Annotated in this window: 39 protein-coding genes; 21 read left to right on the top strand and 18 right to left on the bottom strand. The window is 72.1% G+C overall.

Annotation, left to right across the window (positions count from 1 at the left end):
• Window positions 1–448 precede the first annotated feature (448 nt).
• Both ACFWU3_RS30350 and ptsP read left to right on the top strand, forming a co-directional pair.
• Window positions 449–898, top strand: a complete 450-nt coding sequence (locus ACFWU3_RS30350; protein WP_384444094.1) for a PTS glucose transporter subunit IIA — start codon at window positions 449–451, stop codon at window positions 896–898.
• Between the two features lie 75 nt (window positions 899–973).
• Window positions 974–2,644: a phosphoenolpyruvate--protein phosphotransferase gene (gene ptsP, locus ACFWU3_RS30345; RefSeq protein ID WP_384444092.1), complete on the top strand. Its 1,671-nt coding sequence runs from the start codon at window positions 974–976 to the stop codon at window positions 2,642–2,644.
• Between the two features lie 59 nt (window positions 2,645–2,703).
• On the opposite strand, the gene ACFWU3_RS30340 is transcribed toward ptsP, so the two are convergent.
• Both ACFWU3_RS30340 and ACFWU3_RS30335 read right to left on the bottom strand, forming a co-directional pair.
• Window positions 2,704–3,672 (bottom strand): hypothetical protein, encoded by a 969-nt coding sequence (locus ACFWU3_RS30340; RefSeq protein WP_384444090.1) that lies wholly within the window; start codon window positions 3,670–3,672, stop codon window positions 2,704–2,706.
• A 157-nt stretch (window positions 3,673–3,829) separates the two neighbouring features.
• Entirely contained in the window at window positions 3,830–5,800 is a 1,971-nt protein-coding gene (locus ACFWU3_RS30335; RefSeq protein WP_384444088.1) for an acetoacetate--CoA ligase, read from the bottom strand.
• Between the two features lie 216 nt (window positions 5,801–6,016).
• On the opposite strand from ACFWU3_RS30335, the gene ACFWU3_RS30330 reads away from it, so the two are divergent.
• Window positions 6,017–8,377, top strand: a complete 2,361-nt coding sequence (locus tag ACFWU3_RS30330) for a glycoside hydrolase family 31 protein (protein WP_384444087.1) — start codon at window positions 6,017–6,019, stop codon at window positions 8,375–8,377.
• Window positions 8,378–8,547: 170 nt separating this feature from the next.
• Here the strand turns inward: ACFWU3_RS30330 and ACFWU3_RS30325 are convergent, their stop codons facing one another.
• Window positions 8,548–9,051: an NUDIX domain-containing protein gene (locus ACFWU3_RS30325; RefSeq protein WP_384444085.1), complete on the bottom strand. Its 504-nt coding sequence runs from the start codon at window positions 9,049–9,051 to the stop codon at window positions 8,548–8,550.
• A 59-nt stretch (window positions 9,052–9,110) separates the two neighbouring features.
• On the opposite strand from ACFWU3_RS30325, the gene ACFWU3_RS30320 reads away from it, so the two are divergent.
• From ACFWU3_RS30320 to glpK, 6 genes are all read left to right on the top strand, one after another.
• Window positions 9,111–9,920, top strand: coding sequence for a M15 family metallopeptidase (locus ACFWU3_RS30320; RefSeq protein WP_384444083.1), 810 nt, complete (start codon window positions 9,111–9,113; stop codon window positions 9,918–9,920).
• Window positions 9,921–10,083: 163 nt separating this feature from the next.
• Entirely contained in the window at window positions 10,084–10,431 is a 348-nt protein-coding gene (locus ACFWU3_RS30315) for an Mpo1-like protein (protein ID WP_384444081.1), read from the top strand.
• A 66-nt stretch (window positions 10,432–10,497) separates the two neighbouring features.
• Window positions 10,498–10,935 carry a Zn-ribbon domain-containing OB-fold protein gene (locus ACFWU3_RS30310; RefSeq protein WP_384444096.1) on the top strand — a complete coding sequence of 146 codons (438 nt, stop codon included), beginning with the start codon at window positions 10,498–10,500 and terminating at the stop codon, window positions 10,933–10,935.
• Entirely contained in the window at window positions 10,932–12,122 is a 1,191-nt protein-coding gene (locus tag ACFWU3_RS30305; RefSeq protein ID WP_384444079.1) for a lipid-transfer protein, read from the top strand. Before ACFWU3_RS30310 ends, ACFWU3_RS30305 begins: the two co-directional genes overlap by 4 nt.
• A 263-nt stretch (window positions 12,123–12,385) precedes the next feature.
• Window positions 12,386–13,147: an MIP/aquaporin family protein gene (locus tag ACFWU3_RS30300; RefSeq protein ID WP_384444077.1), complete on the top strand. Its 762-nt coding sequence runs from the start codon at window positions 12,386–12,388 to the stop codon at window positions 13,145–13,147.
• Between the two features lie 30 nt (window positions 13,148–13,177).
• Window positions 13,178–14,692 (top strand): glycerol kinase GlpK, encoded by a 1,515-nt coding sequence (gene glpK / locus ACFWU3_RS30295; RefSeq protein WP_384444075.1) that lies wholly within the window; start codon window positions 13,178–13,180, stop codon window positions 14,690–14,692.
• A gap of 118 nt (window positions 14,693–14,810) precedes the next feature.
• On the opposite strand, the gene ACFWU3_RS30290 is transcribed toward glpK, so the two are convergent.
• From ACFWU3_RS30290 to ACFWU3_RS30275, 4 genes are read right to left on the bottom strand one after another with little or no spacing between them, the layout of a single operon-like run.
• Window positions 14,811–15,416, bottom strand: coding sequence for an ATP/GTP-binding protein (locus tag ACFWU3_RS30290; protein WP_384444073.1), 606 nt, complete (start codon window positions 15,414–15,416; stop codon window positions 14,811–14,813).
• Window positions 15,397–15,801, bottom strand: coding sequence for a DUF742 domain-containing protein (locus ACFWU3_RS30285; protein ID WP_384444071.1), 405 nt, complete (start codon window positions 15,799–15,801; stop codon window positions 15,397–15,399). The genes ACFWU3_RS30290 and ACFWU3_RS30285 overlap by 20 nt, the downstream gene beginning before the upstream one ends.
• Before the next feature lie 9 nt (window positions 15,802–15,810).
• The gene (locus tag ACFWU3_RS30280; protein ID WP_313947555.1) at window positions 15,811–16,263 is read right to left on the bottom strand and encodes a roadblock/LC7 domain-containing protein; all 453 of its coding nucleotides are present in this window, start codon (window positions 16,261–16,263) and stop codon (window positions 15,811–15,813) included.
• Window positions 16,260–18,953 carry a nitrate- and nitrite sensing domain-containing protein gene (locus ACFWU3_RS30275; RefSeq protein WP_384444068.1) on the bottom strand — a complete coding sequence of 898 codons (2,694 nt, stop codon included), beginning with the start codon at window positions 18,951–18,953 and terminating at the stop codon, window positions 16,260–16,262. The genes ACFWU3_RS30280 and ACFWU3_RS30275 overlap by 4 nt, the downstream gene beginning before the upstream one ends.
• A gap of 476 nt (window positions 18,954–19,429) precedes the next feature.
• Between ACFWU3_RS30275 and ACFWU3_RS30270 the strand changes: the two genes are divergently transcribed.
• Entirely contained in the window at window positions 19,430–19,870 is a 441-nt protein-coding gene (locus ACFWU3_RS30270; RefSeq protein ID WP_384444066.1) for a hypothetical protein, read from the top strand.
• Between the two features lie 36 nt (window positions 19,871–19,906).
• Here the strand turns inward: ACFWU3_RS30270 and ACFWU3_RS30265 are convergent, their stop codons facing one another.
• From ACFWU3_RS30265 to ACFWU3_RS30250, 4 genes are all read right to left on the bottom strand, one after another.
• Window positions 19,907–24,991 carry a hypothetical protein gene (locus tag ACFWU3_RS30265; protein ID WP_384444064.1) on the bottom strand — a complete coding sequence of 1,695 codons (5,085 nt, stop codon included), beginning with the start codon at window positions 24,989–24,991 and terminating at the stop codon, window positions 19,907–19,909.
• A 70-nt stretch (window positions 24,992–25,061) separates the two neighbouring features.
• Window positions 25,062–25,961 carry a hypothetical protein gene (locus ACFWU3_RS30260; RefSeq protein ID WP_384444062.1) on the bottom strand — a complete coding sequence of 300 codons (900 nt, stop codon included), beginning with the start codon at window positions 25,959–25,961 and terminating at the stop codon, window positions 25,062–25,064.
• Window positions 25,962–26,136: 175 nt separating this feature from the next.
• Entirely contained in the window at window positions 26,137–27,663 is a 1,527-nt protein-coding gene (locus tag ACFWU3_RS30255; RefSeq protein WP_384444060.1) for a hypothetical protein, read from the bottom strand.
• Window positions 27,664–27,865: 202 nt separating this feature from the next.
• Window positions 27,866–28,582: a GntR family transcriptional regulator gene (locus ACFWU3_RS30250; RefSeq protein WP_384444058.1), complete on the bottom strand. Its 717-nt coding sequence runs from the start codon at window positions 28,580–28,582 to the stop codon at window positions 27,866–27,868.
• Between the two features lie 159 nt (window positions 28,583–28,741).
• Between ACFWU3_RS30250 and ACFWU3_RS30245 the strand changes: the two genes are divergently transcribed.
• Genes ACFWU3_RS30245 through ACFWU3_RS30225 form a run of 5 tightly spaced genes read left to right on the top strand, consistent with a single transcriptional unit; the run spans window position 28,742 to window position 33,120 of the window.
• The gene (locus tag ACFWU3_RS30245; protein WP_384444056.1) at window positions 28,742–30,019 is read left to right on the top strand and encodes an MFS transporter; all 1,278 of its coding nucleotides are present in this window, start codon (window positions 28,742–28,744) and stop codon (window positions 30,017–30,019) included.
• Complete coding sequence (locus ACFWU3_RS30240; protein WP_384444054.1) at window positions 30,016–30,828, top strand: putative hydro-lyase; 813 nt, start codon at window positions 30,016–30,018, stop codon at window positions 30,826–30,828. The genes ACFWU3_RS30245 and ACFWU3_RS30240 overlap by 4 nt, the downstream gene beginning before the upstream one ends.
• A 50-nt stretch (window positions 30,829–30,878) precedes the next feature.
• Window positions 30,879–31,643 carry a LamB/YcsF family protein gene (locus tag ACFWU3_RS30235; RefSeq protein WP_384444052.1) on the top strand — a complete coding sequence of 255 codons (765 nt, stop codon included), beginning with the start codon at window positions 30,879–30,881 and terminating at the stop codon, window positions 31,641–31,643.
• Window positions 31,640–32,257 carry a 5-oxoprolinase subunit PxpB gene (pxpB, locus tag ACFWU3_RS30230; RefSeq protein WP_384444050.1) on the top strand — a complete coding sequence of 206 codons (618 nt, stop codon included), beginning with the start codon at window positions 31,640–31,642 and terminating at the stop codon, window positions 32,255–32,257. The genes ACFWU3_RS30235 and pxpB overlap by 4 nt, the downstream gene beginning before the upstream one ends.
• Window positions 32,254–33,120 carry a biotin-dependent carboxyltransferase family protein gene (locus ACFWU3_RS30225; RefSeq protein WP_384444048.1) on the top strand — a complete coding sequence of 289 codons (867 nt, stop codon included), beginning with the start codon at window positions 32,254–32,256 and terminating at the stop codon, window positions 33,118–33,120. The genes pxpB and ACFWU3_RS30225 overlap by 4 nt, the downstream gene beginning before the upstream one ends.
• Window positions 33,121–33,159: 39 nt before the next feature.
• On the opposite strand, the gene ACFWU3_RS30220 is transcribed toward ACFWU3_RS30225, so the two are convergent.
• The 6 genes from ACFWU3_RS30220 to ACFWU3_RS30195 form a co-directional block, all read right to left on the bottom strand.
• The gene (locus ACFWU3_RS30220; RefSeq protein ID WP_384444046.1) at window positions 33,160–36,753 is read right to left on the bottom strand and encodes a hydantoinase B/oxoprolinase family protein; all 3,594 of its coding nucleotides are present in this window, start codon (window positions 36,751–36,753) and stop codon (window positions 33,160–33,162) included.
• The gene (locus ACFWU3_RS30215; RefSeq protein ID WP_384444044.1) at window positions 36,750–37,934 is read right to left on the bottom strand and encodes a GDSL-type esterase/lipase family protein; all 1,185 of its coding nucleotides are present in this window, start codon (window positions 37,932–37,934) and stop codon (window positions 36,750–36,752) included. The genes ACFWU3_RS30220 and ACFWU3_RS30215 overlap by 4 nt, the downstream gene beginning before the upstream one ends.
• On the bottom strand, window positions 37,931–39,109 hold the full coding sequence (locus tag ACFWU3_RS30210) for a glycosyltransferase (RefSeq protein WP_384444042.1): 1,179 nt from the start codon (window positions 39,107–39,109) through the stop codon (window positions 37,931–37,933). Before ACFWU3_RS30210 ends, ACFWU3_RS30215 begins: the two co-directional genes overlap by 4 nt.
• Window positions 39,106–40,230 (bottom strand): glycosyltransferase family 4 protein, encoded by a 1,125-nt coding sequence (locus ACFWU3_RS30205; RefSeq protein WP_384444040.1) that lies wholly within the window; start codon window positions 40,228–40,230, stop codon window positions 39,106–39,108. Before ACFWU3_RS30205 ends, ACFWU3_RS30210 begins: the two co-directional genes overlap by 4 nt.
• Window positions 40,231–40,324: 94 nt before the next feature.
• A complete protein-coding gene (locus ACFWU3_RS30200) occupies window positions 40,325–41,743 on the bottom strand; it encodes a HEAT repeat domain-containing protein (protein WP_384444038.1) in 1,419 nt (472 codons plus the stop codon).
• Window positions 41,744–42,007: 264 nt separating this feature from the next.
• Window positions 42,008–42,400, bottom strand: a complete 393-nt coding sequence (locus ACFWU3_RS30195) for an ankyrin repeat domain-containing protein (RefSeq protein ID WP_384444036.1) — start codon at window positions 42,398–42,400, stop codon at window positions 42,008–42,010.
• Between the two features lie 299 nt (window positions 42,401–42,699).
• Between ACFWU3_RS30195 and ACFWU3_RS30190 the strand changes: the two genes are divergently transcribed.
• Complete coding sequence (locus ACFWU3_RS30190) at window positions 42,700–42,894, top strand: hypothetical protein (protein ID WP_313947538.1); 195 nt, start codon at window positions 42,700–42,702, stop codon at window positions 42,892–42,894.
• A gap of 52 nt (window positions 42,895–42,946) precedes the next feature.
• The gene (locus ACFWU3_RS30185; RefSeq protein ID WP_384444034.1) at window positions 42,947–44,551 is read left to right on the top strand and encodes a hypothetical protein; all 1,605 of its coding nucleotides are present in this window, start codon (window positions 42,947–42,949) and stop codon (window positions 44,549–44,551) included.
• 135 nt (window positions 44,552–44,686) lie between these two features.
• On the opposite strand, the gene ACFWU3_RS30180 is transcribed toward ACFWU3_RS30185, so the two are convergent.
• Window positions 44,687–46,186, bottom strand: a complete 1,500-nt coding sequence (locus ACFWU3_RS30180; protein ID WP_384444032.1) for a PLP-dependent aminotransferase family protein — start codon at window positions 46,184–46,186, stop codon at window positions 44,687–44,689.
• 64 nt (window positions 46,187–46,250) lie between these two features.
• On the opposite strand from ACFWU3_RS30180, the gene ACFWU3_RS30175 reads away from it, so the two are divergent.
• From ACFWU3_RS30175 to ACFWU3_RS30160, 4 genes are all read left to right on the top strand, one after another.
• A complete protein-coding gene (locus ACFWU3_RS30175; RefSeq protein ID WP_384444030.1) occupies window positions 46,251–46,943 on the top strand; it encodes a YitT family protein in 693 nt (230 codons plus the stop codon).
• Window positions 46,940–47,704, top strand: a complete 765-nt coding sequence (locus ACFWU3_RS30170; protein ID WP_384444028.1) for a glycerophosphodiester phosphodiesterase family protein — start codon at window positions 46,940–46,942, stop codon at window positions 47,702–47,704. Before ACFWU3_RS30175 ends, ACFWU3_RS30170 begins: the two co-directional genes overlap by 4 nt.
• Before the next feature lie 38 nt (window positions 47,705–47,742).
• Window positions 47,743–49,089: an MFS transporter gene (locus tag ACFWU3_RS30165; protein WP_384444026.1), complete on the top strand. Its 1,347-nt coding sequence runs from the start codon at window positions 47,743–47,745 to the stop codon at window positions 49,087–49,089.
• Between the two features lie 266 nt (window positions 49,090–49,355).
• The gene (locus ACFWU3_RS30160; protein ID WP_003959706.1) at window positions 49,356–49,730 is read left to right on the top strand and encodes an RNA polymerase-binding protein RbpA; all 375 of its coding nucleotides are present in this window, start codon (window positions 49,356–49,358) and stop codon (window positions 49,728–49,730) included.
• The last annotated feature ends 89 nt before the right edge of the window (window positions 49,731–49,819 follow it).

Here is a 49,819-nt window from a genome sequence, read left to right as displayed (position 1 = left end):
GGAACCTCGCCATCCGAAGATGGACGGGGTATCAACATATCTGGCGTTGACTTTTGGCACGCTGTTGAGTTCTCAAGGAACGGACGCTTCCTTTGGGCCTTCTTCAAGGCCCTCCGGGCGCTTCCCTTCGGTGTTTCCAAACCTTATCAGGCTTTTTCGGTCTCCCTGACCATCCGCCCTGCGGACATGCAGAGGTTTAGACCAGTTAGGATCTCGGCTTGATAGGCGCTGCCGACCCCCGACTCACTGTCGCGTTGGGGCCAGGCAGGGGTACGACAGTACCTGTCGCCAGGAGGCGAGGCAAATCGTTTCCGGTGCGCCCCTAGGTCCGCCAACTGGTAGCTCTCGTGCGGAACTAGGACTTCTCATGACTTACCCTTCTGAACAGTGCGCCGTCCTCGACAGGCAGTGACGGTGCAGTAACGAATCTCCGCCCCTGGGAGGCTCCATGACCACAGTGACGTCCCCTCTTTCCGGACGTGCCATCGGACTCTCGGCGGTGCCGGACCCGGTGTTCTCCGGTGCCATGGTCGGTCCGGGTACCGCCATCGACCCCGTTCGTGAGCCCTCGGAGGCGGTCGCACCCGTCGACGGCATCGTTGTCTCCCTCCACCCCCACGCCTTCGTCGTCGTCGACGAGCAGGGACACGGTGTGCTCACGCACCTGGGCATCGACACCGTCCAGCTCAACGGCGAGGGCTTCGAGCTGCTCGTCAACAAGGGCGACACCGTTCGCCGTGGTCAGCCCGTGGTGCGTTGGAACCCGGCGGCCGTCGAAGAAGCCGGCAAGTCCGCCATCTGTCCGATCGTGGCGCTCGAGGCCACGGCCGACTCCCTCTCCGGACTCCGTGAGGACGGCGACGTGAAGTCCGGGGACACCCTCTTCACCTGGCAGTGACGCCGACGCCGTGATGACGGCGAGTTGCACATCCAACGCGGCGGCACAGGCCGTCGCTCAATCGGAGACGGTGAAATGGAGACAACGCTGCGAGGCGTCGGCGTGAGCCACGGGGTGGCGATCGGCGAAGTACGGCACATGGGTACGGCGGTGCTGGAGCCGCCGGCGAAGCAGATCCCGGCACAGGACGCGGAGCGCGAACAGGGGCGCGCCCGCAAGGCCGTGGAGGCTGTGGCCGCGGACCTGATCGCTCGGGGCAATCTGGCAGGCGGCGAAGCCCAGCATGTGCTCGAGGCGCAGGCGATGATGGCGCAGGACCCCGAGTTGATGGCCGATGTGGAGCGGCGCATCGCTGTCGGGAGCACGGCCGAGCGCGGGGTGTACGACGCGTTCGCCTCGTACCGGGCGCTGCTCGCGGGTGCCGGTGAGTACCTCGCCGGCCGCGTGGCCGACCTGGACGACGTACGGAACCGGATCGTGGCGCGACTGCTGGGTGTGCCGATGCCCGGTGTGCCCGACAGCGACGAGCCGTACGTCCTGATCGCGCGGGATCTCGCGCCGGCGGACACCGCGCTGCTCGACCCGGCGCTGGTGCTCGGGTTCGTGACCGAGGAGGGCGGGCCGACCAGTCACAGCGCGATCCTGGCGCGGGCGCTCGGTGTGCCGGCCGTGGTGGCGCTGCCCGGTGCGGGCGAACTCGCCGAGGGCACGGTCATCGCGGTCGACGGCAGCACCGGTGAGGTCTTCGTCGAGCCCAGCGAGGAGAAGCGCACACAGATGGAGCGCGCGGCAGCCGAGCGGAAGGCCGCTCTGTCCGCGTCGACCGGACCGGGTGCCACGTCGGACGGGCACAAGGTGCCGCTGCTCGCGAATGTCGGCGGTCCGGCGGATGTTCCCGCGGCGCTGGAGGCCGGTGCGGAGGGCGTCGGTCTGTTCCGTACGGAGTTCCTGTTCCTGGACGACAGCAAGCAGGCGCCGTCCGAGGAGAAGCAGGTCGAGGCGTACCGCGCGGTGCTGGAGGCGTTTCCCGAGGGCCGGGTGGTCGTGCGGGTGCTGGACGCGGGCGCGGACAAGCCGCTCGACTTCCTGACGCCGGCGGACGAGCCGAATCCGGCGCTGGGTGTGCGCGGGCTGCGCAGCCTGCTGGATCACCCCGAGGTGCTGCGGACCCAGCTGACGGCGCTGTCGAAGGCCGTCGAGGGTCTGCCCGTGTATCTCGAGGTCATGGCGCCGATGGTGGCGGACCGTACGGACGCGAAGGCGTTCGCGGACGCGTGCCGCGAGGCGGGGCTGCGGGCGAAGTTCGGCGCGATGGTGGAGATTCCGTCGGCCGCTCTGCGGGCGCGCTCGATTCTGCAGGAGGTGGAGTTCCTGTCGCTGGGCACCAACGACCTGGCGCAGTACACCTTCGCCGCCGACCGTCAGGTGGGTGCGGTGTCCCGGCTTCAGGACCCGTGGCAGCCGGCGCTGCTCGACCTGGTGGCGCTGTCGGCCGAGGCCGCACGGGCCGAGGGCAAGAGCTGTGGTGTGTGCGGTGAGGCTGCCTCCGATCCGCTGCTCGCCTGTGTGCTCACCGGTCTGGGGGTGACGTCGCTGTCCATGGGCGCCGCGTCGATCCCCTATGTCCGCTCGACGCTGGCGAAGTACACGCTCGCGCAGTGCGAGCGGGCCGCGTCCGCGGCCCGTGCCGCGGACACGGCCGAAGAGGCGCGCCTGGCCGCGCAGGCGGTGCTCTCCGGCGAGTAGCCGCGGGGAGAGATCGGTCGAGGGGCTCCTGCCGGGGACGGCGGGAGCCCCTTCGCCGTTCAGTGGTGGGTCTCCGGGTCATCGGTGGGGACGGGGAAGCCCGCGCAGTACTCCACGCCCGGCTCGGGTGAGAGTGGCTCGCCGGTGGCCGCGTCCGTGCAGTACGCGCTGAACACCTCGCCCGCGGTCAGCGGGAGGAGGCGGCCCTCGTGCAGCCGCCAGCCGCGGAGGCGGTCCGGTGCGTCGGGTGTGCTGGTGCGCAGCACCAGGCCGCCGGGGCTTTCCAGGGCGACGGCGGTCGCGAGGACGGTGACGAACTCGGCGCCCTCGGCGGCGTCCAGTTCGGCGGCCCGTGCAGCCGTGGTCGCGTTCCCTTCCGCGTGCAGGACGGCGAGGAGCTGTTCGTCCCGGGCGGGGACGCTGCACACGAGGTGGTGTCTGCCCTCCCCCGCCCCTTCGAGCAGGCGCATCAGGAGACGGGACGCCCGGTCGAACGCCGACCGGCCGACGTCCTGGCCGCAGTCGGCGCACTCACCGAGGTCGGCGAGGAGCAGGGTCGCGTACTCCCAGGTGGCCTGCCGGACCGCCTTGTCGATGAGCTCGGGCAGCAGGCTGTCGAGTGGCTGGCCGGTGTAGGCGACGGTGCTGCCACGGGTGGTGATCGCCGCGGTGTAGCGGCTGCGGCTGGTGGGGGTGTCGGGGTCGAGGCCGTGCTCGGAGCAGTACTCCGCGAAGTCCTCCGGGTCGAACAGGGCGACGGTGGTGTGCAGTTGACGGCCGGCGAGCGTCCTGAGCAGCCCGTCGACCTGCTGGAGGTACTCGCGGTGGTCGTCGAACGGGAAGGTGCGGTATCCGCGCATCGCGTCGAAGTCGTACGCGTCGGTCAGCACCCCGACGGTGCCGGCGACTTCTCGGCGCAGGGTGCGCCTGAGGGCGGTCGGCGTGGGACGGTCCCCCGCCGCCCGCGGTCCGGTACGGCCCTTGCGCCTACGCCCGGCCTGTTCGCGGGCTGCCTTGTCGTGCGCCATTTCTCCCCCTGACGGTTGTCGACTGGTCGTGACTCACCGTAACGGGAGGCACTGACAATGCCGGGCGGAGTGCTGCGACAGACACCGGAACAGGCCGCCGGCCTCGGTGTTCGCCGGGGTGCGGTCGGCTCCGAGGCCGGGCGGGAGGCGGCGGCGGTCACGGACGGCTGCGGGCGAGCTCCTCGTAGAACTTCAGCAGTTCCAGGTTGTCGACCGAGCCGGGGTTGACCGCTTTGGCGAGGGCCGTGCCCTGGAGCAGACGCTTGACGGGGACCTCGATGCGCTTGCCGGTCAGGGTGTGCGGGACGCCGGGCACCTCGATGATGTCGTCGGGGACGTGCCGGGGGGACAGCTGCTCGCGGATCGTCCGCGTGATGCGGGCGCGCAGGTCGTCGTCGAGCGTGGCGCCGTCGGCGAGGTGGACGAACAGCGGCATCCAGTAGCCGCCGTCGGGCTCCTCCAGACCGATGACCAGCGATTCGCGGATCTCCGGGAGCCGTTCGACCGCTTCGTAGATGTCGGCGGACCCCATGCGTACTCCCTGACGGTTCAGGGTGGAGTCGGACCGGCCGTGGATGACGACGGAGCCGCGGTCGGTGATGGTGATCCAGTCACCGTGTCGCCAGACGCCGGGGAACATCTCGAAGTAGCTGTCGCGGTAGCGGCTTCCGTCGGGGTCGTTCCAGAAGCGGATGGGCATCGACGGCATCGGGTTGGTGACGACCAGTTCGCCGACCTCGCCGGTGACCGGCTTGCCCTGCGGGTCCCAGGACTGGAGGTCGGTGCCGAGGCAGGCGGCCTGGAGCTCGCCGATGTGGACGGGCAGGGTGGGAACGGCGCCCGCGAAGCAGCTGCAGACGTCGGTGCCGCCGCTGACGGAGGCGATCCAGAGGTCGTCCGCCACCTCGTCGTGCAACCAGCGGAAACCGTCCGGCGGGAGCGGGGATCCGGTGGTGGCGACGCACGCGATGCGGGACAGATCGTGGTCGCGGGACGGGTGGACGCCGGCCTTGCGGCAGGCCATGACGTACGCGGCGGAGGTTCCGAAGAAGGTGGCCCCGGTGCGTTCGGCGATGCCCCACTGGGCTCCGGTGCCCGGATAGCCGGGGCTGCCGTCGTAAAGGATCACCGTGGTGCCGGTGAGCAGGCCGGAGACGAGGAAGTTCCACATCATCCAGCCGGTGGAGGTGTACCAGAAGAACCGGTCCTCCGGGCCGAGGTCGCAGTGCAGTCCCAGTTGCTTGAGGTGCTCCAGCAGGATGCCGCCCTGGGACTGGACGATCGCCTTGGGCAGGCCGGTGGTGCCGGAGGAGTACAGCACCCACAGCGGATGGTCGAAGGGGACCTGCTCGAACACGGGCTCGGTGTCGCCGGCCGTGACGGCGGACCAGTCGAGTGCGCCGTCGGGTGCCTCGGTGCCGAGGAGGGGGATGTGGACCACGGCACGCAGCGTGGGCAGTTCGGCGCGCAGTTCGGCGACGGTGTCCCTGCGGTCGTGCTCCTTGCCGCCGTAGCGGTAGCCGTCGACGGTGAACAGGACGACGGGCTCGACCTGCTGGAAGCGGTCGAGCACGCTGCGGGCGCCGAAGTCGGGGGCGCAGGAGGTCCACACGGCACCGACGGCGGCGGTGGCGAGCAGTGCCGTGACGGCCTGCGGGATGTTGGGGAGGTAGCCGCTGATCCGGTCCCCGGGCCGCACGCCGAGCGCGCGCAGTTCGGCGGCGAGGGCGCCCACCTGGCGGCGCAGCTCGGCCCAGCTCACCGGGGTCGGCTCAGGTGTTTCGTCCACATGGAGCAGGGCCGGATCGTGGGGGCGTTCCTCGGCGGCGCGCAGGGCGTGTTCCGCGTAGTTGAGCGTGGCGCCCGGGAACCACCGGGCGCCGGGCATGGCCGGATCGGCGAGCACGCGCTCGTAGGGGGTGGAGAACCGGACGTCGAACCAGTCGGCGACCGCGTGCCAGAACGTTTCGAGCTCATCGACCGACCAGCGGTGCAGCGCCGCGTATCCGCCCTGCGCCGGGGCTCCGTGGTGCTCGGCGGCCCAGCTCTGGAAGCGGGTGATCCGCGCGGCGGCGATACGGTCGGAGTCCGGCTGCCACAGGGGGGCAGGGTTCGCTGCTGAGGTCATGAATCGGCTCCTGGCTGGCTCTACGCGGTGTCGGCGTGGTCACGCGCACGTGCGGGGTGTGCGCGTAACGCGGCTGACACGGACGATGCCATGTGATCGTCTTTCGCACCAGGGCTCGCCACCCATGGTCGGGCCGTGGAATATGTGGTCGCACCATGGGTGAACGGGAGTTGAACAAACCTCCCGTACGCCCGGTCGGATGGCAGGCTGAGCTGCATGGATGGTCGTGGTCTGGTGCGCTCGGTGCGGAACTTCGGAACGGTGCAGGGGTTGCGCGCGGTGCGCTCTGCCTGGCGGCAGCGGCGTACCGACTCGCGGGAACTGCCGGCGAGGGGTGCGGAGCGCGCCAGGGTGCCCGGTCCGGTGGCCGGGGCGGAGCCGCTGCCGGGAGGCGGGATCGTCCGGTTCGCCCGTTCCGAGCTGCGGATCTGCGTGACCGCGGGCGGTGCCGTCTTCTGGGGGTGGGACGGCGCGGAACCGGAGCCGTCGTACGCGTTGGACGGAGCGCCGCCCGAGCCGGATCCGAGGGCCTCGCTGGAGCCCGACAAGGACGGCGGCTGGCGGGTGGTGTCGGAGCGCGTGACCGTCGAGGTGTCCCGGAACGGGGCGGTGGAGATCCGCACCCCCGGTGGTGTGGTCCTGCGCCGCGACCTTCCGCCGCGCTGGTGGGAACCGGTGCACGGCGGTCCCGCGCGCTGGGTGCAGCGGACCGAAGTGGCGGCGGACGCCCGCTTCTTCGGGCTCGGCGGCAGGGCGTCGGGGCCGCGGCTGCGGGACGGCACCTACCGTCTGTGGAACACCGACCCTCGGGGTTCCTTCGGTCCCGGCGACGACCCGCTCTACATCACCATGCCGGTTCAGCTGGTCGTGGCGGACGCGGGCACGCATCTGGCGTTCCACGACAACTCCTGGGACGGTCGCGTCACGCTGCGCGAGGGCGAGGAGGGCGCGGGCTCCGGTCACGACCGGCCGGGCACCAGCGAGGTGCGGATGGACGGCGGTCCGCTGCGCTGCTGGGTGGCGGTCGGCACCCCCGCCCGCGTACTGAGCTGCTGGACCCGCCTCACTGGCGCACCCGCCGTGCCGCCCTCGTGGGCGCTCGGCCCGCAGCACGCCCGCTGGGGGTTCGGCAGTGAGCGGGAGGTACGGCGGGTCGCGGCGGGCTACCGGGACCGGGATCTGCCCCTGTCGGCGATCCATCTCGACATCGACCACTACGACGCCCGTCGGATCTTCACCGTCGACCGCGAGCGGTTCCCCGATCTGCCGGGGCTGGCGAGGGACCTGCGCGAGGACGGGGTGCGGCTCGTCTCGATCGTCGATCCGGCGGTGAAGGCCGAGCCGGGGAACGCGGTGTACGACAGTGGGCTGGCGGCGGATGTGTTCGTCAAGGACCGCCGGGGCGACGCGGTGCACGGCGTGGTCTGGCCCGGTGACTGCGTCTATCCGGACTTCACCGATCCGCGGGCCCGGCGCTGGTGGGGCGAGCTGTACGAGGAGCGCCTGGCGCAGGGCTTCTCGGGGGTGTGGCACGACATGAACGAACCGGTCTCCTTCACCCCCTTCGGCGACATGACCCTGCCGCGGTCGGCCCGGCACGCGCTCGACGGGCAGGGCGGCGACCACCGGGAGGCCCACAACCTCTACGGGCTCACGATGGCCCGTGCCGGATACGAGGGCCTGCGGCGGCTGCGCCCGGCGGAGCGGCCGTTCCTCTTCTCGCGCTCCGGCTGGGCCGGGATGCAGAGGTACGGCGGTACCTGGTCCGGCGACGTCTCCACGGGGTGGCCGGGGCTGCGTGCCTCGCTCTCGCTCGTACTGGGCCTCGGGTTGTGCGGGGTGCCGTACTCGGGGCCGGACGTCGGCGGTTTCGACGGCGTCCCCTCGCCGGAGCTGTATCTGCGCTGGTTCCAGCTCGGCGCGTATCTGCCGCTGTTCCGTACGCATGCGGCGATCGACGCGGGGCGCAGGGAGCCGTGGGAGTTCGGGCCCGCCGTCCTCGCCCACGCGAAGTCGGCGTTGGAGGAACGCGAGCGGCTGCACCCCTACTTCGTCACGCTCGCGCAGCTGGCACGGCTGACAGGGGCACCGTATGTGCGGCCCGTGTGGTGGGACTCGCCCGAGGACAGGACGCTGCGCGACTGCGAGGACACGTTCCTGCTCGGCGACGCGCTGCTCGTCGCTCCGGTGCTGGAGGCGGGTGCCGACCGCCGTGCGGTGCGGTTGCCGCGCGGCCGCTGGTACGACACGGCGACCGGCCGGGCGTACGAGGGCCCCGGGCAGGTCCTGGTCGAGGCTCCGCTGTCGCGCGTTCCCGTCCTGGCGCGGGGCGGTTCGGTGATTCCGGTACGGGGTGCGGACGGCAGTACGGAGCTGGAGGTGTGGGCCCCCGCCGTGGGCCGCCGGGGCGGTGGCCTGGTGGTCCCGGACACCGGCGACGGTTTCGGGCCCACGGAGGTAGAGCGCTACACGACCCGGCTGGTGGACGGCCGGGTGGTGGTGAAGCAGATCAACGGGGACGGGTCCGGTCCACCGAGGTGGAGGGTGCGGGTGAGGGGGTTGGGCGCGAAGGAGTAGGAGGCGTGCCCGGTACGGCCGGCCGCGTCGGCGGGGCGGGGGTGCGGACGCCGGCGCGTGGCCGGGACGCCGGGCGGACGGGTGGGTCCGTACGCGGGCTGCGCGGCCGTGGCGCCCATCGGCCCGCCCGGGTCGTACGGTTCAGCCGGACCCGACCGGCCCGAGCGCGGTCAGCCGTAGACGCCGTCGAACCAGTTCCTCGCCGCCGTCGTGTGCAGCGGGAAAGTCAACTCCCCCGGGGTGCGCAGCACATGCCAGCCCTCCGTCTCGTCGGTCGCCTGCGACGGTGGGAGGTCCGCCGCCGCTCGCTCCGGCAGCAGGCCGAACAGCAGCAGATGGCCCCCGGGAGCGCTCATGGCGTCCGCCAGGCGTACGTCGTCGCGGGCCGCGTCGATGCCCGTCTCCTCCCGCAGTTCACGGACGACCGCCTGTTGCCAGTCCTCGCCGAAGTCGATGAATCCGCCGGGCAGCGCGATCCCTCCGCGCCGGGGTTCGACGGTCCGGGTGATGACGACGAGGCCCGTGCCGTCCCCGTCGCGGACCGGGAGCAGGGCGACGGCAACGGGCAGCGGATTGCGATAGGCGGTGTCGCCGCAGGCGGAGCAGGTGCGGGGCCAGCCGGTGGCCGGGCCGTACGGCGCACCGCAGTTGCCGCAGTAGGAGTCCTTGGGCACGCGCGGACTGTATCCGATCACCTTTCCCGCGGGGGTCGGAACTGATAGACGGTGTGCCCATGACTCGACGTGCTTCCGCTCTCCGCACCCTGCTCGCGACCGGTGCCGCCCTCGTCTCCCTCGCCGCAGCCACCGCTCCCGCCGCACAGGCCGACCCGGAACCCACGGCCCCGAAGGAGTTCGTGGCCCTGCGGTCGGTGGATCCGACGATCATTCAGGAGATGCGCTACACCACGGCGCACAACTTCGTGGGCGAGCGGATCGACGGCTACCAGCAGCCGCTGTGCATTCTCACGCGGCCGGCCGCGAAGGCCCTGCATCAGGCACAGCGGCAACTCCTGCGCCGGGGCTACTCGCTGAAGGTGTACGACTGTTACCGGCCCCAGCGGGCGGTCGACCACTTCGTGGAGTGGGCGAAGGATCTGGACGACGAGGCGATGAAAAAGGAGTTCTATCCCCACGTCGACAAGTCGAGGCTGTTCGAGGACGGCTATATCGCGGAGAAGTCCGGGCACAGCCGCGGTTCCACGGTCGATCTCACCGTGGTGAAGCTCCCGGCACACCCCACCAGGCCGTATGTCCCGGGCGAGCCCCTTGTCCCCTGCCATGCCCCGGCCTCCGAGCGTTTCCCGGACAATTCCGTGGACATGGGGACCGGTTACGACTGCTTCGACACCCTGTCGCACACCGAGGACCCGCGCATTCAGGGCAAGCAGCGCGCGAACCGGCAACTGCTGAAGTCGACGCTGAGCGGTCTCGGCTTTGTGAACCTGGCCGAGGAGTGGTGGCACTTCACCCACAAGCCCGAACTCTTCCCGGACACGTATTTCGACTTCCCCGTCGCCCGGAGGTCGGTCGCCGGTCACTGAGCCGAGGCGAGCCGTCCGGTCACCGAGCCGAGCCCGTCCGGGCGCGGGCGGCGTGCGAACGGACCGGCCGGGACCACCCCCGTAGGCTCCGGCCGGTCCGTTCACTGCTATCCGACGCACGAGAGCCGTTTCCGGTTCTCCTCCCAGGGATTACGGTGCGGACATGGCAGAGCAGACCTTTGACTCGTACGAGGAATTCTGGCCCTACTACGTCGCGATGCACTCCAGGGCGGCGACCCGGTGGGTGCATCTGACAGGGACGCTGACCGGTCTGGCGGTGACCGCCTACGGGCTGGCCCGCGGGCGGAAGCGATACGCGGCGGCGCTGCCGCTGATCGGCTACGGCACGGCCTGGCCGGCGCATTTCTTCATCGAGAAGAACAACCCGGCCACCTTCGGGCATCCCGCCTGGTCGCTGCGCGGTGACGTCCAGATGATCAGGATGATGCTGGCCGGGCGGGACAGGGAGCTGGCCGAGATCGCCGCCAAGTGGCTCGCCGAGAACCGGTAGACCGTGGCACACTTCTGACGTTCCGTCAGATTGCTGTGCCGGGGAGGGCCCTTGACGCGCACGCCCGTGGTCGCCGGATGGTTCACGCACGACAGCGGTGAGGAGGACTTCCGGCTGCTCGGCACCCGGTGCACGGCGTGCTCGTCGGTCTTCTTCCCCCGCGAGGACACCTTCTGCCGCAACCCCGCCTGCGGGGGCGGGGAGTTGGCGGAGGTGCCACTCTCCAAGCGGGGGCGGGTGTGGTCGTACACCGACGGCCGCTACCGGCCGCCTGCGCCGTACGTCTCCGATCCCGGGACCCCGTGGGAGCCCTACACCCTCGTCGCCGTCGAGCTCGCCGCCGAGCGCATGGTCGTGCTCGGACAGGCCGTGCCGGGGGTCACCGTCGCGGATCTCGCGGTCGGCATGGAGGTCGAGGTCGTCCCCGGTGTGCTCGACGAGGGCGCGCGGACGGACCCGGGTCCCACGACCTGGCACTGGCGGCCCGTGGCGGTGTCGTCATGACCGGCGATGTGGCGGTCCTCGGGGCCGGAATGCATCCCTGGGGCAAGTGGGGTCGCAGCTTAGTGCAGTACGGGACGGTGGCCGCGAGAGCCGCCCTCGCCGACGCAGGTATCGCCTGGCCGCAGATCCGGTCGGTGATCGGTGCGAACAGCGTGCGCTGCGGCTATCCCGGCTATGTGGCAGGGGCGACGTTCGCGCAGGCCCTGGGCTGGCAGGGTGCCCGTGTGACCAGTGTGTACGCCGCCTGCGCCTCGGGGGCACAGGCCGTCGACGCGGCCCGTGCACAGATCCTCGCGGGCATGGCCGACGTGGTGCTGGTGGTGGGCGCGGACTCGGCCCCCAAGGGCTTCTTCGCGCCCGCCGGCGGCGATCGCCCCGACGACCCGGACTGGCTGCGCTTCCGGGTGCTCGGCGCGACCAACCCCGCCTACTTCGGGCTCTACGCCCGGCGGCGCATGGCCGTACACGGCGACACCCGCGAGGACTTCGCCCTGGTCAAGGTCAAGAACGCCGCGGCGGGAGCGCTCAACCCCAACGCCCGCTACCGCACGCCCGTTTCGGCCGAGGAGGTGGCCGCATCCCCCGTCGTCGCCGATCCGCTCCGGCTGCTGGACATCTGCGCGACGTCGGACGGTGCGGCCGCGCTGGTGCTGTCGAGCATGGACTTCGCGCGCCGGCACGGGGCGGCGGACCCCGTTCGTATCCGCGCGGTCTCCACGGTCACCCCGACCTACCCGAGGACCGTGCTCGATCTGCCCGACATCGCCACCGACTCGGCCGTGGCGGTCGAGCCGTCGCCGCACTCGTTCCGGGCATCCATCGCCGCGGCGGCGTACGAGGAGGCGGGCATCGGGCCCGAGGATCTGTCGCTGGCCGAGGTGTACGACCTCTCCACCGCCCTGGAACTGGAGTGGTACGAGGACATCGGGCTGTGCGGCGCCGGTGAGGGCGCCAAGCTCGTACGGGAGGGGGCGACCGCGCTCGGCGGACGCGTCCCGGTGAACGTCAGCGGCGGGCTCGCGTCCTTCGGCGAGGCGGTGCCCGCCCAGGCCATCGCCCAGGTCTGTGAGCTGACGTGGCAGTTGCGAGGCACGGCCGGGCAGCGCCAGGTGCCCGGGGCGCGTACCGGAATCACCGCGAATCAGGGGCTATTCGGGCACGGATCGGCGGTCGTCGCGGTCCGCTGAGGGGCTGTACGTATTCCGCGGGGCCGTCAATTTCCGGTCGGGGGGCCACCCTTGCTGTCCACCACCTTGACGCCCCCTCAGGGTCGGTGAACACTGCCTGTTCGTCGGCATCGCCGCATTTCGGCACGCTCACCACGCTCGTCACGGACGCCGGGCGGGGGCGAGATCTCCCTGCCTCCGGCTCCCCCAGCCATGGAAGTCCATGGCACGCACCCTGCACGGAGGACCGGGGCCGGGCCCCGGGTGAGGGCCTAGGAGCCGCCATGAGCAATGGGGACATATTCCTCGGTGAGGTCATCGGCACCGCGATACTCATCCTGTTCGGCGCGGGAGTCTGCGCCGCCGTCACCCTCCACCACTCCAAGGCCAAGGCCGCCGGCTGGATCGTCATCGCCTTCGGCTGGGGATTCGGAGTGCTGGCGGGTGCCTACACCGCCGCTCCGCTGTCGGGCGGTCACCTCAACCCCGCGGTGACCCTCGGCGTGGCCGTCGACACCGGTGAGTGGGGCAAGGTTCCGCTCTACATCGTGGCGCAGATGGTCGGCGCGATCCTCGGAGCCGTCCTGGCCTACCTCGTCTACTTCGCGCAGTTCCGGGCCAACGCCGAGGAGGACAAGGCCCAGCCGACGCTCGGGATCTTCTCGACCGGCCCCGAGGTCCGCAGCCCGGTCGCCAACACCATGACCGAGGTCATCGCGACCGTCGCGCTGGTGCTGCCGATCCTCGCCTTCGGCAAGAACGACGGCATCGGCATCGGCCAGATCCCCGGGCAGGACGCGGGCATCTACGGGTCCGGCATCTCGATCCTGCTGGTCTCCCTGCTGGTCGTCGGCATCGGTCTCTCGCTCGGCGGGCCGACCGGCTACGCCATCAACCCCGCGCGCGACCTGGGACCCCGGCTGACCCACGCGGTCCTGCCGATCCCCAACAAGGGCTCGTCCGACTGGGGTTACGCCTGGGTGCCGGTGGTCGGCCCGGTGATCGGCGGGCTGTTGGCCGGCCTCATCTTCAACGCAGCCTTCTAGGCCTTTGGGCCGCATCGACAAGGGGACGTCATGACGGACAAGTTCGTCGCCGCAATCGACCAGGGCACCACGTCCAGCCGCTGCATCATCTTCAACCAGGACGGTGCCATCGTCGCCGTCGACCAGCGCGAGCACCGTCAGATCTTCCCCAAGCCGGGCTGGGTGGAGCACGACGCGACCGAGATCTGGTCCAAGGTGCAGGCGGTGGTCGCGGGTGCGATCGCCAAGGCCGGGCTGCGGGCCGACCAGCTCAGCGCCCTCGGCATCACCAATCAGCGCGAGACGACGGTCCTGTGGGACCGGGCGACCGGCAAGCCGGTGCACAACGCGATCGTGTGGCAGGACACCCGTACCGCCGCTCTGTGCAACGAACTGGGCGGCACGGACGGTCAGGACCGCTTCCGGGACGCGACCGGGCTCCCGCTCGCCAGCTACTTCTCCGGCCCCAAGGCTGCCTGGCTGCTGGACAACGTGCCCGGGCTGCGCAGCCGCGCCGAGCGCGGTGAGATCGCCTTCGGCACCATCGACTCCTGGCTGATCTGGAACCTCACCGGCGGTACGGAGGGCGGCGTCCACGCCACGGACGTGACCAACGCGTCCCGCACCATGCTGATGAACCTCCAGACCCTCGAGTGGGACAGCTCGATCCTCGCGGCCATGAACGTGCCCGAGTCCGTCCTCCCGGAGATCCGGTCGTCCTCGGAGGTCTACGGGACCGCCGTCGGCCAGCTGGCCGGGGTGCCGGTCGCCTCCGCGCTCGGCGACCAGCAGGCCGCGATCTTCGGCCAGGCCTGCTACGACACGGGAACGGCCAAGAACACGTACGGCACGGGCAGCTTCCTGCTGCTGAACACCGGCAACCGTCCCGTGCCGTCCAAGAGCGGGCTCATCACCACCCTGGGCTACAAGATCGGTGACGAGAACCCGGTGTACTGCCTGGAAGGCTCGATCGCGATCACGGGCGCGCTGGTGCAGTGGTTCCGCGACCAACTGGGCATCATCCGCAGCGCGGACGAGATCGAGACGCTGGCCGCGAGCGTGGACGACAACGGCGGGGCCTACATCGTGCCGGCCTTCTCCGGCCTCTTCGCCCCCTACTGGCGCTCCGACGCCCGTGGTGTGATCACCGGTCTGACGCGGTATGTCACCAAGGCACACCTGGCGCGCGCGGTGCTGGAGGCGACCAGCTGGCAGACGCGTGAGGTCGTGGACGCGATGTACCAGGACTCCGGGGTGCAGATCACGACCCTGAAGGTGGACGGCGGCATGACGGCGAACAATCTGCTGATGCAGCATCAGGCGGATGTCCTGGGCGTGCCGGTGATCCGGCCGGAGGTGTCCGAGACGACGTGCCTGGGCGCCGCCTACGCGGCCGGTCTCGCCACCGGCGTGTGGGCGGACCTCGACGAGCTGAAGACGCACTGGCGGCGCGATGTGGAGTGGTCTCCGCGGATGGAGGCCCCGGTTCGTGAACGCGAGTACGCGAACTGGCGCAAGGCGGTGGAGCGGAGCTTCGGCTGGGAGGAGGACGGCGGCCGGTCCTGAGGCCCCGGCCCCGGTCGCGGCGGCCCGATCCGCGGCCGCGCACAAGCCCACGGCCCGTACCCCAGTCGGTGGGGGTACGGGCCGTGCTCGTGCCGTTCGGGGTGCTCCCGCGCGCTGATCAGGTCGTGGCGTGCTCACGCTGCCGGTCGGCGCGGGCCAGGGCGTGTTCCACCACCGCCACGAGCACCATCTTGACCGACTCGCGGTCGCGGGCGTCGCACATCATCAGGGGTACCTCGGGGTCGAGGTCGAGTGCGGCCCGTACGGTCTCGCCGGGGAAACGGCCCGCGCCCTCGAAGCAGTTGACGCCCACGGTGAAGGGGATGCCACGGCGTTCGAAGTAGTCGATGGCCGCGAAGGAGTCCTCCAGCCTGCGGGTGTCCGCGAGCACGACGGCGCCGAGGGCACCCTGGGCCAGCTCGTCCCACAGGAACCAGAAGCGGTCCTGGCCCGGGGTGCCGAAGAGGTACAGCACCAGGTCCTCGCGGAGCGTGATGCGGCCGAAGTCCATGGCGACCGTGGTGGTCGTCTTGGACTCGACGCCCGCGGTGTTGTCCACGGGCCGGCCCGCCTCGCTCAGCGTCTCCTCGGTGCGCAGCGGTCTGATCTCACTGACCGCGCCCACCAGGGTCGTCTTGCCGACGCCGAATCCGCCGGCGACGAGGATCTTGAGTGTCACCGGCTCGACGGGAGGCTCCCGGCGGCTAGAGCGCCCGAAGACCATTGATCACCTCGCGGAGAATACTCACGTCCGGCAGTTCGGCCGGCGGAACGGGACGGGTCACATGCACGAGAGCGTCATCGACGAGGTCGCCGACCAGTACCCGGACCACCCCGACGGGGAGATCCAGGGTGGCGGCGAGCTCGGCGATCGACTGCGGCATGTCGCCGCAGCGCTCGACGATCTCGACGTGTTCCGGGGACAGGGACTGGTCCTGGCCGGGGTGGTCCGCCGCCGGCTCGGGGACGACCAGGGCGATCAGGTCGAGCCGGTGGCGCGTCGCACTGCTGGTGCGGCCCCGTGTCATGGCGTACGGGCGGACCACGGGGCCCGCTTCGGCGTCGAAGTAGTGGTGAGGGTGCTGGGCGTTATGAGTCGAGTCACTCATGCCGGACACTCACCCTCCGGCGGCCGGACCGGACCGTGGCGCGGTGGCGAGGTGCACTCCGACCCGCTTGACCATCAGCGTCATCTCGTACGCCACGAGGCCGACGTCGGAGTCGGCGTCGGCGAGGACGGCCAGACAGCTGCCGTCACCGGCGGCGGTGACGAAGAGGAAGGCCTCGTCCAGCTCCACCACGGTCTGGCGGACCTTGCCGGCGTCGAAGTGGCGGCCGACTCCCTTGGCGAGGCTGTGGAATCCGGAGGCGACGGCGGCCAGATGCTCGCTGTCCTCCCGGGTCAGCTCCCCCGACGTGCCGGTCGCCAGACCGTCGCTGGAGAGCACAAGTGCCTTGCGGATGCTGCCGACGCGGTCCACCAGCTCGTCGAGAAGCCAGTTGAGCTCGCCGGAACCCTTGGCGACCGGGCGGCCGCCCACGGCGTCTGCTGCGGTGTGCGGTGCGGTCATCGACCGTCCCCCTCCGATGTGTTTCGTGGTGCCGGCCGGCCGGTACCGGTGGTCTGCCCGGCTTCGTCGGCCTCGTCTGCGTTCTGGAGGCGGCCGCGTTGCCAGCCTCGTTGCATGGAAGCCATGCGATTGCGTACTTGTTCCGCGTCTCGTTCGACATCATCACGCACGTCCGGTGCCGGGCTCTGGCCCGACCCCTCCCTGAGCTGGGGGGCGAGGCTCGCCTGACGGACCCGGCGCGGCAGGCCGTCGATGAGCCCGGGGTCCGCCGGCCCGTCCTGCGGCGCGGGCGACGACCACGGTCCGGGCGATGCCGGACGGAGCTCGTGGGCGGGCGCGGGCGGCGGTTCGGTGCGCGCCGGCTCGGGGGCCGGGGCCGGGTGCGAGCGGCCGGACTCGTCGACCCGGCGCCCGTGGTCGGTGACCAGCGTCGGCGGTTTGCGGCGCGGAAGCGACACGGGTCCCACCGTCCGTTCCGGCGCGGGCTCCAGCGCCTGTTGGTGCTGTTCCTCGGGGACCGGGCGCCGGCGGCCTCGGGACCTCGCCCGGAAGATGCCGCCGCGTTCGCTCTCGGAGTCGCCGAGGTCGGCGAGGGTGCCGGAGTCGCGGTCCGCGGGGCGGCCGTCGAAGCCCAACGGGTCGACGGGGCCCTCCAGTTCGACAGGTCCGTCGAGCAGCGCCGAGCCGTTCGCCCGCCCCGGACCCGAGAGCGCCGACAGTTTGCCGTCGCTACCGCGCCGGCCCGCCGCGCTCTCGCTCTTGCGGTCGAGCCGGAAGCCGGTGCCCTGCGTCTCGGGGGCGTCCGTGAGCAGCGCCGCGGGGATGAAGACGATCGCGGTCGTCCCGCCGTACGGCGACGGCTGGAGGGAGACCCGCACGTTCTGGCGCTGGGCGAGCCTGCTGACGACGAACAGGCCGAGCCGGTCGGTGTCGGAGAGCTCGAACTCGGGCGTCTCGGCGAGCCGGAGGTTGGCGTCGAGGAGCACCTCGGGGGCCATGCCGAGTCCGCGGTCGTGGATCTCGAGGGTGAAGCCGTTGGCGACGCGCTCGCCGTGCACCTGGACGCCGGTGTGCGGCGGGGAGAACACCGTGGCGTTCTCCAGGAGTTCGGCGATGAGGTGGGTGAGGTCGGCGACCGCGGGTCCGCCGACGCCGATGCGGGGCAGCCGGCGCACCTCGATGCGCTCGTAGTCCTCGACCTCGGCGACCGCCGCCCGGACGACATCCATGAGCTGGATCGGCTTGCGCCACTGCCGGGAGGGCGCGGCGCCGGAGAGGATCACCAGACCCTCGGCGTGCCGGCGCATACGGGTCGTGAGGTGGTCCAGCCGGAACAGGTCCGCGAGTTCCTCGGTGTCCTCGGTGCGGCGCTCCATGGTGTCGAGGAGCGTGAGCTGGCGGTGGAGGAGCACCTGGTTGCGGCGGGCGAGGTTGACGAACACCTCGGAGACACCGCGCCGCATGTCGGCCTGGCGTACGGCGGCCTCGACGGCCGCGCGCTGAAGGGTGTTGAGCGCCTGGCCGGCCTGGCCTATCTCGTCCTTGTCGTACTCGAGGCGCGGGGCCTCGGTCTCGACGTCGACGTGTTCGCCGGCCGCCAGTCTGCGCATCACGCTGGGCAGACGGACGCCGGAGACCTCGTGGGCCTCCTTGCGCAGCCGGGACAGGTCGCGGACGAGGTCGCGGCCGATGCGCACGGAGACGATCACCGAGACCAGCAGGGCGAGGAAGCCCAGGACGCCGGCGATGCCCGCGCGGACGAAGACGCTGTACGCGGCCGGGTCGACGCGGTCCTGGTAGCGCGCGCCGGCGGCATTGGCCTCACGGGCGAGTTCGTCGAGTACGGGGGCGGCGGCCGACTCCCAGTCGGCGGCCTCGGCGGCGCTCGCCTTCTTCAGCGGTCCGCCCGCGATGAGGCGTTCCTCGGTGTCGCGCAGGGCCGCGGTCTCGGGGCTTCGCCAGTACTGCTCGTAGATCCCGCGTTCCTGTGCGGGCAGGACCTCGAGGTTGATGTCGTAGTAGAGCTCGCGGTTGGCGACGAAGACGGAGAGCTTGCGGATCTCGTCGGCGCTGACCTTGCCCGTCGTCAGGGCGGAGGCGATGAGCGCGTCCTCGCGGGACAGCATCTCCATGGCGCGGACGAGGCCGACGAGGGCACGTCCCTGACGTTCCATGCCGACGTCGTTGAGGGCGTGCAGGGTGGTCAGGAAGCGGAAGCCGGGGTCGACGATGCGGTTGTAGAACTCCAGGGCCTGGGCGCGCGAGACCGTGCCCGCCTCCACGGAGCGGCGCAGGGCCGCGAGGCCGTCGAGCCCTTCCAGCAGCGAGGTGAGCCTGGTGCGACCGTCGGGCCGCATGTCCTCGCGGACTTCCTTCTTCTCCGCGTTCTCCTTGATCCTGGCCACGGCGGCGTCGGTGGCCGCGCGCCTGTCGCGGAGCGTGGGCAGCGCGTCGGAAGCACGGCGGTCCGCCAGGTAGACGAGCGTCTGCCGGCGTTCCTTCTGGATGTCCTCGAGTGCGTCCTCGACCGGGTGACCGACCTGTTCGACCACCGAGCCGACATCGAGAAGCTGGTCCGCCTCACGGCCGGTCAGTACGGTGGCGAAGCCCCACAGTGCCGTGAGGGAGACGAGCGGCACCATCAACAACGCCACGATCTTCCGGCGGATGGACTTCCCGCGAAAGCGCATGGCCTCCCCCTGCTCAACCCCGCCCACGGCAGGCGGTGTTATCCGTCAACAAACGGCGCGAGCCTACTACTGTCACACAGACAACTCGAAGGTGCGTCCGGACGATTTTCAGCCTGCCCACGATGCGTTGATCACGGGTTGTCCTGGTATTCAAGGAGATGACATTCCCCGCGTGTCCCGCCCCACCTGGCGGCACGTCATTTTTCGGACCGTGGTAGATGGCTGGAATTCTTCGTTCTGCGGGAATCATTGCGCCTGGTCAATCGTCCTTCTGTACGGGGGTTGTGGGGGCGCGTCCGCATCGGCGGACGGCGGATTCGGTTCAGCGCCGGGCCGCTCGCGGCCGACACCGGTTGTTCATCTCCGTCGGTGCGTCCGACGTGCGGCGACGTCCGTGTACGACGCAGCGCCGGAGTAAAGCAACGGAATCCGGGCAGCCACCCTGAAGCCGGACAGAAGTGGGGAGTGACAGTTCCATGGACACGGACGAGCGTCGCGGAGCGGTACGAGCGACGGGCCATGCGCAGGATTCGCCGCAGCTCTGGGTCGAGGAGCCGGTGGCGAGACGGCGTATGGCGGATCCGGTTCGTACGGCGGCGGTCCGCGCGGTACTCATAACCTCGCTGACGCTGATTCAGGCGATGATCGCCTTCCTCTGCACCCTTGCCGGTTCATGGCTGGCCTTTCCCATGGTGCTCAGCTCTGTCGCCAGCACCGTGGTGGCGACCTGGGCGGTGCTGGACGTCTGGGTGACCCGTCAGGTGTGGAACCAGCGTCATGGTGTGATCTCCGCGCCGAGCAGCAGCGCGCGGCAGCTGCGACGGGAGCGCCGTCGGGTGCGGCGGGCGGCCCGGGCGGCCGCGCGCGAGAGTGCGCGTATACGGCGGCAGAGCCGGGGCCGGCTGTCCCAGGCCTGAACAGCCGGGCCCCTGCGCGGTGTCGGCTGCCCGCCCTCAGCGGGCGGCCTCCGCCGCGGCGGCTGCCGTGTTCCCGGTGGAGTGCTCCGGTGCAGCCGGGGTCCCGGGTGACGCAGGCTTTCCGGGCGAGGCAGGCTTTCCGGGCGAGGCGGCCTTTGCGGGCGAGGCAGAGGGCCCGGGTTCCTGCTCCACCGCGGCGCGCTTGTACATCCTGGTCGCCGTGATCTCACCGTGGACCGTCTCGCCGGACGGGTCGTGCTGGGGCAGGCCGGGCCGCAGGTGCTCCTCGACGCTGATGTACTTCAGCCCCGCCCGCAGATCCGCGTCGTTGCGCAGCCGGATGACGAGCGGGAACTCCGCGAGTGCCGTGGTGTCGAACAGGCCGGTCGTGTAGAGCAGTTGGACGCCGAGCGCATCCGACACCGCCCGCTGGAGCTCCAGCAGATAGGTGGCGTTCGCCCGGCCGATCGGGTTGTCGAGGAACAGGGTGCCCGCGTGGCGGTGCCGGTCGCGGCCACGGTCGTTGCTGCGCAGCGCCGCCATCGTGCAGTAGAGGGCGATGGCGGCCGTGAGCAACTGACCGCCCGAGAACACATCGCCCATCTGACCGACCGGGACCCGCTCGGCGCGCAGCACGGCGTCCGGCTTGAGGATCTCCACGGCGACACCCTTGGGCTCCAGCGCCGCCTGCACTCCGCGCAGCAGCAGTGACATGCCGTCCCTGCGCCCCTCGCCGTAGGCGGCCGAGGAGTTCTTGCGCACGGCCGCGCGGGTCGCCTCGTCGATCACCTCGCCGAGCCGCTCGGCCAGCGTCGCCTGGTCCGGCTCCTCGAAGCGGATCCGCAGGAACTCCTGGCCGGACCACTCGCCGAGTCCCTCGGGCAGCCGGGACAGGCGCTGGGCCGAGCGCAGCGTCGTCAGCGCCGACTCCACCAGCCCCCGGAGCCGGTCGACGATGGTGTCGCGGTTGCGCTCCAACTGCTCCAGCTCGTCGGTCAGTACCCGCAGACGCGGCGCGAACGCCTCGGCCCACTTCGCCGCGTGCTCCGGCAGTGCGGACGCCGGCAGCTCCCTGATCTGCTGCCGTGCGGGGGTGCGCACCTGCTCGTAGCGCGTGGAGTTGGCGTGCCGGACGAGGACGTCGCTCGCCTCCCGTACGGAGGTCTCGGCGGCGGACAGGTCGGCGGCGCAGGAACGCAGGGAGCGGCGGGCCTCGGCGGCGGACTGGCGGGCCTCCGCCAGGCTGCCCGGGTACGGCTCGGGGGTCTCCTGGCCCTCCTCGTCGTGCTGCTCCCGCAACAGGTCGCGCAGCAGGGCTGCGGCCTCGTCGAATCCTCCCCTGGCCTCCTCGGACGCCCGGTGGGCCCGGAGCAGGCTCGCGTGGGCGTCTCGGGCCGTCTCCAACGCGTCCGTACGCGAGGCGAGTTCGGCGGTCGCGGTACGCAGCAGGGTCTGGGCCTGTTCGGCGTCGGCCGGGACGAGCTCGTCGGGGAGCTCGGTGTGGGCGTCGCCGTCGGCGGGAGCCAGTCGTTCCGCCTCGCCGCGCAGCCGGCCCAGCTTCTCGCTCGCCTCCGTCGCCCGTGTCTCCAGCATCTGCACCAGCGACTCGGCGCGGGCGGCCGCGGCCTGACGGGACGGCCCGTCGGCGCCGTCCGTACCCTCCAGGAGCTGGGCGGCGCGGGTGCGGACCTTGTTGGTGAGCCGGTCGAGCTCGGCGAGGGCGGCGCTCTCGTCGCTCTCGGCCCGGGCCTGCTCGGCGCGGAGGTCGGCGCCGACGCCGACCTTCTCGTACAGCTGGGAGGCCGCGCGGTAGGCCTCGCGCAGGGCGGGGAGCGCGGCGCGGGCGGCGTCCTCGTCCGGCTCCGGCAGGTTCTCGGGTGCTCCCGCGATCTCGGCACGTTCGGCGCGCAGGGCGCGGGCCGTGCGGCGGGCGTCGTCGCCGGCCCGCTGGGCCGCCCTGCGGTCCTCGTCCGCGGCCTTCGCGCGCTCCAGGCAGGTCGTGGCCCTGGCCTCGGACTCGGCGGCCTCGTCGGCCAGTTCGCGCAGCTTGACCTGCCAGCCCGCCCGCTCCCGAAGCCGGAACGCGAGGCCGGCGAGAGCGTCGGCGACCCGGCGGGCGCGCTGGGCGGCATCCTGCCGCTCGTCACGGACGCGCGCGGCGTCGGCAGCCGCCTCGTCCGCCTCGGCGCGGACTGTCCGTGCCTCCGTCAGTTCGGCCTGGGCCTCTTCCGCCGTCTCCCGGGCCGCGTGCGCTGCCTGCGCCAGCTCGGCGAGCATGCCGGGCGGGCAGTCCGCGCGCCACGATCCGATACGCGCGGCGAGGGACCGGTCAGCGGCGAGCCTGGCGGCGAGCGCCCGGATCTCCTCGTCCCGGGCGGCGGCCCGGGCCCGCAGCGCCTGCCGCTCCTCGTCCGCCGCGTGTTCGTCGTGCATCGCGGGGTTCGGCGGTACGAGGAAGACACCGCTGCCGCCGTCGTCCTGGCCGGTGCCGGGTCCGGGGACCGGTGCGAGCAGCGCTGCCGCCGTGCCGACGGCGACCGCGGAACGGGGCAGCAGCGCGGCGCCGGTGAGGACCTCACGGGCGCGGGCGTGCGACGCGGGGTCGGTGATCACCACGCCGTCGACGAGTTCGGGCCGCGCGGCGAGGACGGCCGCGTGGTCGGCGGGGTCGACGGCCTGCGCGAGGTAGCGCCAGCCGGGCAGCGCCGGAACGCCGTGTTCTCCCAGGTACTCGACGGTGGCGAGGACGTCGGGGCCGGGCGGCAGCAGGCCGCCGTCGCCGAGCGCCCCGAGGATCCGGGTGTCGTCCGCGGCGACGGTCCGCAGGTCGAAGAGCTGGCGCTCGGCGGAGGTGACGTACTGGTCGAGCAGTTCGTGCAGCTCGTCGGCGTACCGGTCCAACTCCTCGGTGGTGAGGGGGCCTTCCGCCGGCCGGGCGGTCCGGGTGACGGGGCCGGCGGGACCCTGCGCGGACGCCTCGGCGTCGGGGGCCTCGCCGGACGCGTGCCGCCGGGCGCTCGCCCCTTCCGCCGCGGGGCCACCGTGTCCCGATCCGGCTGCCGAGCCCTGTTCCGGCGCGTTGTCAGCACCCGCGGTGTCGCCACCGGCGGTTCGTGCTGCCGCGCCCGCGCGGTCGACCTGGCCGTCCTCATCGGCACCCGGGCCCTCTCCGTACGGCTCGGTCGGCGCGTCCACGCCCCCGCGGGCTGCCTCCGCTCCGGCCGTGCCCCGGCGGGGCGAGGGGACGGTCGCGCCCGAGGCCGGGGCCTGTGTCGTCGGGGGCAGACTGAGGAGTTCCGCGAGGCGGTCGTCCTCCGCGATGGCGTCCGCCGCGCGGCGCTCCGCCTCGTACGCGTTCTCCGCGGCCTGGGCCGCGTCCGACGCCCGGGCCGCCGCCAGTTCGGCGCGGGACTCCGCCGCGGCCGCCTCCCGCGCGCGGTCCGCCGTGGCGCGTCCCGCCTCACGGGCCGCGTCCCATGCCGCGACCGCCGTCTTCTCCGCGTCGCTCGCCGCCAGCGCGGCGCGCGCGGGGTCGGCGTCCGGGGCCGTGTCGTCGAGCCAGCCCGCGCGCACCGCCTCGGCCGTTTCCTGCTCGACCTCGCTCAGCCGCTGCCGGAGATGGCCGATCTCGCTGCGGGCGCGCTGGGCCTCGGTCGCGGCGGCCGTCGCGTCGCGGTGGGCGGCCTCGCCCGTCTCCTGGAGGGCCGACGACCGCTCCTCCTCCTCGTTGGCGACGCGCTCGCCGGCTTCGGCCGCGGAGTGCAGCGCCCGCACGAGGTCGGCGGCGGCCTTGGCCCGGGCGGCGAGCGCGGGGGCGGCGTCGCGTTCGGCCTCGCGGATCGCGACGGCCACACGGGCCGAGCGGTCGGAGGCGGCGCGGTGCCGCAGCACGGCCTCCGCCGCCTGCCACGCGGAGTGCAGTGTGCGGGCGTCCATCAGCTCGCGCCGCTGGGCAGCCGCGCCCTTCTCGGCGACGGTCAGCGCCAAGGACGCGTGCCGGTAGGCCAGTTCGGCCGCGATCAGCGAACTGCGGCTGCGGGCCCGCTCCGCGTCGGTGACCGTGTGCGCGGCGGCCGTGACCTGCTCGGTCAGCTCCGCGGTGCGGCCGCGTTCCAGCTCGGCCCGTGCGGAGAGCCGGCGGGCGAGGGTACGGGTGCGACGCTCGGCTCCGGTGTGGATCTCGCGGGCCCGCGTCCGCGCCTCGGCCGCCTCCACGATCCGGCCGAGCAGGTCGGCCGATCCGGCGGTGAAGTCGCGCTCGGCGGTCAGCTCGGCCCGGCGGCCCAGCTTGTTGCCGAAGCTGCTGACGAGGTCGGCGAGGCCGTCCGTGTCACGGGTGTCGGTGACGGCCCGCAGCAGCAGGTCCGTGAAGTCGGAGTCCTTCTTGACCGCGAAGAGGCCCGCGGCCTCGCCCTCGTCGGCGTTCATCTCCCGCTGGTAGCGGAACAGTTCGGGATCGAGGCCCACCTCGCCGAGGTGCTCGTTCCAGCGGTCGTGGATCTCCTCCCAGTAGACGTCCAGGTGCGGGTACACCTTCGCCGCCTCCGTGATCGCGTCCCGGAAGCCCTTCATGGTGCGGCGGCGGCCCTGTGCGCCGGAGACGCCTTCGACCGGAGGGCGTACCACCGAGGACTCGGCGACGGGCAGGGAGTCGAGGCTGAGCCCCGGGCCCGGACGGAAGGAGTACCAGGCCTCGGCGAACTTCCGCGGATCGTTGGAGACCTGGCGTCCCCGCCACTCGCTCACCTTGCCGACCACGATCAGCTCGCCCGTGAGGGTGTGCTGCCACTCCAGCGCGACGTGCCCGCAGTCGTCGGCGAGCAGGAACTTGCGCAGGACTCCGGAGCTCGCGCCGCCGAGCGTGTTGCGGTGGCCGGGCAGCATCACGGAGAAGATCAGCTTCAGCAGGACGGACTTGCCGCCGCCGTTCTCCAGGAAGAGCACGCCGGCGGGGGCCGGACGGCGGGGCGGGCCGGCCGGCTCCTCCTCGAAGAACTCGGCCTGCGTCGGCGCGGGGTGGGGCACCGGCGCGCCGACCCCGCGCAGATCCAGCACGGTGTCGGCGTAGCGCGCACCGGCGGGCCCGATGGAGTAGAGGCGAACGCGGGACAGCTCGTACATGGCGGCGGACTCTCGTGGTCGGCAGGCGGATGGGCGGGGCGGGTGGCGGGGGCCCGGGCGAGGGCCGGGGTCAGGAGTGGAAGGGGAGTCCGGCGTCGGCGGCCAGCTCCAGTCCGTCCGCGTCGGGCGGCGGTACGAGGGTGGCGGTGCCGTCGCTGACCGGCACCACGCCCAGTTCGAGCAGTTCGGCCATGGCCGCGCTGCCCGCCATGTCGCGGACCTGCAACTGGTACCGGGCGGTGGTGCGATAGGCGCCTCCGGCGTCGTCGCCCGTGCGCTGGAGGAAGCCGGAATCGGTGAGGAAGGCGACGGCCTTGCCGACGATGCCGGTGGTGGAACCGGCGAGCCGCCGCGCGTCCTTGGTGGCGCCGGTGGCGCTGCGGCGGGCGTAGACGCGCCAGGCGGCCTCGAGACCGGGCTCGTCGGTGGCCGGGTCGGTGTTCTCACCCTCGGCGTCGGCGCGCTCTTCGAGGCGGCCGCACGCCTGGCGTACGAACGCGTCGACGCCGTTGACGGTGATCCGGCCGATGTATCCGTCGTCGGCGAGGTCCTCGGGGCGCGGGAACGCCAGGGCGGCGACGGCGAGATGGGCCAGACCGTGCAGGAAGCGGTCCGCGGAGTCGGCGGTGGCGCGGCGGGCGTAATCGCCCATGCGGACGGCGAACACGGAGTCCTCGCCGGCCGTGACCGCCATACCGGCGCGCGGGGAGACTTCGAGGACGATCAGACCGAGGCCCGTGGCGACGGCGTCCGCGAGACGGGCGAACGCGGGCTCCTCGCGGTAGCGGCGCAGCAGTTCGGCGTACTCGGCGTCGCGCGCGGGCAGCAGCTTGGGCTGGAGTCCGAACGAGACGAGGCGCGCCGCGTCGGCGGCGTCGGCGGGTGTGACCGTGGCCTGCGCGGCCGGGACGGGCGCCTCGTGGGCGTCCGCCTCCCGCCATGCGTGCTGCTCGGCCTGGTTGTCGGTCACTGGTGCTCCTGCGCAGTCGTGGTGGTGATGGTCGCGGGCCCGGATACGGATGCGGTTCCGCGGCGCCGGCCCGCGGTCGGCGTCTCCCGCCCATGGGGACCCCGGGCGCCGGACGCGGCCGGAGAGGGACCCCGCGCCGCCCCGGACGCCGCCGCAGAGGCCGGAGTCAGGGTCCTCACGCCGCCTCCGTCCGGTCCGCCGTCATACCTGCCGCGTCCAGCAGTGCCGTCCCCACTATCAGATCCGCGCCGCCGAACTCGGGGTCGTCGAGCTCGGTGCCGTCGTCGACCGCGAACAGCAGCCGCTCCTCACCCTGGCGGTAGGCGGTGCCGACCGGAGGGCTCGCCGCGTGAATGGCCAGCAGCGCGACCAGGTAGGGCAGTTCGGGATCGCGGCGGCGCGCCTCGGCGAGCAGGCCGGACAGCCGGCGCGGCGCGTCGTGCTCCAGGTCGAGCAGCTCCATCGCGCTCGCCAGCTGTTCCTCGCTGAAGCGGCTGTCGTCCGGGGTCGCGATCAGATCGGGCTCGGGCATCTCCGCGCCGAGGTGCTCGCGTTCCAGGGGCGGCGTCAGCAGCATCTCGACGAGGTCGCCGACACGTACGGAGGAGGGGGTGCGCAGGCCGGTGCCGCGGGCGAAGAACGCGTCCGTGACCCGGATCGCCGACCGCAGCGGCAGCGGCAGCACCGGGGTGACGAGCTGCCCGTAGAGATCGAGTCCGGTGCGCGCGGTGGGACGGGCGAACGCCTGCCGGTCCTGCTCGGCACGGAACAGCGGCCCGGCCTCCAGGAGTCGGGACTGCAACTGCGTGTGGCGGCGGATGCAGTCCTTGACGATGTCGACGAGCTCGGCGGCGCGGCGCTTGTGCTCCGGGTCCTCGGCCTCGTCGCGTGCCTTGCGGATGTTGGTGAGGATCGCGTTCTCGTGGCGGTACCGGTCGGCGACGTGGTCCAGCGCTTCGGCGATCATGTCGGGGACTGCGTTCAGCCAGTCGACCGCGCGGACGTTGCGGCGGGTGGCGTCCAGGGTTCTGCGGAGGGTCTCGGCGTACTGCACGGTGCGGTACCGCGCCTGTTCGGCGGCGAGCTGGGCGTCGGCGAGCCTGCCCCGGCTGATGAGGACTTCGAGCTTGACCTCCGCCGCGATCTGCGCGCTGGTGACGTCGGTGTCGAGCGCGCCCACCAGGACGTTGACCGCTTCGTCGGTGGTACGGAGGTAGACGCTGCCGCCGTGGCCCGGGACTTCCTCGATGAGTTTGAAGTCGTAGTCGCGGCGGGTGTAGATGCCGTCGGTCCCGAAGGTGCCGTAGACCGCGCGGAAACCGCGGTCCACGCTGCCCACGTTGATCAGGTTCTCCAGCACCCAGCGCGCGACGCGCTCGTGCTCGGCGACGGGCCGCTGCGGCGCCTGGGCACCGATGCGCGGCAGCAGCCTGGCGACGATCTGGTCATGGTCGGCGCCGGTGTCGAAGTCCATGTTGAGCGTGACCAGGTCGATGGCGGACAGCGCCACCTCCGCCATCGCGTAGACCGTGTACTCCCCCGCGAGATTCGCCTTGCGGGCGTCCAGGTCGTGCAGCGGCGCGGTGCACGCGAGCGCGCGGAGCCGCCGCGCGAGCCCTTCGTCGGCGGCCGGGCCCTGTGCGGGCCGCGGCCCCGCGCTGAGCTGGGGCGGAACGAATTCCGTCGAGGCAGGCGAAGTCACGCTGCACAGATTAGGTCCTCGCACCGACAACGGTCGAAACGACGCAGAAGCGACCGCCCCACCCGGGCCCTGGTCCGGTCCGTGGCTCGGGTCCGGTCCGTGGCCCCGGTCCGGTCCGTGGCCCCGGTCCGGTCCGTGGTCCGGGTACGCGCCGCCCGGCCGGTGCCCGGTGCCGGTGCTCACCACCGTGCACCCGCTGCGACTACGCTCCCTCGCCGTCCTCGTCCGCGACGAGGTCGGCGTAAGTCTCCACCATCTGAGTGCGGGAGTCCTCGAGATAGTCGGTGAGCAGCCGTTCGGCGGCGGTGCGGTCGCCGGCCTGGAGCGCGTCGAGGATGGCTCGGTTGCGGACGAGGTAGGGCTGGTGGAGCCGACGGGGGTCGTCCACCACATGGAAGGCGAGCCGCAGTTCGGCCAGCACGCTGCGCATCAGTTCGTCGGTGCGGGCACTGCCGGCGAGGGCGACCAGTTCGCGGTGGAAATGGATGTTTGCGGTGGAAACGCCCTTCCAGTCCCTTTCGCGCTCGGATCGTTCACCGCCGGAGACCGCGGCTTCGAGCCGGTCGACGGCGTACGGAGGCTCGCCGAGACCGTGCACGACGGCGCACTCGACCAGGAGACGGGTGCGGTAGATGTCGATGACGTCCTGGACCGCGAGCATCCGCACGAAGACACCGCGGTTGAGCTCGTGGACGAGCAGCCGTTCATGCGTGAGCAGCCGGAACGCCTCACGCAGGGTGTTGCGCGAGACACCGAGCGCCTTGCCGATGCCGTCCTCCGAAAGCCGCTCCCCCGGCGGGAAGTAGCCCTCCGCGATCCGGGTCCGCAGGATGTCCGCGACCCGTTCGGCCGTGCTGGTGCGACCCAACAGCGGCCGATCGTCCGCCAGTCCGCCGGCCTCGGGCTCCGTCGTCCCCACAACACCCCTCTCTCCGTCGCCGGCGACTCCCGGCGACGCGCGAGCTCCATCGTAGAAGGAAGAACGACCCGACATGACTCTTGTCGGATCGTTCAACAATCCCCTACCTTGGCGCTACCGCACAGTCGCCAGCACCCTCTCCCCCTCTGCGAGGTGCAGATGAGTACGACCCAGGCACAGTCGAAGCAGGGCGAACTCCCCGAGGACACCGGCGCCTTCGCCTGGCTGCGGGCGCTCGGCCCCGGTGGCCGCCGCGCCTTCGGCGGCGCGTTCGGCGGATACGCCCTCGACTCCTACGACTACTTCACGCTGCCGCTGAGCATGGTGGCGATCTCCGCGTACTTCGCCCTCGACAACGGACAGACCGGACTTCTCACCACCGTCACCCTGGTGGTCTCCGCGGTGGGCGGCGCGCTCGCCGGGATCCTGGCCGACCGCATCGGCCGGGTGAAGGCCCTGATGATCACGGTGATCACCTACGCGGTCTTCACCGTGGCCTGCGGCTTCGCCCCCAACTACGAGACGCTGATGGTCTTCAGGGCTCTCCAGGGCCTCGGCTTCGGCGGCGAGTGGGCTGTCGGTGCGATCCTGGTCGCCGAGTACGCCGGCCCCAAGCACCGCGGCCGTACCCTCGGTGCCGTCCAGAGCGCGTGGGCGGCCGGCTGGGCGCTCGCCGTGATCGTCTACACCCTGGTCTTCGAGTTCCTCGACGCGGACACCGCGTGGCGCGTGATGTTCTGGACGGGCGCGCTGCCCGCTCTGCTGGTGATCTATGTACGGCGCCATGTCAAGGACGCTCCCGAAGCCGCCGCCCGGCGCAGCGCCAGTACCGAGCGCGGTTCGTTCGGGGCCATCTTCAAGGGCGACCTGCTGCGGACGACGCTCTTCGCCACGCTACTCTCGACCGGTGTCCAGGGCGGCTACTACACGCTCGCCACCTGGGTCCCCACGTATCTCAAGACGGAGCGGGGGCTGACCGTCGTCGGCACCGGCGGCTATCTCGCCTTCCTGATCTCCGGCGCGTTCCTCGGCTATCTCACCGGCGGTTATCTCACGGACCGCATCGGCCGCAAGAACAACATCACGCTCTTCGCCGCCCTCTCGGCGGCCGGGATTCTCGCCTACACGAACATCCCCTCCGGGGCGAACGGCCTGCTGCTCGTCCTCGGCTTCCCGCTCGGGTTCTGCATGTCCGCGATCTTCAGCGGCTTCGGCTCCTTCCTCAGCGAGCTGTACCCGACGGCCGTACGCGGCACGGGTCAGGGCTTCACCTACAACAGCGGCCGCGCGGTCGGCGCCTTCCTGCCCACGCTGGTGGGCTTCCTGTCCGACAGCTGGGGTGTCGGCGGCGCGCTCATCCTCGGCGCCGCGGGTTACGCGCTGGCCGTGGTGGCGCTGTTCGGCCTCCCGGAGACGCGCGGCAGGGAGCTGCTGTGACGGCGTACAGCGCACCCTCCGAGCCCCTCGACGGGCGCGCGTGGAGCCCGGCCGAGGCCCGCACCCGGTTCCGTTCCGGGCTGAGCGGCCCGACCGCGGGCATGGTCCCGGGCCACGCACAGGCCAATCTGATCGCGGTCCCCGCCGACTGGGCGGACGATGTGCGGGAGTTCTGCCGGCACAATCCGAAGCCCTGTCCCGTACTCGACGAGACCGACGCCGGTTCCTGGTCCACCAGGCTCGCACCGGGCGCGGACCTGCGCACCGATCTGCCGCGCTACCGCGTGTGGGAGCACGGCGAGCTCGTGGACGAGCCCACCGAAGTCCTGGAGTGGTGGCGCGAGGATCTCGTCGCCTTCCTCATCGGATGCAGCTTCACCTTCGAGTGGGCCCTGTCGGCGGCAGGGGTCCCCCTGCGCCATGTCGAGCAGGGCCGCAACGTCCCGATGTACGTGACCGACCGGCTCTGCCACCCGGCGGGACGGCTGCACGGCCCCATGGTCGTCTCCATGCGTCCCGTGCCGTCCCGGCATCTCGCCGCCGCGGTGAGCGCCAGTGCGGCCATGCCCGCGGTCCACGGCGCCCCGGTGCACAGCGGCGACCCCGCGGAGCTGGGCATCGAGGACCTGAACCGCCCCGACTTCGGTGACGCGGTGGTCCCGGAGCCGGGCGACATCCCGGTGTTCTGGGCCTGCGGAGTCACCCCGCAGGCGGCGGTCATGGCCTCCCGGCCGCCGTTCGCGATCACCCACGCACCGGGCCGGATGTTCATCACGGACGTCCGCGACGAGCAGTACCGCGTGGCCTGAACCCGCGGCCCGACCGCGTGAACCGAGCAGAGGCAGGAAAGAAGGAGCACATGACCTGGGCGTCGATCGACCTCAACGCCGACCTCGGCGAAGGCTTCGGCCGCTGGCAACTCACCGACGACGAACAGCTGCTGTCCGTCGTCACCAGCGCCAACGTCGCCTGCGGCTTCCACGCCGGTGACGCGGCCACCATGCGCCGCGTCTGCACGCTCGCGGCCGAACGGTCGGTGCGGATCGGCGCCCAGGTCTCCTATCGCGACCTCGCCGGTTTCGGACGGCGTTCCATGGACGTGCCACCGGACGAGCTGGCGGCCGAGATCGCCTACCAGATCGGCGCTTTGGAGATCTTCGCCCGCGCCGCCGGCTCCCGCGTCTCGTACGTCAAACCGCACGGCGCGCTCTACAACCGTGTCGTGCACGACGAGGAGCAGGCGGCCGCCGTCGTCGAGGGCGTCATGCTGTCGGGTGAGCGTCTGCCGCTGCTCGGGCTCCCCGGCTCGAAGCTGCACACCATGGCGGAGAAGGCCGGACTGCCCGCGATCACCGAGGCGTTCGCCGACCGCGCGTACACCGCCGAGGGGACGCTGGTGCCCCGGAGGGAGGAGGGCGCGGTCCTCACCGATCCGTCGGCCGTGGTCGAACGGTCCGTCAGCATGGCCCGGTTCGGGGTGGTCACCGCGCGGTGCGGCAAGTCCGTTCCCGTCCGGGCCCGTTCGCTGTGTCTGCACGGCGACACCCCCGGCGCCGTCGCCCTCGCCCGGCGTGTACGGGGGCAGTTGGAGGCCGCGGGTGTGCGTGTGGAGGCGTTCGTATGAGGGTGCTGCCGGTCGGTGACCGGGCGCTGCTCGTCGAGCTCGGGGACGGCGACGAGGCGGGTGCGCTCCATGCCGAGCTGCTGCGCCGCCGGGCGGCGGGCACGCTCCGGCCGGTGCGGGAGATCGTCCCGGCGGCACGGACCGTCCTGCTGGACGGGCTCGACGACCCGGGGCACTGGGCCGAGGAGCTGGCGGCGTGGGACGTGCCGCCGCTTCGCGCGCGCGTGGACGACGCCATCGAGGTGCCGGTGCGCTACGACGGCCCCGATCTCGCCGACGTCGCCGCACTGTGGCAGGTGACGGAGGACCAGGTGGTGGAGATCCACGCGGCGACCGAATTCCGCGTCGCCTTCTGCGGATTCGCCCCCGGGTTCGGCTACCTCACGGGCCTTCCCCAGCAGTACGCCGTGCCGCGCCGGGCGACCCCGCGCACCGCGGTCCCCGCCGGTTCCCTCGGTCTCGCCGGTCCGTACACCGGGATCTATCCGCGCTCCTCCCCCGGTGGCTGGCAGCTGATCGGCTCCACGGCTCTGGAGCTGTGGGACCCGGCCCGCGAGCCGGCCGCCCTCCTCTCCCCCGGCACCCGGGTGCGCTTCGTGCCGGAGGGCCGATGACCGACCGGGCGATCGCCGTCGTACGGGCCGGGGCGCTGAGCACCGTGCAGGATCTGGGCCGCCCGGGGCACGCCCACCTCGGCGTACCCCGGTCCGGGGCGCTCGATGCGCCGGCGGCCCGGACGGTCAACCGTCTGGTGGGCAACGCGGAGGGCGCGGCCGTCCTGGAGACCACGCTCAACGGCTGTGCGCTGCGCCCGCGTTGCGCGGTCACCGTGGCGGTCGGCGGGGCGCCCTGTCCGGTCACCGTCGACGGACGCCCCGTGGCCTGGGGAGCACCGGTCCGGGTGGCCGCGGGCTCCCTCATCGAGGCCGGCTGGGCCGCGCGGGGCGTCCGGTCGTATGTGGCGGTCGCCGGAGGGTTCGCGGTGGAACCCGTCCTGGGCAGCCGCTCCACGGACCTGCTGTCCGGTCTCGGACCGGCGCCGCTCGCGGACGGCGCGGTGCTGCCGCTCGGCATGCCCATCGGGCAGCCGGCGCGACTCGACGGCGGTGTGCCGTGGCCCGCGCCGCCCGCGGAACTGATCCTGCGCGTACGGCTGGGACCGCGTGCGGACTGGTTCACGGACGGGGCCCTGCGCACGCTGGCCTCCGGCGGATACCGGGTCTCCGCGTCGAGCAACCGCATCGGTCTGCGGACGGAAGGCCCCGCGCTGGAGCGGGCGCGGACCGGTGAACTGCCCAGCGAGGGCATGGTGCTGGGGGCCCTCCAGGTCCCGCCGGACGGCTGCCCGGTGGTCTTCCTCGCCGATCATCCGACGACCGGGGGCTATCCGGTCGTGGCGGTGGTCGACCCGCGGGACCTCCCCGCTGCGGCCCAGGCGGCACCCGGCACCCCGGTCCGTTTCGTCCCCGTCCGCTGACCGAGCCCGGATCAGCGGACGGCGGACGCGCGGCAGACCTCAGACCCGCTCCCCGTAGCCACCGCCGCCGGGCGTTCTGACCACCAGGACGTCGTCCGGCCCCACATCCACCGAGTCGACGCCCTTCAGTTCCGTCACACCCCCGTCGGCGCGCTCCACCCGGTTCTCGCCGAGCGCGCCCGTCCCACCGCCCGCCATCCCGTACGGCGCGACGCGGCGGTGTCCGGTGAGCAGCGCCACCGTCATCGGCTCCAGGAAGCGGATCCTGCGCTCGACGCCCTGTCCGCCGTGCCAGCGTCCGTCGCCCCCGCTGTCGTCGCGTACCGCGAAGGCGTCCACCCGCACCGGATAGCGCCACTCCAGCACTTCGGGGTCGGTGAGCCGCGAGTTGGTCATGTGCGTCTGGACGGCGTCGGCTCCGTCGAAGCCGTCGCCCGCCCCCGAACCGCTCGCCACCGTCTCGTAGTACTGCACCCGGTCGTTGCCGAACGTCAGGTTGTTCATGGTGCCGGAGCCCTCCGCCTGGACGCCGAGCGCCGCGTACAGCGCGCCGGTGACGGCCTGCGAGGTCTCGACATTGCCCGCCACGGTCGCCGCCGGGTGGACGGGCGCCAGCATCGATCCCTCGGGTACCCGGACCTCCAGCGGCTCCAGACAGCCGCTGTTGAGCGGGATGTCGTCGGCGACGAGGGTGCGGAAGACATAGAGCACGGCTGCCATCACGACCGAGGTGGGCGCGTTGACGTTGCCCGGCTGCTGCGGCGAGGTGCCGGTGAAGTCGATGACGGCGCTGCGTTCGTCCCGGTCCACCCGCAGCGCGACACGGATGACCGCCCCGCCGTCGGTCTCGTAGCAGTACTCACCGTCGTCGAGATCGGCCACGATCCTGCGGACCGATTCCTCGGCGTTGTCCCGGACGTGGCGCATATAGGCCTGCACGACGTCGAGCCCGAACTCGTCGACCATACGGCGCAGTTCCTCGATGCCCTTCTCGTTGGCCGCGATCTGGGCGCGCAGATCGGCGAGGTTGGTGTCGGGTGCACGGGAGGGGTACGCCGCCGTGGTCAGCAGGTCGCGGGTCTCCTCCTCGCGCAGCACGCCGTCCCGGACGAGCAGCCAGTTGTCGAAGAGCACGCCCTCCTGGTCGATCGTCTCGCTGAACGCGGGCATCGAGCCCGGAGTGATGCCGCCGATCTCCGCGTGGTGGCCGCGGGAGGCGACGAGGAAGCGCAGCTCGTCACCGTCGAACACGGGCGTCACCACGGTCACATCGGGCAGATGCGTGCCGCCGTGGTACGGGTCGTTGATGGCGTAGACGTCGCCCGGCCGCAGACCGTCCCCGTTGCGGCGCAGCACCTCCTTGATCGACTCGCCCATCGAGCCGAGGTGTACGGGAATGTGCGGCGCGTTGGCGATCAGATTCCCCTCGGCGTCGAAGAGTGCGCACGAGAAGTCCAGCCGTTCCTTGATGTTGACGGAATGGGCGGTGTTCTCCAGCCGCACGCCCATCTGCTCGGCGATGGCCATGAAGAGGTTGTTGAAGACCTCCAGCAGCACCGGGTCGACGTCGGTGCCGACGGCGGTTCTGCCGGGCCGGGGCCGTACGCGCGTCAGGAGCAGATGACCGCCCTCGTCCGGCGCAGCCCGCCAGCCCGGGTCGACGACCGTGGTGGCGTCGGACTCGGCGATGATCGCGGGTCCTTCGACGGTGTCGCCCTGACCGAGGTCGCCGCGCCGGTACAGCGGCACCTCCTGCCGCTCGCCGCCCACGAACACCGGCACACGCGCCCGGGGGACGAACTCGCCACCGCGCTCGGTCTCCTCGACGACATGAGCGCCGTGCTCGCCCGCCGTCCCCACCGCCTCGACGGAGACCGCCTCCACGACGAGCGGCTTGTCCATGGTGAAGGCGTAGCGGGCCCGGTGGGCCGAGGTGAAGGACTCCCTCATGGCGGCCGTGCCCTCCAGCGGCACGGGCAGGCTCGCGTCGGTACCGGCGTAGCGGAGCAGGACGCGTGCGCGGGTGGTGATCGCGTCGTCCGGGACGTTGTCGTCGCGCAGTTCGGCCCGGGTGCGGGCGGCCAGCTCGTCGCAGAGGGTGCCGACCCGCGCGCGGGTCTCCTCGTCCAGCTCCGCCTCCACGGACTGCTCCAGCATGGCGGTCGCGTCGGCGAGGCCGATGCCGTACGCGGAGAGCACTCCCGCGAGCGGCGGCACGATCACAGTGTCGACGCCCAGCGCGTCCGCGACGGCACAGGCGTGCTGGCCGCCCGCGCCGCCGAAGGAGTTGAGGGCGTAGCCGGTGACATCGTGGCCGCGCTGGACGGAGATCTTCTTCACCGCGTTCGCCATGTTCAGCACGGCGATCTCGAGGAAACCGGCGGCGACTTCCTCGGGGGTGCGCCGCACTCCGCTCTCCCGGTCGACCTGCTCGGCGAGTTCGGTGAACCGTTCCCGTACGACGTCGGCGTCCAGCGGCCGGTCGCCGTCGGGCCCGAAGACGGCGGGGAAGTGGTCGGGCTGGATCCGGCCGAGCATCACATTGGCGTCGGTGACGGTGAGGGGCCCGCCGCGGCGGTAGCAGGCAGGCCCGGGGTCCGCGCCGGCGGAGTCGGGGCCGACGCGGTACCGGCGGCCGTCGAAGTGGAGCACGGAACCCCCACCGGCGGCGACGGTGTGGATGTTCATCATCGGCGCCCGCATCCGGACCCCGGCGACCTGGGTGCCGAGTTCGCGCTCGAACTCCCCCGCGTAATGGGACACATCGGTGGACGTACCGCCCATGTCGAAGCCGATGACCCGTCCGTAACCGGCCTGTTGGGCGGTGCGCGCCATGCCGACGACGCCGCCGGCCGGGCCCGACAGGACGGCGTCCTTGCCCCGGAAGTGAGCGGCTTCGCGCAGTCCGCCGTTGGACTGCATGAACATCAGCCGGATGTCGGCGAGTTCGGAGGCGACCTCGTCGACGTAGCGGCGGAGGATGGGCGAGAGGTAGGCGTCCACGACGGTCGTGTCACCGCGCGGCACGAGCTTGATGAGCGGGCTGACCTCGTGGGAGCAGCTGATCTGGGTGTAGCCGAGTTCGCGTGCCGCTTCGGCGATGCGCTGCTCGTGGCCGGGGTGGCGGTAGCCGTGCATCAGCACGATCGCCGCGCTGCGGAAGCCGTCGGCGCGGGCCGCCGTCAGCTGCTCGGTGACGTCGTCCAGGTCGAGCGGCCGGATGATCTCCCCGTGCGCGTCGACGCGTTCGGGGACCTCGATGACCCTTTCGTACACGGCCTCGGGCAGGACGATCCTGCGGTCGAAGATCCGCGGCCGGTTCTGGTACGCGATGCGCAGGGCGTCCCGGAAGCCCTCGGTGACGACCAGGACGGTCGGTTCGCCTCGGCGCTCCAGCAGGGCGTTGGTGGCGACGGTGGTGCCCATCTTCACGCTGTCGACGCGGTCGGCCGGCACGGGCTGGTCGGGCCCGGTGCCGAGCAACAGCCGGATCCCCGCCACGGCCGCGTCCCGGTAGCGCTCGGGGTTGTGCGAGAGCAGCTTCCGGGACACCAGCCTGCCGTCGGGGCGCCGGCCCACGACGTCGGTGAAGGTGCCGCCACGGTCGATCCAGAACTCCCAGCGCCCGCTCATTCCCCCATTCTGGCAAGCGGGACCTCCAGGGACACGGCGGCGAGCGCGGCGGAGAGTGCGTGCTCCGCGCTCCGGTCCAGGCGTTCGCTGGTGCCGCGCGCCCAGTGGCGCACCTCGGAACCGGCGAGTCGCATCAACTGCGGCAGCAGATCGGTGCAGCGCCGGGCCACCCAGCCGGTGCCCGCCGTGGCGAGCCACAGGAGGGATGCCGCCCTGGTCGGCGGGGGCCGGGTCGGTTCGGCGCCGGGCGCCTGACCGCGGGCGAGCCCGTACCCGCCGAGGAGTTCGTGGAAGCGCAGCGCGATCATGCGGTGGCCGCGCTCCCCCGGATGCAACCGGTCCGCGCTCCACATGGACCGGTCGAGGACCCACGCGCCGTCGCTCGCGTGGAGGTGGACGGCGTCGTAGCGGGCGGACAGGGCGTGCACGACGGCGTTGACCGCACGCTGGCGGCGGGCGAGCGGCCTGGCGAGCGGGAGCGGAAGCCCCAGCATGGTCCCCGGGTCGGGGAGGCAGGCGGTCAGCAGGACGGTGCCGCGCGCCGTCAGCCGGTCGAAGACGGAGTCGAGGCGGCGGGTGAGCTCCTCGATGTCGAAGGTGCGGCGCAGGGTGTCGTTGACGCCGACGAGCACGGAGGCGATGTCGGGCCGGAACGCGAGCGCCTCGGGCGCCTGCCGTTCGGCGACGTCCTCGGTGAGGGCGCCGCTGACGGCGAAGTTGCGGAACTCGGCCGGCGCCGAGCGGTCGCCGAGCCCGGCCGCGAGGAGTGCGGCCCAGCCCCGCCAGCCGTCGTCGACCCGGTCGCCGACGCCTTCCGTGAGGGAGTCGCCGAGGGCCGCGAACCGCAGGGCGCGCGGCGGTGCGGACGGGGGGCCGCTCTCCGGGCCGGGTACCGCCGCGAGCGGGCGGGCCGGTGCGAGGGGTGCCGGGGATACAAGGGGTGCCGGGCGGACGATGACGCCGGAGCCCGGCAGCTCGGTTGCGGGGACGAGGTCCGGCACGGGGTAGACCTCCGCGCCCGCGACGATCGCGGTACGCCCCGCCGCGGTCAGGTCCGCGGCGGCCGCGGTGCGATGCGGGGTCGCCGCCGGGTGCGGGGTCGCCGCTGTCGGTTCCGGGGCGGCCACCGACGGGTCGGCCTGCGACGCGTCGGCGAGCGCCCCGGCGGGCGAGGCCGTCATACCGTCACTCCCTCTCCGAGGACGTGCGGTGCGGGCCGGCCGGCCGGCCGGACGGCCGGGGCCTCCAGCGCGTCGAGGAAGGCGGTCACCGACCGCTGCCAGTCGAAGAGCTCCGCGCGCGCCCTGGCAGCCTCACGGCGTTCCCGCTCGGGGCGGGCGAGCAGCCCCTGTACGGCCTGGGCGAAGTCCTGCGGGGTGTCCTCTGCCGCCGCTCCCGCGTCGCCGATCACCTCGGGCAGTGCCGAGGAGGCACTCGCGACGACGGGGGTCCCGCAGGCCAGTGCCTCCAGGGCCGAGAGCCCGAAGGTCTCCGCGGGGCCGGGGGCGAGGCAGATGTCCGCCGCCGCCTGGAGGTCGGCCACGGCCTCGCGGTCGCCGACGTATCCCAGGAACTCGGCCGGCAGCCGCTCCGCCCGTGCCCGGCGGATCAGGGAGGTCCGCAGCGGGCCGTCGCCGGCGACGACGAGCGTGGCCCGTACTCCGCGCCGGCGCAGTTCCGCGAGGGCGTCCAGTGCCATGCCCGGGCGCTTCTCCACCGACAGCCGGGAGCAGAGCAGCAGCAGCACCTCGGCCCCGGCCGCGTGCTCGGCCCGCAGGACCGTGCTGCGCCGCCCGGGACGGCAGTGGACCAGGTCGACGCCGAGAGGCGCGCGTACGACGTTGCGTGCCCCGATGCGGACGAACTCTCGCTCCGCCCACTCGGTGGTGCACACGATGCGCGAGTAGGCCCAGGCGCTGCGGCGGTTCAGCCGGTCGGCGGCGCGGGCCGCGACACCTTCGGACAGGCCCCAGGTGCGCAGCACCCCGTCCGCGGTCTCGTGGGAGACCATCACGGAGTGGACCCTGTGGCGCCGTGCCCACTCGCCGGTCCACCGCAGGGTGGTGCGGTCGGAGACCTCCAGCCGGTCGGGCCCGACGCTGTCGAGGACCTCCCGCAGGCGTCGCTTGGAGGCGAGTACGCGATAGCCGCCGGTGCCGGGTATCTCGGGCCCGGGCAGGGTGATCACCCTGCCCTGCGGGGTCATCCGGTCGCTCTCCACGTCGCCGGGCACGATCAGCACCGGCTCGTGGCCGGCGGCGAGGTATCCCTGGCCGAGTTCGCGCAGCGCCGTGCGCAGGCCCCCGGAGGCGGGGGTGACGAAGTTCGCCAGTCGTACGATCCGCAGCCCGCTCATGCCGCCACCGCCGTCCGGGCGCCGAGGACCTCGGCGTAGTGGTCGAGCAGGGCGTCGCCGATCACGGCCCAGGTCCGTCCTTCGACGGCGGCCCTGCCGGCGCGGCCGTAGGCGGCCCGCAGCTGCGCGTCCGCGGCGAGGGTGGCGACGGCGGTCCGTACCGCTTCGCCGTCCCGCGGCTCGACGAGCAGCCCGGTGCGCAGGTGGTCGACGAGGTCGAGCGGTCCGCCCGCCGCGGGTGCGATGACGGGAACACCGCTGGCCATGGCCTCCTGCACGGTCTGGCAGAAGGTCTCGTACGGTCCGGTGTGCGCGAAGACGTCCAGCGAGGCGAAGATCCGCGCGAGGTCCGTGCCGGTCCTGCGGCCGAGGAAGACGGCTCCGGGCAGCGCGGTGCGCAGGGACGGCTCGCTCGGGCCGTCGCCGACGACGACCACCCGGACACCGGGCATGGCACAGGCCCCGGCGAGGAGTTCGACGTGCTTCTCGGGGGCGAGGCGCCCCACATAGCCGACGATCAACTCGCCGTTCGGGGCGAGGCTGCGGCGCAGCTGCTCGTCCCGCAGCTCCGGCCGGAAGCGTGCGGTGTCCACGCCGCGCGGCCACAGCCGCACCCGCTCGACGCCGTGTTCCTCCAGGTCCCGCAGGGCCGCGGTGGAGGGTGCGAGGGTGCGGTCGGCCGCGCTGTGCACGGTACGGATACGCCGCCAGGCGGCGTTCTCGCCCGCGCCCACGTAGGTGCGGGCGTAGCCGGCGAGGTCGGTCTGGTAGACCGCGACGGCCGGCAGCCCCAGCTTGGACGCGGCGGCCATGCCGCGTACGCCGAGGACGAACGGGCTGGCCAGGTGGACCAGCTCGGCCCGGTGGGCGGCGATCGTCGCCGCCACCTTGCGGCTGGGAAGCGCCACCCGTACCTGGGGATAACCGGGGAGCGGCAGGGAGGGTACGCGCACCACGGGGCAGGGTGCGCTCTCGTCGGAGCCGTCCGCCCCGGCGACGGCCGGGGCTATGACGAGCGGGTCATGGCCGCGCGCGGCGAGATGCCGGGCGGTCTGCAGGGCGCAGTGCGCCACACCATTGACGTCTGGCGGAAATGATTCGGTGATGATGACGACTCGCATACCCGTGTTGTCGTCTGGCCCGGGGTGGCTGGGACAACGTGGATCTTTCCGCTTGTGGAACGTCCCATGAGCGTTTGTGGCGGCGTCCCTGATGTCACACGGCGGGCATGTCCGGGCCGATTCTGCTCCGTACGGCCGTTTGTACCTCGGCCTCCTCGGCCGGATCGGCGGCCAGCCGGCGCAGCCTCTCGGCCACACGGACGTCTCCGGTCTCGGCGTGCAGCGCCGCGACCTCCCGGGTGGTCTCCTCGCAGTCCCACAGGCATTCCACCGCGAATCCGGTGGCGAACGAGCCATCGGTGCAGGCCAGGGCGCGGGCGGCCCTGCCGCGCAGACAGGAGGAGGCGGTCTCGCGGTAGATGTGGCGCAGGACGGGTGCGGCGCAGGCGATACCGAGCCGCCCGGCTCCGTCGACGAGGGTCCACAGCAGCGGTGCGTCCGGGCCGTCGGCCCGGACGGTCTCCCGCAGCACGCCGAGGACCAGCGTGGCGTCCTGGGCGGAGCCGCGGCAGGCGAGGACACCGGCGGCCGAGGCACCGAGGGCGTCGGGCCGGTGGACCCAGCCGCGCGCCCGGTCGACGGCTTCGTCGCCGCACATCCGCTCGAACGCGGCGACGGCGGCCTCGGCGACCGTCCGCGAGCCGGCGCCGACGGCGGCCTCGATCAGGTCGAGGACGGCGGGGTCACGTGACTGGGCGAGGTAGTGCAGCGCAGCGCAGCGGGCGCCGTCGGCCCCGTCGCGCGCGGCGGCGAGGATGGCGGGCCGGTCCTCGGACCCGGCCACGGCGGACAGACAGCGGGCGGCGGGCACATGCAGTGCGGCGCCGCGTTCGACGCCTTCGTCCGCCCAGTCGAAGACGGCCTGGACACTCCAGCCCGGCCGGGGCCCGGACGGTCGCATCTGGCGCTGCCAGCGGTCGAAGGAGCCTGCCTCCCGGGCCGCGCGGACCCGGGCGCCGACGTTCTCGCGCCGGTCGTCCGCCCACAGCCGCCACGGCCGGGGTTCGAAGGCGTCGCGGACGGCGGTGGCCAGCTCGGCCTCGCCCTCGGGGGTGGCCGGGAAACGGGCGAGGACGGGGACCGCGAGGGCACGCAGGCCGGCGTCGTCGTCGCGCAGGGCGAGTTCGTCCAGGGCCCACGCCCAGTTGGCGCCGGTCGCGGCATAGCCGCGCAACAGTGCGAGGGCGTCGGTCCTGCCGTAGGAGGCGAGATGCCCGAGCACGGCGAGCGCGAGGCCCGTCCTGGCCTCGTCGGTGTCGAGGTGGTCGTCCGTGTCGCTCAGGTGCCGCTCGATCTCCTCGAGACCGCCGTGGAGGTCGAGGTAGAGGCGGGCGTAGTAGAGGGAGCGGTTCTCGACCTGCCAGTCGTGGCGGGGGTCGTGGAGCACGCAGTGGTTGAGGGCGGCGAGCGCTTCGGCGCGCGGCGCGGCGAGCGCGTGCAGCGTGCCGTCGCCGCGGCCCCTCTGCAGCAGGCCGAGCAGGGTGCCGCTCGGCGCTATGACTGGATCGAACATGGGGAGAGCCTCACATCAAGCTGTCGACGCAACCGGGGAGATCCGGGGAAATCCGGGCAAGGGATGCCTAGGCCGCGCAGCAACATGTAGGGCCGCCCGTCGTCGTCTTCCGCTTGGTGTAGACCATCGTCCTGCCTCTCGTCGGTGGCCCCAGGGGAACTCCCGGATGAAGTCCGGGGCAGGGCCCGACGTCATGATGACCCACCCATTTCGCCACCGCGACCACATTTACGGCGTCCCTCCCGGCGGCCTTCCGGCAACCGGTCACCGGCCGCCGAAGAGCTCCAGGAGCTCTGTCTTCCCAAACATGCGCGCAGTATCCACGGCAGAGGGCGTCCCGGCGGAAGGATCCGCTCCGCCGGCCAGCAGAACGCGGATGACATCGTCCTCGCCCTTGAAGACCGCACCGGCGAGCGGGGTCTGGCCGCGGTCGTTGGGACGGTCCGGCTCGGCGCCACGGGCGAGGAGCGCCTCCACGGCGGAGGCATGGCCGTGGTAGGCGGCGAGCATGACGAGAGTGTCGCCGCGGTCGTTGGTGAGGTTCGCGGGCACACCGGCGTCGACATACGCGGCGAGCGTCTCTGTCTCGCCCTGCCGCGCCAGGTCGAAGACCTTGGTCGCGAGTTCGATCACCTCGGGATCCGGGGCTTCGCTCATCGGACGGACCGCCTCTCACTGCGTTGACCTGGGACGCACGGCAAGGACAGCCGTACGAGTGAATCGTCAGAGTACTGCCCGGCGACCGGGACGGAGCGGTCTGCCCGAGGCATGGATCACCCACGAGGGAGGCACTGTGCCGTGCGAGCGCGGAGTGTGCCCCTCGAGCGGAGAGCCGACGTCCGCCAGTGGAGTGAAATCCTGAGATTTTCACCCATTTGCACCTTTTATCGCATAGATACTTCCTGTGAGGCTGGAAGTACTCAAGGTGACTGTCCCCTCACCCAGGAGAACTCATCATGATCCTGTCCATCTCAGGCGTCGTGCTGCTGCTCATCATCGTCTTCCTGTTCTTCAGGAAGGACGGCCTCAAGGCGTCCCACGCCGTCGTCTGCACCCTCTTCGGCTTCTTCCTTGCGGGCACGGCCATCGCCCCCAGCATCAAGGCCGGCAGCCAGAGCCTCGCCAGCCTGCTGGGCGGGATCAAGTTCTGACCACTCCCGCCCCCTTCGGTACATCCGCATTCAGCACCCCCAGGAGACCCACGTGGCCCGGCGACCACTCCCCCGCATCCTGAGCAGCGGAACCGCGCAGATCGCCCGGAGCCGGGAGATCGCGCGCACGGCCGCCGACAACGCCACGGACGTACTCCATCCGCTCATCACGGTCTCCCGTGGTCTGCGGAAGCTGACCGGACTGACCCGGCAGCGGTGGGCCGCCACACCCAAGGAACGGCGTGGTCCCACCCTGTTCCTGGTCGCGGGCGGCGTCCTGGTGGTCGCGCTCATCCCGTACGGGCCTCTTCTGGCCCTCATCTCGGTGATGGCCGCGGCCGCCTGGAAGGGGCGGGTGCGCGAACCGGTGAAGACGGGGCCCGACGAGGCGGAGATCGGACGGCTCAAGGCGCTCTACGAAGCCCTGGTGCCCTACTTCTCGGTCCCCGACGACCCGGCCCCGCTCTTCGCTCACGGAGGCGACTGGTCAGGCGCCTTCAGTGAGTACACATTCGACGACGACGGCCGTCTGACCCGGCTGCACATCGCCTATCCGGCGTACTTCACGGACGGCGAGGCGGAGTCCCGCGACCGGATCGAGCAGTTGCTGCACGCCAAGTCCGGCCGCGGCCGCGAGTACCACTTCACCTGGGACGAGGAGGGCAACCGCCTCGTCATGAGCGTCCTGCCCGCCCTGTCCACCGCCATCACCGCCCAGCGCTTCGTCACCGTCCCCGGCGAGACCGTGCTGGGCTTCACCGACGAGGGCGCGGTCCAGCGCACCGTGCCGGTGGCCCAGGGCGAGGAGACGCGGGACGCCCCGCCGGTGATCTGGCGTACGGGCCCGCGCTCCACGGAGCCGCATCTGCTGGTCGTCGGCGAGTCGGGCAGCGGCACCACGACCCTTCTGCGGTCCATCGCGCTCCAGGCGCTCCAGCACGGCGACGTGCTGATCGTCGAGGGCAGCGGCACCGGTGAGTACGCCTGCCTGACCGGACGCTCCGGGGTGCTGGCCGTCGAGTGCGGCCTGGCGGGGGCGCTCGCCAGCCTGGAATGGGCCGCACACGAGACCGAGCGCCGTCTGATCGCCGCCAACCGCGCCCGTCAGGCCGGTCAGCCCGCACCCGAGGACACCAAGCGTCCGCTGTGGATCCTGGTCGACCGCCCGAGCATCTTCGGCCACCTCGCCGCGGCCGACGGGGACACCGAGCCCCAGCAGCTGTTGCAGGTGCCGCTGCGGCACGGCCGCGCCGCCCAGGTCACGGTCGTGGTGGCGGAGCAGTTCGACAGCCTGGACGCCCTGACCGAGACCGTACGGACGCACACCCGCGGCCGCGTGGTGCTCGGCCCCGCGACCCCGGAGCAGATCAGCACCGTGCTCGGGAAGACACCGCACACCACGCCGCGGCCGGACGTCCCGCCCGGCCGCGGCTACGCGCGGCTCGGTACCGGCCCGGTGCTGCGGCTCCAGGTGCCGGCGACCCCGGACCCGTACGACGACGCGACGAGCGAGGCACACCGCCAGGCGGTGCTGGAGCTGCTGCCCGAGCACATCGACGGGCGGGCGCCGGACGAGCCCGCGGAGCCGGTGGAGCAGCCGAAGAAGGCGGAGAAGGCCGAGGCCGGCGCGCCTGCCCCGGTTCCGGCCGAGGGCTGACCCCGGCCGGGACGGCCGCTGTCGGGAGACGTCAGGCCACGAAGGTCCGCGGCCCCGGCCGCGACGGCCGCTGTCGGGAGACGTCAGGCCACGAAGGTCCGCGGCCCCGGCCGCGACGGCCGCTGTCGGGAGACGTCAGGCCACGAAGGTGCGCGGCGTCTCCGTGCCGGCCTTCGCCCCCGCCTCCACCAGTCGCGCGGCAGCGGCCAGCCGGGCTGCCGCCTCGTCGGCCACCGGCCCGCCGACCGTGAACGGCAGACGGACGAAGCCCTCGAAGGCCCCGTCCACGCCGAAGCGCGGCCCCGACGGGACGCGTACACCGACCCGTTCGCCGACCTCGGCGAGCCGGGAGCCGGACAGTCCACCGGTGCGCACCCAGAGCGTGAGACCGCCGCTCGGGACGGCGAACTCCCAGTCCGGCAGTTCCCGGCGCAGGGCGGTGACCAGGGCGTCGCGGTTCTCACGCGCCTGATCGCGCCGGATGGACACGGCCTGGTCCCAGCCGCCGGTGCGCATCAGCCAGTTCACGGCGAGCTGCTCCAGCACCGGGGTGCCCAGGTCGGCGTAGGCGCGGGCGGCGACGAGTGAACGGATCACGTCCGGGGCGGCCCGCACCCAGCCGATGCGCATGCCGGCCCAGAAGGCCTTGCTGGCCGAGCCGACGGTGAGCACGGTGCTCCCGGCCGGGTCGAACGCGCAGACGGGCCGCGGCATGTCGAGACCGTCGTCCAGGTGGAGCTCGGACATCGTCTCGTCCACGACGAGGACCGTGCCGGCGGAGCGGGCCGCGTCGACCAGCCGGCGGCGCTGGTCCTCGTCCGCGAGCGCACCGGTGGGGTTGTGGAAGTCGGCCACGACGTAGGCGAGCCGGGGCGCCGCGTCCCGCAGCACCTGCCGCCACCGCGGCAGGTCCCAGCCGCCCAGCCCCTCCTCCATCGCCACGGGGACGAGACGTGCCCCGGCCTCGCGCATCAACTGGAGGATGTTGGCGTACGAGGGTGACTCGACGGCGACCCGTTCGCCGCGCCCGGCGAACAGATGGCAGATGGCGTCCATCGCACCCATCGCGCCGGTGGTGACCATGATCTGTTCGGGCATGGTCGGGATACCGCGCTCGGTGTAGCGGTCGGCGAGCATCTGCCGCAGGGCGGGAAGGCCCGCCGGATAGTCGCCGTGGGTGTGGGCGTACGGCGGCAGTTCCTCCAGCGCTCCCTGGACACCGCGGGTCAGCCACGGCTCGGGAGCGGGCAGGGCCGCGCAGCCCAGGTCGATCATGGAGCCGAGCGACTCGGGCGGCAGCGGCTCCAGCCCACGCGCGGGCAGCGGATTCCCGGCCGGTACGGCGGTCCAGCTGCCCGCACCCCTGCGGGATTCGAGGAAGCCCTCGGTACGCAGCGCCTCGTAGGCGGCGGCGACCGTCGTACGGCTGACGGAGAGGGACAGCGCGAGTTCGCGCTCCGCGGGGAGGCGGGCGGCGACGGGGACCCTGCCTTCGAGGACGAGCAGCCGGATACCGTCGGCGAGGGCCCGGTAGGCCGGCGGCTTGCGGGTCCCGGGGCCGGCGGGCCGCGGCTGCTGGGAGGTGAGCTGCCGAGCGAGCTGGGCCGCGCCCACCGCAGAGGTCCACTGCGTCATGGACGTCAGTCCACCTTCATCGAATTGGCCATGGTTGCCCTGAGCGGCATAGCCACAGAGTGTCATGAGTCAGTCCACCACCACCAGAGGGGGCGTCATCGTGTCGGGGAAGTCCGCGCATCTCACTCGCCGGCTGTCGCAGCTCTACATCGGTCTCACCCTCTACGGCGTGAGTGCGGCACTGCTGGTGCGCGCCGGGCTCGGGCTCGAACCCTGGGGAGTGCTGCACCAGGGCCTGGCGGAGCGCACCGGCCTGACCATGGGCGTGATCTCGATCATCGTCGGCGCCGTGGTGCTGCTGCTGTGGGTCCCGATCCGGCAGCGGCCGGGCCTCGGCACCGTCTCGAACGTCTTCGTCGTCGGTCTGGCGATGGACGGCACGCTGGCGCTCGTCCCGGACGCCCACGGCCTGCCCGTCCGGATCACGCTCCTGATTGCGGGCATCGTGCTCAACGGGGTGGCGACCGGGCTCTACATCGCGGCGCGCTTCGGACCGGGCCCGAGGGACGGTCTGATGACCGGGCTGCACCGGCTCACGGGGCGCTCGATCCGCCTGGTGCGCACGGCGATCGAGGTGGCCGTGGTGGCGACGGGCTTCGCGCTGGGCGGCTCGGTCGGCATCGGCACGATCGCCTACGCCCTGGCCATCGGCCCGCTCGCGCAGCTGTTCCTGCGCGTCTTCGCCATCTCCGATCAGGACGCAAGCAGTACGGTCGTCGCCGGCTCGACACCCGGACGGGCGATACTGCGGAAGTGAACCGCGTACTCCACCCCTATCTCGACCACCCCTCCGTGCTGCCGTTCGCCCATCGCGGCGGCACGGCGGACGGGATCGAGAACACCACCGCAGCATTCCGTCGGGCGGCCGGTCTCGGCTACCGCTACTTCGAGACGGATGTGCACACCACGGCCGACGGCAGGCTGGTCGCGTTCCACGACTCGACGCTGGACCGGCTGACGGACGCGAAGGGCCGGATCTCGGACCTGCCGTGGAGCGAGATCCAGCAGGCGAAGGTGGCCGGCAAGGAGCCGCTGCCGCTGTTCGAGGAACTGCTGGAGGAATTCCCCGAGGCCCGCTGGAACATCGACATCAAGGCGGAGCCCGCGCTGGTACCGCTGGTCGATCTGGTGCGCAGGGCGGGCGCCTGGGACCGCGTCTGCATCGGCTCGTTCTCCGAGGGGCGAGTGGCCCGGGCGATGCGCCTCGCGGGTCCGCGGCTCGCCACCTCCTACGGCGTGCGGGGTGTGGTGGGCCTGCGGCTGCGGTCGTTCGGCATTCCGGCGGCGGTACGGATGGGCGCCGTGTGCGCGCAGGTACCGGAATCCCAGGGCGGGGTGCGCGTGGTGGACCGCCGCTTCGTGCGGTCGGCCCACGACCGGGGTCTTCAGGTGCACGTCTGGACCGTCAATGACGCGGATCGGATGGCAGCGCTCCTGGACCTCGGAGTGGATGGCATCATGACCGATCATCTGGAGACGTTGCGCACGGTACTGACCGACCGGGGAGTCTGGGTCTGACCCGCGCGTCTGCACCACGGACGAGCGAGGGGGCGGGCGTGACGACCGACATCGCGGAGGAGACGACGGGGGCGGGAGACCGCCGCCGCGAGCAACGAGGCTGGTACTTCTACGACTTCGCGTGCTCCGTCTACTCGACGAGTGTGCTCACCGTCTTCCTCGGCCCCTATCTGACGTCGGTGGCCAAGGCGGCGGCCGACGCCGACGGCTTCGTGCATCCCCTCGGCATCCCGATACGCGCCGGATCGGTCTTCGCCTACGCGGTCTCCGCGTCCGTGGTGCTGGCCGTGCTGCTGATGCCGATGGCGGGAGCCTGGGCGGACCGCACCGGGCGGAAGAAGCCGCTGCTGGCCGTGGCCGCGTATGTGGGTGCGACGGCGACGACCGCCATGTTCCTCGTGGGCGGCGACCGCTATGTGCTGGGCGCGTTTCTGCTGATCGTCGCGAACGCCTCACTGTCGGTCTCGATGGTCCTCTACAACGCCTATCTGCCGCAGATCGCCGAACCCGACGAACGCGACGCGGTCTCGTCGCGCGGCTGGGCCTTCGGCTACACCTCCGGCGCGCTGGTGCTGGTGCTCAATCTGATCGTCTACTCCGGCCACGAGTCGTTCGGTCTCTCCGAATCCGCCGCGGTACGGATCTGTCTGGCCTCGGCCGGGGTGTGGTGGGGCGCCTTCACGCTGGTTCCGCTGCGGCGTCTGCGGGACCGGCGGATCACGCCGGGCGGCGAGGGCGCGGTGGGATCGGGCTGGCGGCAGCTGGTGGCGACCCTCAAGGACATGCGGAAGCATCCGCTGACGATGTCGTTCCTGCTGGCCTATCTCATCTACAACGACGGCATCCAGACGGTCATCTCGCAGGCGTCGATCTACGGCTCGGAGGAGCTGGAGCTCGACCAGACGACACTGATCGTCGCGGTGCTGCTGGTGCAGGTGCTGGCCGTGGCGGGTGCCCTCGGAATGGGACGGCTGGCCAGAACGCACGGGGCCAAGCGGACGATTCTCGGTTCACTCGGAGTGTGGGCCGTGATCCTGGCCGCCGGGTTCTTCCTTCCGGCGAAGGCTCCGCTGTGGTTCTTCGCCCTCGCCGCGGCGATCGGGCTCGTTCTCGGCGGCAGCCAGGCCCTGTCGAGGTCGCTCTTCTCACACCTGGTGCCCCGCGGCAAGGAGGCGGAGTACTTCTCGGCGTACGAGATGAGCGACCGCGGCCTCAGCTGGCTCGGACCGCTGGTCTTCGGCCTCGCGTATCAGCTGACCGGCAGTTATCGGGACGCGATCATCTCTTTGGTGGTCTTCTTCGGGCTGGGTTTCGTCCTGCTCGCGCGGGTACCCGTACGCCGTGCGGTGGCAGCCGCGGGAAACCCCGTGCCGGAGCGGATTTAGACGTTGAAGTGAAAGGCCGGTAGTGTACGCCTTTGGCCTGCCAGGCGGACCGTTACTGCGAGCTGAAGAAGTGAAATCACTGGGTGACACTTCCTGTCAGATGTGACAAACCGGGCACTGGTGGGTACCCCAACCAATGGGATACCAGCGGCACGACGGGCGACGCATGACCCGGAACGGGAATCTTTACCGCCGACCGGACGTTGACCGGATGACGACGACAGCGACACCTGTCCTGTGGGCGACAAGCCCGGGAGGCACGATTCATGAGTGAGCGAGCTCTCCGCGGCACGCGCCTCGTGGTTACCAGCTACGAGACGGACCGCGGCATCGATCTGGCCCCGCGCCAGGCGGTGGAGTACGCATGCCAGAACGGACATCGGTTTGAGATGCCGTTCTCGGTCGAGGCGGAAATTCCGCCGGAGTGGGAGTGCAAGGCGTGCGGCGCCCAAGCACTCCTGGTCGACGGGGATGGCCCCGAGGAGAAGAAGGGCAAGCCGGCGCGAACGCACTGGGACATGCTCATGGAGCGGCGTACCCGCGAGGAGTTGGAGGAGGTGCTGGCCGAGAGGCTGGCCGTCCTGCGCTCCGGTGCCATGAACATCGCCGTGCACCCGCGGGACAGCCGGAAGTCTGCCTGATCCGCCTGACCGCGTACACCGCATCGCACCATCTGGCGCCACCTACAACAGCATGACGCACGACAAGAGCCGCGGGCCGTCTCACCGAC

This window comes from Streptomyces sp. NPDC058685 (genome assembly GCF_042714725.1).
Lineage (GTDB): Bacteria > Actinomycetota > Actinomycetes > Streptomycetales > Streptomycetaceae > Streptomyces.
The sequence above is the reverse complement of the archived record's forward strand: the minus strand, read 5'-3'. Positions and strand labels throughout refer to the sequence as shown.

Coding starts and splice junctions, on each gene's coding strand:
- ACFWU3_RS30350 (WP_384444094.1), top strand. CDS start 449: ATGACCACAGTGACGTCCCCTCTTTCCGGACGTGCCATCGGACTCTCG.
- ptsP (WP_384444092.1), top strand. CDS start 974: ATGGAGACAACGCTGCGAGGCGTCGGCGTGAGCCACGGGGTGGCGATC.
- ACFWU3_RS30340 (WP_384444090.1), bottom strand. CDS start 3,672: ATGGCGCACGACAAGGCAGCCCGCGAACAGGCCGGGCGTAGGCGCAAG.
- ACFWU3_RS30335 (WP_384444088.1), bottom strand. CDS start 5,800: ATGACCTCAGCAGCGAACCCTGCCCCCCTGTGGCAGCCGGACTCCGAC.
- ACFWU3_RS30330 (WP_384444087.1), top strand. CDS start 6,017: ATGGATGGTCGTGGTCTGGTGCGCTCGGTGCGGAACTTCGGAACGGTG.
- ACFWU3_RS30320 (WP_384444083.1), top strand. CDS start 9,111: ATGACTCGACGTGCTTCCGCTCTCCGCACCCTGCTCGCGACCGGTGCC.
- ACFWU3_RS30315 (WP_384444081.1), top strand. CDS start 10,084: ATGGCAGAGCAGACCTTTGACTCGTACGAGGAATTCTGGCCCTACTAC.
- ACFWU3_RS30305 (WP_384444079.1), top strand. CDS start 10,932: ATGACCGGCGATGTGGCGGTCCTCGGGGCCGGAATGCATCCCTGGGGC.
- ACFWU3_RS30300 (WP_384444077.1), top strand. CDS start 12,386: ATGAGCAATGGGGACATATTCCTCGGTGAGGTCATCGGCACCGCGATA.
- glpK (WP_384444075.1), top strand. CDS start 13,178: ATGACGGACAAGTTCGTCGCCGCAATCGACCAGGGCACCACGTCCAGC.
- ACFWU3_RS30290 (WP_384444073.1), bottom strand. CDS start 15,416: ATGGTCTTCGGGCGCTCTAGCCGCCGGGAGCCTCCCGTCGAGCCGGTG.
- ACFWU3_RS30285 (WP_384444071.1), bottom strand. CDS start 15,801: ATGAGTGACTCGACTCATAACGCCCAGCACCCTCACCACTACTTCGAC.
- ACFWU3_RS30280 (WP_313947555.1), bottom strand. CDS start 16,263: ATGACCGCACCGCACACCGCAGCAGACGCCGTGGGCGGCCGCCCGGTC.
- ACFWU3_RS30275 (WP_384444068.1), bottom strand. CDS start 18,953: ATGCGCTTTCGCGGGAAGTCCATCCGCCGGAAGATCGTGGCGTTGTTG.
- ACFWU3_RS30270 (WP_384444066.1), top strand. CDS start 19,430: ATGGACACGGACGAGCGTCGCGGAGCGGTACGAGCGACGGGCCATGCG.
- ACFWU3_RS30265 (WP_384444064.1), bottom strand. CDS start 24,991: ATGTACGAGCTGTCCCGCGTTCGCCTCTACTCCATCGGGCCCGCCGGT.
- ACFWU3_RS30245 (WP_384444056.1), top strand. CDS start 28,742: ATGAGTACGACCCAGGCACAGTCGAAGCAGGGCGAACTCCCCGAGGAC.
- ACFWU3_RS30235 (WP_384444052.1), top strand. CDS start 30,879: ATGACCTGGGCGTCGATCGACCTCAACGCCGACCTCGGCGAAGGCTTC.
- pxpB (WP_384444050.1), top strand. CDS start 31,640: ATGAGGGTGCTGCCGGTCGGTGACCGGGCGCTGCTCGTCGAGCTCGGG.
- ACFWU3_RS30225 (WP_384444048.1), top strand. CDS start 32,254: ATGACCGACCGGGCGATCGCCGTCGTACGGGCCGGGGCGCTGAGCACC.
- ACFWU3_RS30220 (WP_384444046.1), bottom strand. CDS start 36,753: ATGAGCGGGCGCTGGGAGTTCTGGATCGACCGTGGCGGCACCTTCACC.
- ACFWU3_RS30215 (WP_384444044.1), bottom strand. CDS start 37,934: ATGACGGCCTCGCCCGCCGGGGCGCTCGCCGACGCGTCGCAGGCCGAC.
- ACFWU3_RS30210 (WP_384444042.1), bottom strand. CDS start 39,109: ATGAGCGGGCTGCGGATCGTACGACTGGCGAACTTCGTCACCCCCGCC.
- ACFWU3_RS30205 (WP_384444040.1), bottom strand. CDS start 40,230: ATGCGAGTCGTCATCATCACCGAATCATTTCCGCCAGACGTCAATGGT.
- ACFWU3_RS30200 (WP_384444038.1), bottom strand. CDS start 41,743: ATGTTCGATCCAGTCATAGCGCCGAGCGGCACCCTGCTCGGCCTGCTG.
- ACFWU3_RS30195 (WP_384444036.1), bottom strand. CDS start 42,400: ATGAGCGAAGCCCCGGATCCCGAGGTGATCGAACTCGCGACCAAGGTC.
- ACFWU3_RS30190 (WP_313947538.1), top strand. CDS start 42,700: ATGATCCTGTCCATCTCAGGCGTCGTGCTGCTGCTCATCATCGTCTTC.
- ACFWU3_RS30180 (WP_384444032.1), bottom strand. CDS start 46,186: ATGACGCAGTGGACCTCTGCGGTGGGCGCGGCCCAGCTCGCTCGGCAG.
- ACFWU3_RS30175 (WP_384444030.1), top strand. CDS start 46,251: ATGAGTCAGTCCACCACCACCAGAGGGGGCGTCATCGTGTCGGGGAAG.
- ACFWU3_RS30160 (WP_003959706.1), top strand. CDS start 49,356: ATGAGTGAGCGAGCTCTCCGCGGCACGCGCCTCGTGGTTACCAGCTAC.